51 protein-coding genes are annotated in these 56,083 nt (G+C 61.8%); 16 read left to right on the top strand and 35 right to left on the bottom strand.

The features are described from left to right. Window positions 1–186: 186 nt before the first annotated feature. From tgt to Q0063_RS05250, 5 genes are all read right to left on the bottom strand, one after another. Window positions 187–1,320: a tRNA guanosine(34) transglycosylase Tgt gene (gene tgt / locus Q0063_RS05270; RefSeq protein WP_297870933.1), complete on the bottom strand. Its 1,134-nt coding sequence runs from the start codon at window positions 1,318–1,320 to the stop codon at window positions 187–189. Window positions 1,321–1,493: 173 nt separating this feature from the next. After that, window positions 1,494–1,637, bottom strand: a complete 144-nt coding sequence (locus tag Q0063_RS05265) for a hypothetical protein (protein ID WP_297870932.1) — start codon at window positions 1,635–1,637, stop codon at window positions 1,494–1,496. A 13-nt stretch (window positions 1,638–1,650) separates the two neighbouring features. Beyond that, window positions 1,651–1,887 (bottom strand): TfoX/Sxy family DNA transformation protein, encoded by a 237-nt coding sequence (locus Q0063_RS05260; RefSeq protein WP_297870931.1) that lies wholly within the window; start codon window positions 1,885–1,887, stop codon window positions 1,651–1,653. A gap of 12 nt (window positions 1,888–1,899) precedes the next feature. Continuing rightward, window positions 1,900–2,925 (bottom strand): tRNA preQ1(34) S-adenosylmethionine ribosyltransferase-isomerase QueA, encoded by a 1,026-nt coding sequence (gene queA / locus Q0063_RS05255; protein ID WP_297870930.1) that lies wholly within the window; start codon window positions 2,923–2,925, stop codon window positions 1,900–1,902. A gap of 84 nt (window positions 2,926–3,009) precedes the next feature. Further along, a complete protein-coding gene (locus Q0063_RS05250) occupies window positions 3,010–4,662 on the bottom strand; it encodes a SpoIID/LytB domain-containing protein (RefSeq protein WP_297870929.1) in 1,653 nt (550 codons plus the stop codon). A 192-nt stretch (window positions 4,663–4,854) separates the two neighbouring features. Here Q0063_RS05250 and asd point away from each other — a divergent pair, with 192 nt between their 5' ends. Both asd and dapA read left to right on the top strand, forming a co-directional pair. Continuing rightward, window positions 4,855–5,946 (top strand): aspartate-semialdehyde dehydrogenase, encoded by a 1,092-nt coding sequence (gene asd / locus Q0063_RS05245; RefSeq protein WP_297870928.1) that lies wholly within the window; start codon window positions 4,855–4,857, stop codon window positions 5,944–5,946. A 132-nt stretch (window positions 5,947–6,078) separates the two neighbouring features. Further along, complete coding sequence (gene dapA, locus Q0063_RS05240) at window positions 6,079–6,966, top strand: 4-hydroxy-tetrahydrodipicolinate synthase (RefSeq protein ID WP_297870927.1); 888 nt, start codon at window positions 6,079–6,081, stop codon at window positions 6,964–6,966. 39 nt (window positions 6,967–7,005) lie between these two features. On the opposite strand, the gene Q0063_RS05235 is transcribed toward dapA, so the two are convergent. Both Q0063_RS05235 and Q0063_RS05230 read right to left on the bottom strand, forming a co-directional pair. Continuing rightward, window positions 7,006–7,248 carry a hypothetical protein gene (locus tag Q0063_RS05235; protein ID WP_297870926.1) on the bottom strand — a complete coding sequence of 81 codons (243 nt, stop codon included), beginning with the start codon at window positions 7,246–7,248 and terminating at the stop codon, window positions 7,006–7,008. 85 nt (window positions 7,249–7,333) lie between these two features. Continuing rightward, window positions 7,334–9,484, bottom strand: a complete 2,151-nt coding sequence (locus tag Q0063_RS05230) for an ATP-dependent helicase (protein ID WP_297870925.1) — start codon at window positions 9,482–9,484, stop codon at window positions 7,334–7,336. A 344-nt stretch (window positions 9,485–9,828) separates the two neighbouring features. Here Q0063_RS05230 and Q0063_RS05225 point away from each other — a divergent pair, with 344 nt between their 5' ends. Beyond that, window positions 9,829–9,954 (top strand): hypothetical protein, encoded by a 126-nt coding sequence (locus Q0063_RS05225; protein ID WP_297870924.1) that lies wholly within the window; start codon window positions 9,829–9,831, stop codon window positions 9,952–9,954. A 57-nt stretch (window positions 9,955–10,011) separates the two neighbouring features. Here Q0063_RS05225 and Q0063_RS05220 read toward each other — a convergent pair whose 3' ends face one another. Together Q0063_RS05220 and Q0063_RS05215 are read right to left on the bottom strand one after the other, a co-directional pair. After that, window positions 10,012–10,842, bottom strand: a complete 831-nt coding sequence (locus Q0063_RS05220) for a hypothetical protein (RefSeq protein WP_297870923.1) — start codon at window positions 10,840–10,842, stop codon at window positions 10,012–10,014. Between the two features lie 249 nt (window positions 10,843–11,091). After that, window positions 11,092–12,177 carry a DUF3048 domain-containing protein gene (locus tag Q0063_RS05215; protein ID WP_297870922.1) on the bottom strand — a complete coding sequence of 362 codons (1,086 nt, stop codon included), beginning with the start codon at window positions 12,175–12,177 and terminating at the stop codon, window positions 11,092–11,094. A 161-nt stretch (window positions 12,178–12,338) separates the two neighbouring features. On the opposite strand from Q0063_RS05215, the gene Q0063_RS05210 reads away from it, so the two are divergent. Then, window positions 12,339–12,860 carry a DUF4364 family protein gene (locus Q0063_RS05210; RefSeq protein ID WP_297870921.1) on the top strand — a complete coding sequence of 174 codons (522 nt, stop codon included), beginning with the start codon at window positions 12,339–12,341 and terminating at the stop codon, window positions 12,858–12,860. Between the two features lie 215 nt (window positions 12,861–13,075). On the opposite strand, the gene Q0063_RS05205 is transcribed toward Q0063_RS05210, so the two are convergent. From Q0063_RS05205 to hprK, 9 genes are all read right to left on the bottom strand, one after another. Then, window positions 13,076–16,573: a DNA polymerase III subunit alpha gene (locus Q0063_RS05205; protein ID WP_297870920.1), complete on the bottom strand. Its 3,498-nt coding sequence runs from the start codon at window positions 16,571–16,573 to the stop codon at window positions 13,076–13,078. 41 nt (window positions 16,574–16,614) lie between these two features. After that, complete coding sequence (locus tag Q0063_RS05200) at window positions 16,615–17,061, bottom strand: DUF3788 domain-containing protein (protein ID WP_297870919.1); 447 nt, start codon at window positions 17,059–17,061, stop codon at window positions 16,615–16,617. Window positions 17,062–17,220: 159 nt separating this feature from the next. Next, on the bottom strand, window positions 17,221–18,129 hold the full coding sequence (whiA, locus tag Q0063_RS05195; protein WP_297870918.1) for a DNA-binding protein WhiA: 909 nt from the start codon (window positions 18,127–18,129) through the stop codon (window positions 17,221–17,223). Between the two features lie 23 nt (window positions 18,130–18,152). Then, the gene (locus tag Q0063_RS05190; RefSeq protein WP_297870917.1) at window positions 18,153–18,530 is read right to left on the bottom strand and encodes a hypothetical protein; all 378 of its coding nucleotides are present in this window, start codon (window positions 18,528–18,530) and stop codon (window positions 18,153–18,155) included. A gap of 38 nt (window positions 18,531–18,568) precedes the next feature. Further along, a complete protein-coding gene (gene yvcK, locus Q0063_RS05185) occupies window positions 18,569–19,630 on the bottom strand; it encodes a gluconeogenesis factor YvcK family protein (protein WP_297870916.1) in 1,062 nt (353 codons plus the stop codon). Window positions 19,631–19,646: 16 nt separating this feature from the next. After that, the gene (rapZ, locus tag Q0063_RS05180) at window positions 19,647–20,513 is read right to left on the bottom strand and encodes an RNase adapter RapZ (protein WP_297870915.1); all 867 of its coding nucleotides are present in this window, start codon (window positions 20,511–20,513) and stop codon (window positions 19,647–19,649) included. 12 nt (window positions 20,514–20,525) lie between these two features. Next, a complete protein-coding gene (murB, locus tag Q0063_RS05175) occupies window positions 20,526–21,443 on the bottom strand; it encodes a UDP-N-acetylmuramate dehydrogenase (protein ID WP_297870914.1) in 918 nt (305 codons plus the stop codon). A 75-nt stretch (window positions 21,444–21,518) separates the two neighbouring features. Further along, the gene (locus Q0063_RS05170) at window positions 21,519–22,433 is read right to left on the bottom strand and encodes an ROK family protein (RefSeq protein ID WP_297870913.1); all 915 of its coding nucleotides are present in this window, start codon (window positions 22,431–22,433) and stop codon (window positions 21,519–21,521) included. 12 nt (window positions 22,434–22,445) lie between these two features. Beyond that, window positions 22,446–23,384, bottom strand: coding sequence for an HPr(Ser) kinase/phosphatase (gene hprK / locus Q0063_RS05165; protein WP_297870912.1), 939 nt, complete (start codon window positions 23,382–23,384; stop codon window positions 22,446–22,448). A gap of 394 nt (window positions 23,385–23,778) precedes the next feature. Here hprK and rpmB point away from each other — a divergent pair, with 394 nt between their 5' ends. Further along, window positions 23,779–23,967: a 50S ribosomal protein L28 gene (gene rpmB, locus Q0063_RS05160; RefSeq protein WP_297870911.1), complete on the top strand. Its 189-nt coding sequence runs from the start codon at window positions 23,779–23,781 to the stop codon at window positions 23,965–23,967. Between the two features lie 300 nt (window positions 23,968–24,267). Here rpmB and Q0063_RS05155 read toward each other — a convergent pair whose 3' ends face one another. From Q0063_RS05155 to Q0063_RS05140, 4 genes are all read right to left on the bottom strand, one after another. After that, on the bottom strand, window positions 24,268–25,272 hold the full coding sequence (locus Q0063_RS05155; RefSeq protein ID WP_297870910.1) for an NAD(P)H-dependent glycerol-3-phosphate dehydrogenase: 1,005 nt from the start codon (window positions 25,270–25,272) through the stop codon (window positions 24,268–24,270). After that, entirely contained in the window at window positions 25,269–25,910 is a 642-nt protein-coding gene (gene plsY / locus Q0063_RS05150) for a glycerol-3-phosphate 1-O-acyltransferase PlsY (protein WP_297870909.1), read from the bottom strand. The genes Q0063_RS05155 and plsY overlap by 4 nt, the downstream gene beginning before the upstream one ends. A gap of 91 nt (window positions 25,911–26,001) precedes the next feature. After that, the gene (gene der, locus Q0063_RS05145) at window positions 26,002–27,330 is read right to left on the bottom strand and encodes a ribosome biogenesis GTPase Der (protein WP_297870908.1); all 1,329 of its coding nucleotides are present in this window, start codon (window positions 27,328–27,330) and stop codon (window positions 26,002–26,004) included. A gap of 368 nt (window positions 27,331–27,698) precedes the next feature. After that, window positions 27,699–28,517: a MerR family transcriptional regulator gene (locus Q0063_RS05140; protein ID WP_297870907.1), complete on the bottom strand. Its 819-nt coding sequence runs from the start codon at window positions 28,515–28,517 to the stop codon at window positions 27,699–27,701. A 352-nt stretch (window positions 28,518–28,869) separates the two neighbouring features. Here Q0063_RS05140 and Q0063_RS05135 point away from each other — a divergent pair, with 352 nt between their 5' ends. Then, window positions 28,870–29,697 carry a hypothetical protein gene (locus Q0063_RS05135; protein WP_297870906.1) on the top strand — a complete coding sequence of 276 codons (828 nt, stop codon included), beginning with the start codon at window positions 28,870–28,872 and terminating at the stop codon, window positions 29,695–29,697. Window positions 29,698–29,730: 33 nt separating this feature from the next. Here Q0063_RS05135 and Q0063_RS05130 read toward each other — a convergent pair whose 3' ends face one another. Both Q0063_RS05130 and Q0063_RS05125 read right to left on the bottom strand, forming a co-directional pair. Then, entirely contained in the window at window positions 29,731–30,783 is a 1,053-nt protein-coding gene (locus Q0063_RS05130) for a hypothetical protein (RefSeq protein WP_297870905.1), read from the bottom strand. After that, on the bottom strand, window positions 30,764–31,288 hold the full coding sequence (locus Q0063_RS05125) for an RNA polymerase sigma factor (protein ID WP_297870904.1): 525 nt from the start codon (window positions 31,286–31,288) through the stop codon (window positions 30,764–30,766). Before Q0063_RS05125 ends, Q0063_RS05130 begins: the two co-directional genes overlap by 20 nt. A 179-nt stretch (window positions 31,289–31,467) precedes the next feature. Here Q0063_RS05125 and Q0063_RS05120 point away from each other — a divergent pair, with 179 nt between their 5' ends. Further along, window positions 31,468–32,142 carry a DUF421 domain-containing protein gene (locus Q0063_RS05120; RefSeq protein ID WP_297870903.1) on the top strand — a complete coding sequence of 225 codons (675 nt, stop codon included), beginning with the start codon at window positions 31,468–31,470 and terminating at the stop codon, window positions 32,140–32,142. After that, window positions 32,139–32,522: a DUF4363 family protein gene (locus Q0063_RS05115; protein ID WP_297870902.1), complete on the top strand. Its 384-nt coding sequence runs from the start codon at window positions 32,139–32,141 to the stop codon at window positions 32,520–32,522. Before Q0063_RS05120 ends, Q0063_RS05115 begins: the two co-directional genes overlap by 4 nt. A gap of 126 nt (window positions 32,523–32,648) precedes the next feature. Here the strand turns inward: Q0063_RS05115 and Q0063_RS05110 are convergent, their stop codons facing one another. The 4 genes from Q0063_RS05110 to Q0063_RS05095 form a co-directional block, all read right to left on the bottom strand. Continuing rightward, window positions 32,649–34,118: a DASS family sodium-coupled anion symporter gene (locus tag Q0063_RS05110; protein WP_297870901.1), complete on the bottom strand. Its 1,470-nt coding sequence runs from the start codon at window positions 34,116–34,118 to the stop codon at window positions 32,649–32,651. 287 nt (window positions 34,119–34,405) lie between these two features. Beyond that, window positions 34,406–36,355: a sigma 54-interacting transcriptional regulator gene (locus tag Q0063_RS05105; protein ID WP_297870900.1), complete on the bottom strand. Its 1,950-nt coding sequence runs from the start codon at window positions 36,353–36,355 to the stop codon at window positions 34,406–34,408. 292 nt (window positions 36,356–36,647) lie between these two features. Further along, entirely contained in the window at window positions 36,648–37,571 is a 924-nt protein-coding gene (locus Q0063_RS05100) for a hydroxymethylglutaryl-CoA lyase (protein ID WP_297870899.1), read from the bottom strand. Window positions 37,572–37,676: 105 nt separating this feature from the next. After that, a complete protein-coding gene (locus Q0063_RS05095; protein WP_297870898.1) occupies window positions 37,677–38,621 on the bottom strand; it encodes an AEC family transporter in 945 nt (314 codons plus the stop codon). A gap of 473 nt (window positions 38,622–39,094) precedes the next feature. Between Q0063_RS05095 and Q0063_RS05090 the strand changes: the two genes are divergently transcribed. Together Q0063_RS05090 and Q0063_RS05085 are read left to right on the top strand one after the other, a co-directional pair. Beyond that, window positions 39,095–40,294, top strand: a complete 1,200-nt coding sequence (locus Q0063_RS05090) for a CaiB/BaiF CoA-transferase family protein (protein WP_297870897.1) — start codon at window positions 39,095–39,097, stop codon at window positions 40,292–40,294. A 15-nt stretch (window positions 40,295–40,309) separates the two neighbouring features. Continuing rightward, window positions 40,310–41,218 (top strand): hydroxymethylglutaryl-CoA lyase, encoded by a 909-nt coding sequence (locus Q0063_RS05085; RefSeq protein ID WP_297870896.1) that lies wholly within the window; start codon window positions 40,310–40,312, stop codon window positions 41,216–41,218. Between the two features lie 267 nt (window positions 41,219–41,485). On the opposite strand, the gene Q0063_RS05080 is transcribed toward Q0063_RS05085, so the two are convergent. Continuing rightward, window positions 41,486–42,679: an acetate/propionate family kinase gene (locus tag Q0063_RS05080; RefSeq protein WP_297870895.1), complete on the bottom strand. Its 1,194-nt coding sequence runs from the start codon at window positions 42,677–42,679 to the stop codon at window positions 41,486–41,488. Window positions 42,680–42,861: 182 nt separating this feature from the next. Between Q0063_RS05080 and Q0063_RS05075 the strand changes: the two genes are divergently transcribed. After that, on the top strand, window positions 42,862–44,070 hold the full coding sequence (locus Q0063_RS05075; protein ID WP_297870894.1) for a nucleotidyltransferase family protein: 1,209 nt from the start codon (window positions 42,862–42,864) through the stop codon (window positions 44,068–44,070). Window positions 44,071–44,109: 39 nt separating this feature from the next. Further along, complete coding sequence (locus tag Q0063_RS05070; RefSeq protein ID WP_297870893.1) at window positions 44,110–44,961, top strand: DUF3298 and DUF4163 domain-containing protein; 852 nt, start codon at window positions 44,110–44,112, stop codon at window positions 44,959–44,961. 51 nt (window positions 44,962–45,012) lie between these two features. Here the strand turns inward: Q0063_RS05070 and Q0063_RS05065 are convergent, their stop codons facing one another. The 6 genes from Q0063_RS05065 to Q0063_RS05040 all read right to left on the bottom strand — a co-directional run bounded on the left by Q0063_RS05065 (window position 45,013) and on the right by Q0063_RS05040 (window position 52,493). Further along, window positions 45,013–48,174: an efflux RND transporter permease subunit gene (locus Q0063_RS05065; RefSeq protein ID WP_297870892.1), complete on the bottom strand. Its 3,162-nt coding sequence runs from the start codon at window positions 48,172–48,174 to the stop codon at window positions 45,013–45,015. Next, complete coding sequence (locus Q0063_RS05060; RefSeq protein WP_297870891.1) at window positions 48,171–49,445, bottom strand: efflux RND transporter periplasmic adaptor subunit; 1,275 nt, start codon at window positions 49,443–49,445, stop codon at window positions 48,171–48,173. The genes Q0063_RS05065 and Q0063_RS05060 overlap by 4 nt, the downstream gene beginning before the upstream one ends. Before the next feature lie 58 nt (window positions 49,446–49,503). After that, window positions 49,504–50,913 (bottom strand): TolC family protein, encoded by a 1,410-nt coding sequence (locus Q0063_RS05055; protein WP_297870890.1) that lies wholly within the window; start codon window positions 50,911–50,913, stop codon window positions 49,504–49,506. An 84-nt stretch (window positions 50,914–50,997) separates the two neighbouring features. Beyond that, entirely contained in the window at window positions 50,998–51,636 is a 639-nt protein-coding gene (locus Q0063_RS05050) for a TetR/AcrR family transcriptional regulator (RefSeq protein ID WP_297870889.1), read from the bottom strand. Between the two features lie 213 nt (window positions 51,637–51,849). Then, entirely contained in the window at window positions 51,850–52,290 is a 441-nt protein-coding gene (locus Q0063_RS05045; RefSeq protein ID WP_297870888.1) for a hypothetical protein, read from the bottom strand. Further along, entirely contained in the window at window positions 52,287–52,493 is a 207-nt protein-coding gene (locus tag Q0063_RS05040) for a helix-turn-helix transcriptional regulator (RefSeq protein WP_297870887.1), read from the bottom strand. The genes Q0063_RS05045 and Q0063_RS05040 overlap by 4 nt, the downstream gene beginning before the upstream one ends. Window positions 52,494–52,961: 468 nt before the next feature. On the opposite strand from Q0063_RS05040, the gene Q0063_RS05035 reads away from it, so the two are divergent. The 4 genes from Q0063_RS05035 (at window position 52,962) to Q0063_RS05020 (ending at window position 55,804) form a co-directional block, all read left to right on the top strand. Continuing rightward, window positions 52,962–53,921 (top strand): metal ABC transporter substrate-binding protein, encoded by a 960-nt coding sequence (locus Q0063_RS05035; RefSeq protein ID WP_297870886.1) that lies wholly within the window; start codon window positions 52,962–52,964, stop codon window positions 53,919–53,921. Window positions 53,922–53,974: 53 nt separating this feature from the next. Next, on the top strand, window positions 53,975–54,274 hold the full coding sequence (locus Q0063_RS05030) for a hypothetical protein (RefSeq protein ID WP_297870885.1): 300 nt from the start codon (window positions 53,975–53,977) through the stop codon (window positions 54,272–54,274). An 89-nt stretch (window positions 54,275–54,363) separates the two neighbouring features. Further along, window positions 54,364–55,041 (top strand): DUF2461 domain-containing protein, encoded by a 678-nt coding sequence (locus Q0063_RS05025; protein WP_297870884.1) that lies wholly within the window; start codon window positions 54,364–54,366, stop codon window positions 55,039–55,041. A gap of 175 nt (window positions 55,042–55,216) precedes the next feature. Beyond that, complete coding sequence (locus Q0063_RS05020) at window positions 55,217–55,804, top strand: hydrolase (protein ID WP_297870883.1); 588 nt, start codon at window positions 55,217–55,219, stop codon at window positions 55,802–55,804. The last annotated feature ends 279 nt before the right edge of the window (window positions 55,805–56,083 follow it).

The following is a 56,083-nucleotide window of genomic DNA, read 5'->3' as shown; positions in this document are numbered from 1 at the left end:
CCTGTATCCTCAACCGCCGAAGGCTGTCCGAGGGGTCTTTTCCCCGCCGGACCCCGCCGGTTTCCCTCGCAATCCATCAGGCTTGCCGCGGAAAATCTCCCTGCCTGCCGGGAAAATTCCCATCCCCCGGCTATACATACAGGGGGCTCTCCGCGCCCTGAGCCGGAGGCGTCCGCCGGTTCTCCCTCAGACCCGCTCTGCCAGCCGTTCGCTGTACTCCGCCCGGAAGGCCCCGAAACGGCCCTGGTCCAGGGCTTCCCGGATTTTCGCCGTCAGCTCATTGTAAAAATACAGGTTGTGCAGCACCGCCAGCCGCAGGGCAAGGGTCTCTTCCGCCTTGAAGAGGTGGCGGAGATAGGCCCGGGAGAAGCGCCGGCAGACGGGACATTGGCAGGTCTCGCTGATGGGCCGGCTGTCCGCGGCGTACTTGGCGTTCAGGATGTTCACGGTGCCCTCCCAGGTGAAGAGCTTGCCATGACGGCCGTTCCGGGAGGGCATCACGCAGTCGAAGAAATCCACCCCCCGGGCCACCGCCTCAATGATGTTGCTGGGGGTGCCCACGCCCATCAGATACCGGGGCTTGTCCTGGGGCATGTGGGGTTCCACGGCGTCGATGACGTCATACATCACCTGCGTGGGCTCCCCCACGGCCAGACCGCCGATGGCATAGCCGTCGCAGTCCAGCCCGGCAATCTCCTTCATATGCCACACCCGCAGATCCTCGAAGGTAGCCCCCTGATTGATGCCGAAGAGCAGCTGGCCGGGGTTGATGGTCTCCGGCAGGCCGTTCAGCCGGTCGTGCTCCCGTTTGCACCGCTCCAGCCAGCGGTATGTCCGCTCACAGGAGGCCTTGGCGTACTCATAGGTCGCCGGGTTCTCCACGCACTCGTCGAAGGCCATGGCAATGTCGCTGCCCAGATTGGACTGAATCCGCATGGATTCCTCCGGCCCCATGAAAATCTTCCGCCCGTCCACATGAGAGGAGAAATAAACCCCCTCTTCCCTGATGCGCCGGAGAGGCGCCAGGGAGAAGACCTGAAAACCGCCGGAATCCGTCAGAATGGGGCCGTCCCAGTTCATGAAGGTATGGAGTCCCCCCATCTGGCGAATCAGACCGTCGCCGGGGCGGATGTGAAGATGGTAGGTATTGCTCAGTTCAATCTGGCAGTTGACCTCCCGCAGGTCAAAGGCGTCCACGCCGCCCTTGATGGCGGCCTGGGTGCCCACGTTCATAAAGACAGGGGTCTGGACCTCGCCGCCGTGGGCGCAGGAAAAGCGGCCCCGGCGGGCGCGGCCCTCTGTTTTCAGTACTTCAAACACGCAAAAACTCCTTTGTTCAAATCTCCCGTCAGCTCCGCGTACTCCGGTCCCAGCGCGTCCCGCGCCGCCTCCAGGGCCTCCACCGTCAGAAGCCCTTTCAGCCTCCTGACGATTCCGCCCGGGTCCAAGCCCTTTTCGGCGTAATTCAGGGCTAAAAAGATATGAATGCAAATCTACTCAGTAACGGAAAAGTCCTCCCCGTGCCGGTATTCATCCAGCACGGCGGGAACGATCTCCTCCTCCCGGAAGCCCATTCGGTAAAACCGCTCAAAATCCTCCCGCACATACTCTTTCAGCCCGGCATATCTGAAAACCATTGTCCGGGCAGTCTCACAGGCCGTCAAAAAAGGCCCGCAGCTTCGTCTTTTTCTCCGCCGTCAGGGTCTTCTCGGGAATCCCCAGCTCCGCCCCGGCCAGGGCGGTGAGCTGACGAAAGCAGGCCGCCGGGGCCACCTGGGCCCGGACACGGAGAAAAGCCGCCCCCAGCTCCCGGAGGCCCTCCGGCGTCTCGACGCCGAGGTCCTCCGCCAGCCTGGGACCGATATTGGGCAGCTCTGTCAAAGTCATGTAAATGCCTCCCTATGAAATAAACATGGCGTCCCCGAAGGAGAAGAACCGGTAGCGCTCTTCCACCGCCTGCCGGTAGGCGGCCAGTACTGGCTCCCGCCCGGCGAAGGCGGACACCAGCATCACCAGCGTGCTTTCCGGCAGATGGAAGTTGGTAATCAGCCCGTCCATAACCTTGAAGCAGTATCCGGGATAGATGTAGATATCCGTCCAGCCTGCCCGGGGCTCCATGTGTCCGTCCTCCCCTGCCCAGGACTCCAGTGTCCGGCAGGAGGTGGTCCCCACGCAGATGCAGCGGCCCCCCGCCGCCCTGGTGCGGTTAATCAGCTCCGCCGTCTCCGGCGGAACGGTGCAGAACTCGCTGTGCATGGGATGGGCCTCGATGGTCTCCTCCTTCACAGGCCGGAAGGTGCCCAGGCCCACGTGGAGGGTCACATATCCGATTCCCACGCCCCTGGCCCCAATCTGCTCCAGAAGCTCCGGCGTGAAGTGGAGTCCCGCCGTCGGGGCGGCGGCGCTGCCCAGGACCTTGGAATACACCGTCTGATACCGCTCCCGGTCCTGCAATTCCTCCTTGATGTAGGGCGGCAGGGGCATTTTTCCCAGGCGCTCCAGCACCTCCAGGAAAATGCCCCGGTACTCGAAGCGGACCAGGCGGTTGCCGTCCGCCTCCTCCCCCACCACCTGGGCAGTGAGCTCCCCGTCTCCAAAGGTCAGCCGGGCCCCGGTCCGCAGCTTCCGCCCCGGCCGGACCAGGCACTCCCAGACGTTTTCCCCTCTGTCTATCAGCAGAAGCACCTCGCAGGCCCCGCCGCCGGGCAGGCGCTGGCCCAGCAGACGGGCGGGTAGCACCCGGGAGTCGTTTAAAATCAGACAGTCGCCGGGCCGCAGCAGCTCCGGCAGCTCATAAAAACGGCGGTGCTCCGTCCGGCCCGTCTCCCGGTCCAGCGTCAGGAGGCGGGAGCCGTCCCGCTGCTCAATGGGCGTCTGGGCGATGAGCTCCGGCGGCAGATCATAGAAAAAATCACTTGTCTTCATGGTTCCCTTACCCAATCCATAAATTCCATCGTCCCTCTGCCCCGGGCCTGCCGTTCCGGTCATACGGCCCCGCCGGGAAAGGGTTCAGCCGATGGTAATATCCGTATAATAAAATTCCAAAATTTCCCGCCAGCTATACCCCAGTTCCGCCATGGCCTTGGCTCCATACTGGCTCATGCCCACATTGTGGCCGTTTCCGGTGCCGGTGATGACGAAGTTCCCGGTGCCGCCGCCGGTGGGCCGGCCTCCGCCGGAGACCGTGGAGGCGCCGGAGGAGGAAATCACAGAGGCGGTATTGTCTCTCAGGGAGGATATCTCGCCGGCACCGGAGATCACGGAGACCCCCTCCAGGGAGGAGAGCTGCCCCGTTCCGTTGACATAGATGCCGGAGCCCCGGCCCCCGTTGATGTCAAAGCGCATGCTGCTGACGGATTTCTGATAGGTGCTGCTGTAGAAGATGGTCCGGCAGGTCTCCCCGCTGACGGTTTTGGTGCCGCCGGAGCCCACAAAGGTCACCTTAGCGACATTGCCCATGGGGGTGTACTCCGAGACATACACATCCCGCACGGTCCCCACGGAATAGCCCTTCTGCTCCAGAATCCAGCTGAGCTCCGCGGCGGTGTAGGTGACGGAATAGGTGTTGTTGGGCACGGTGGTCTGGGCCTCATAGGGGTCCGGCTTGCCCTTCAGATATCCCGTTTCCGTGCCCCAGACGTTGCCGCCGTCCTCGGTGGCGCCGCCGTCGGAGGAATGATAAACCGCGTCCCGCACCAGCTGGCCGTCATAATAGAGGCACTGCCCGGCGGTATTCTCCACGGCCTGGTCGCTGACCGCGGAGGCTCCGGTGACGCCGCTGCCGTGTCCGTTGTAGACCTGGCAGTGGGTGCCCCCGCAGACGTCGAAGCCGTCGGCGCTGAGATGGAGGCTGTGGCCGCAGACATAGGTCCGGGCGCAGACCGCCTGGGCCTCCAGGGCCGCCAGGGGCCAGGCGGGGCCCATCTCATAGGGGATGACGCCCTTGACGTACTCCTCCACGCCGACGACGTTGACCACGTTGAGGTTTCCGCCTGTGACCCTGGGATACTCGAAGCCGCCGCCGTACTTGTACCCCTTGAACCATGTGGACGTCTCCCGCCCCCGTCCGGAGGGCTGAACGCCCAGGGAGAGTGCGCCGCCGCAGTCGAACTCAAAGAGCACATCGGTGGTCCGGGTCCGGGTAACCAGCACGCCGGTGGACCCGGATTGGACGGCGCTGCCGCCGTAGTCCCGGGCGGCGTCCTCCGCCTCCCCCCGGGACTCAAAGGACCCGACGCGGACCACATAGCTCCAGTCAATCCAGGCGGGCCAGCCGCCGCAGGCCGCCGCCTCGTCCGCCGCGTCCTCAAAGGAGCGGAATCCGTCCAGCTGTACATGCCAGCTCCCAATGGTCCGATAGCCTCCGGCGGGAATGTTGGAGGCATAGGCGCCGCTGCCGTCCATATAAATAGTACCGGCGGCAGTCATGGAAATGGCGGTTTCCCCGGTCCAGCCCAGGGAGATAAAGGCCCGGCTGTCGTCGAAATAGCCGAATTCATAGCCGTCTCCCACCGCGTTTTCCAGATTGGCGGAAAACAGGGCGCTGGAGCCGGAGCGGAGGCCCACCTTGACCGTTCCGTTCTCCACGGCTTCGGCCTTCAGAACCGGACCCAGCGCAAAAAATGTCACAACGAGAAAGAGCGTCAGCAGCTTTTTTTTCATGAGACCTCCCAATATCCCCTCTCTTGACGGCGGTTGAAAATCATGCTACTATATTCAGCAGACAATTGTCCGCACATCAGGAACAGTCGTTACAAAGCTGGAACCATTATAATACAAACCTCTCCCACATTCAACCCAAATCGACGGAAAGAGAAAAACCGGTCTATCTTTTAACAGCAGGAGGAACACACTATGAAACAGTACAAGGTCGGCGTGATCGGCGGAACCGGCATGGTGGGCCAGCGCTTCATCACGCTGCTGGAGCAGCACCCCTGGTTTCAGCTGACGGCTGTCGCCGCCAGCGCCCGCAGCGCCGAAAAAACATATGAGGAGGCGGTGGGCAGCCGCTGGGCCATGGAGACCCCCCTGCCCCAGGAGGCCAGGAACCTGGTGGTCCTGGACGCCCAGGCCGACGCGGAAAAAATGGCGGAGCAGGTGGACTTCTGTTTCTGTGCCGTGGATATGAACAAAGAGGAAATCCGGGCCCTTGAGGAGCGCTATGCCAAACTGGAGTGCCCCATCGTCTCCAACAACTCCGCCAACCGCTGGACCGCCGACGTGCCCATGGTGGTGCCGGAGATCAACGCGGACCATATCCAGATTATCGAGGCCCAGCGCAGACGCCTGGGCACCAAACGGGGCTTTATCGCCGTGAAATCCAACTGCTCTCTCCAGAGCTATGTCCCCGCCCTGCATCCCCTTCTGAAATACGGCCTGGACAGGGCCCTGGTCTGCACCTATCAGGCCATTTCCGGCGCAGGCAAGACCTTTGAGCGCTGGCCGGAGATGGTGGACAACTGCATCCCCTACATCGGCGGCGAGGAGGAGAAAAGCGAGCAGGAGCCCCTGAAGCTCTGGGGCAGCATCCGGGACGGGGAAATCGTCAAGGCTACCGGTCCCGCCATCACGGCCCAGTGCTTCCGGGTGGCCTGCCTGGACGGCCACATGGCGGCGGTGTTCGTGAAGTTCCAGGAGGGAAAAAAGCCGTCTATCGAGGAAATCAAGGCCGACTGGGCCGCCTTCCGGGGCCCCGCCCAGGAGCTGGACCTTCCTTCCGCCCCCAGGCAGTTCCTGCACTATTTTGAGGAGCCCGACCGGCCCCAGACCCGTCTGGACCGGGGCCTTGAAAAGGGTATGGCCATCTCCCTGGGCCGTCTCCGGGAGGACAGCCAATATGACTATAAATTCGTGGGTCTCAGCCACAATACCCTCCGGGGCGCCGCCGGCGGCGCGGTGCTGCTGGCCGAACTGCTGTGCGCCAAGGGATACATCGAGGCAGACTGAGGCATTCATATCTCTACTATCTACAAAAGAGGCGTCCGCGAACTGCGCGGACGCCCTTTTCAGTCAGGCGGTGAGCGGGGCTCTTCCCCCGCCGCCCCTGCGGCTTCATTCTTTAAGAAAGGCGGTCGTTTCATGAAGCATCCGATTTTTACAGGGTCTGCCGCGGCCATCGTCACCCCGTTTTCCGAGGAGGGCGTGAATCTCACGGCTCTGGGGGAGCTGCTGGACTTCCAGCTGGAAAACGGGACCGACGCCATTGTGGTCTGCGGCACCACCGGAGAGGCAAGCGCCATGACGGAGTCCGAGCGTCAGGAGACCATCGGCTTCTGTGTCCGCCACGTAGGCGGCCGGGTGCCGGTGATTGCCGGCACCGGCTCCAACAGCACCGCCAGGGCCGTGGAGCAGTCCCAGGCGGCGGAGCGCCTGGGTGCGGACGCTCTGCTGGTGGTGACCCCCTACTACAACAAAGCCACCCAGGCGGGCCTGCTCCGCCACTATCAGACCATCGCCGCCGCCGTCTCCACCCCCATCATCCTCTATAATGTCCCCTCCCGCACCGGGGTCTCCATCGCCCCGGAGACCTACGCCGCCCTGTCGGAGCTGTCCAACATCGCAGGCGTAAAAGAGGCCTCCGGAAACCTGGGGGCCATCCAGCGGACCCGGAACCTCTGCCCGCCGGACTTCTGCATCTGGTCCGGCAATGACGACGAGACGGTTCCCATCTGCGCCCTGGGCGGTCTGGGAGTCATCTCCGTGGCGGCCAACGTCCTTCCGGCGGAGATGCACCGGCTGGTCCGGCTCTGCCAGCAGAACGACTTCGCCGCCGCCGGGGTCCTGCAGCTCCAGCTGAAGGACTTCTGCGACGCCATGTTCTGCGAGGTGAACCCCATCCCGGTGAAAACCGCCCTGGCCCTGCTGGGCTGGAAGGTGGGCGAGCTCCGCTCCCCCATGTGTCCCCCCTCCCCGGAGCATCTGGAGCACATCAAATCCGTTCTAACTCAGTACGGGCTGACTGTGTAAAGGAGAAACGCCGTCCATCTTTCCGGGCGGCGTTTTTCTTCATTCCGCCGTCCGTATCCCCTCCCAGTAAGGATTGAGTCCCGATGCCGTGATACCCTCGTTGACTCCCTCCGTCCGCGCCAAAAAACGCCCGTCCGGGGACAGGGCCTTCCCCTCCAGAACCGCCGTTTCGGCGGCGGCTTCTTCCGGCAGATTCTCCGGCAGGCGCTCCGTCCCTGCCTCGCCGCAGGCCGCCAGCAGCAGACACAGCGCCAGTGTCAGCCCCCTCCCTCTGAACCTCATGAAAACGCCCTCCCTCTCTGTTTTCCAACAGTATAGGAAGGGCGTTTTTCCATTGCAACCACAATCCGGTAACAGTTTTCAGACTTTACAGACGTTCCAGCCTGGCCCGGAAGGAGATTTTCCGGGGGGTGTTGATGCCGTCAAACTGGACGATGTAGGCGGAGCGGTCCAGGTCCGCCCCCGTCACCGTGCCGGGGCCGAACACGGCGTGCCGCACCCGCTGTCCCGCCGGGAGGACAGCGGACTCGCTCTCCGGCATCCACCGGAGACTGTTCTCAATGGCGCGCCGCGCCTCCTCCACCAGTCCGGCCCGGGGCGGGTGCGTCAGGGTCAGGCAGTCCGGGTCGATATCCAGCAGGAACCGGGAGGGATACCGGGGGGACCCGTCCAGATTCCGGCCCTCGGCCTCGGAGAGATACAGCCCCTGTTCCGCCCGGGTCATAGCCACAAAGGCCAGCCGCCGTTCCTCCTCCATGGCGTCCTGGGTGCGGGTCCGGCGGGAGGGAAACACCCCTTCGTTCATGCCGCAGAGAAACACGTGGGGAAACTCCAGCCCCTTGGCGGCGTGGACGGTCATGAGCTTCACCCGGTCCCCCTGCTCCGCGGCGTCGCCGTTGGTGAACAGGGCCGCGTGAGCCAGGTAATGCTCCAGGGTGCATTCCTCGCCGCAGGTGGTCTCAAAGACGTAAACCGACTGCTTCAGCTCCGCCAGATTGTCCAGCCGCTCCTGACTCCCCTCGGTGCGCAGCATCCGTTCATAGCCGCTTCGGTCCAGGATATTGGAGAGGACCTCGGAGACCGGCCTCCCGCCGCTGGAGGCGGAAAAAGCGTCCACCAGCTTCACAAACTTCTCCGCTCCTGTTCCCTTGAATAGGGGGTCCTCCAGATGCTGCTTCAGCGTCTGATAAAGCGTGTTTCCCGTCTCCGCCGCCCGGTCCCGCAAGAAGGCCATCCGCCGTTTTCCCAGATTCCGCTTGGGCACGTTGGCAATCCGCAGAAAGGACAAATCATCCTGGAGGGCGATCATCCGCAGATAGGCCAGGGCGTCCCTGATTTCCATGCGGCCAAAAAACTGGGTGCCGCTGTAAATGGTATAGGGAATCTCTTCCCCCATCAAAACCTCCTCCACCTGGCGGGTCACATAGTGGGCCCGGTAAAGAACGGCGATGTCCCGGTATGGAGTCCCGGCCTCCCAAAGGGCCTTGATCTGCCCGGCAATCCAGCGGGCCTCCTCCTCCGCGTCGGAGGCGTAATGACAGAGCACCGGCGGCCCCGGCGGCAGCGTGGGCCGCAGCTCTTTCCTGACCCGCAGGCTGTTCCTGGCAATCAGGGAATTTGCCGCCGCCAGAATCTGAGGCGTGGAACGGTAATTTTCCGTCATCAGAACGGTATGTGCCGGGGAAAACACCTGGTCAAAGTTCAGCAGATACCTGATGTCGGCTCCCCGCCAGGTATAAATGGTCTGGTCCGGGTCCCCCACCACAAAGAGATTTTTATGATAGCCGCAGAGAACCTCCATCAGCTGGTATTGCAGACTGTCGATATCCTGAAACTCGTCAATCATGATGTATTCCAGCCGCTCCTGCCACTTGTGCCGGGCGGCTTCGTTCTCCGCGAATATGTACAGGGAGAACTTGATTAAATCGTTGTAGTCCAGCCCGAAGCATTTTTTCTCCTGATAGAGGTATCCATAGAAAATGATGTCCTCGGCCCGCTCGGCCGCCAGGTACTTGTTCCGCAGCACATCCAGGGACAGCGTAATCAAATCCAGGTAATAGTCCGGTTCCTTGAAAAGCTTCCGAACCTCAATCATGTTGCGGGCCATGCCATAGGTCATGTCCCGAAGGGTCAGGCTCCGTTCCTCATAGATGATCTGAAGCATGGCGTCAATATCGGCGTTGTCCAGCACCAGAAAGCTCCGCGGATAGCCCACCGCATGGCTGTCCTCCTGAAGAATGGAGACACAGAACCCGTGGAAGGTGTTGATATAGCCGGTGTCGTTATCCCCTGTCAGGGCGTGTATCCGCTGGCGCATCTCGTTGGCGGATTTATTGGTGAAGGTGACGCAGAGGATATTCCCCGGCAGAATGCCCACCTCGTTGACCAGATAGGCAAACCGGTGCGACAGCGCCCGTGTCTTGCCGGAGCCTGCGCCCGCAATCACCCGGACATAGCCCTCCGTGGCCGTGACCGCCTCCCGCTGCGCTCCGTTCAGACCCTCCAATATCTCCGGCATAGGTCCCCCCTTCCGGCTCCCGGTCAGTCCGCATTTCCGCCCGAAAAGGCGGCTGTCTTCCCTGAGCCCTGTTGGCAGTAAACGTTACGATTATCATAGCAGAAGTTCGGATAGAACACAAGTGCTATTATTTCTGAATTTTATGGGACCCTCCCGCTTTTATGGTCCGTCCCCAATCGCCTCCGCAGGCAGAGTCATTGCCATGGTGCTGTTTCCACGTGCCGGGGTTTTGACCGGTCTCCGAAGGACAGAGGGCGCCCTCTGTCAGCTCCGATGACAGCCCTTTTTCTAAAAAAGACGCCGCCCCCCATAAGACAGCCGCCCAGGCAGAAGGAGCCCGGCATATGTATCTTCAGTTTCCGGCGAAAAAAGGGCCCCTGCCCGGTTTTGCAATCGGGAAGGGGCCTTTTTGTGAGGAGCCGTTCATTTCTTCGGGCGGTCTGCCTCCGCTGGCGGCCGGCCTTATTTAAGACGCCCCAGGGCGGAGACTACAGCGCTCTCCTGCGCGGCCTTTCCCGGGAAAACCCTTACCGGCAGGCGCAGCAGCATTCCTCGTAATTCTCCGGCATCCGAACGGTGTTGGGGGGAAAGAACTCACCCACCGGGAAGGAGATGTTGCGGAAAATGCCGCAGGGGTCCTCGTTCCCCGTGCCGCAGGCGCACTCCTTATCGGGCATGCAGTAGTCATACACCGGAACCAGCAGCTGAGAATCCCGCTCCAGCCGGACGATGGAGAACTGGCCCAGGGTGACATAGATGCGGCGGCTGTCGTCCCCGCTGGAGAGCTCGCCGTTGAAGCAGCTGTTGACGAAGGAGGGCACCTCGCACAGGTCGCAGTCACACTCCCGCTTGCCGCAGCAGTCCATGAGCCGGGCGTCCAGAACGATGGGGTCCACCGCCTCCACCACGGCCACAGGGAGATTGGAGCGGCTCATGAGCTGAAGATCCGGCTCACCGGTGCGGAGCTCAGAGGAAAAGATCTTGGCGTTGCCCTCGCTGCCGAAGAGAATGGCCCGCTTGTCAAACACGCACAGGCCTTCCACGGTGACGGGGGCGGGGCAGCTGAGGTAGGCCTGGAGGGTCACGGAGTAGAAGAAGCGCATATCTACGGTGTAGAAGCCCCGGTTGAAGCTGACGGGCTCCACATCCACGTAGACATACAGCAGTCTGGCGCTGCCGCCCTTTACGGACAGGGCGCGGTTGATGACGTCCACATACTGGAGCTTGGGATAGAAACGAAGGTCCTCGATGCAGTCTTTATCTCTGCAGGAATCATAAATCTTCCTGGTATGGATGCAAACCGCCTCGCGGATGCCGCTGAGATCCGACACGGGACCGGGCATAACTTTTTCGGGCATTGCAATAACCTCCTGATAAGTAACTGAGTGAAGGGGCGGTCCCTTCATTCCAGTGTATGCGCAGGGGCTCAAGAGGTGAAAGAGCCGCCCGGCGGGCGGCCCAATCCAGTTTCTGCCTGGAACCGTTCACAGCGAAGAACCACTGTCCGGGCGGTTCCCGCCCCTTTCCATTGCGCCGCAGTCCCTCCGGATTGCGGGGGAACTCCGGGAAGCAATCCCGCCCGGCCATGATTCCAGCGGTTTTGGCGCTCACTCATATTTCAGCGTGCTGACCTTGGGGGAAATCAGACAGATATAGCTCTTCCCCTGCCCCAGTGTCAGAGGCGTCCCATCCTCCAGGGTATAGACAAAGGGGCTGTTCCGGTCCTCCCGGCTCCATTGAATCGCCGCGGCCTTTCCTCCGCAGAAGAAGGTCCCCTTCCCCTCCCCCACGGTTTTCACCCGCTGGCGCGCCTCGCTGTCAATGACGGAAATGGAGGTCTCCAGCACCAGCACATTGGTGGCCGCCACCTGCATGCCCGTGGCGGCGTCCACGTGGTTTTCGCCGTACTGGCCCGCCAGATACTGGCCCACAGCGGGCTCATAGTCAAAGGTTCCGGTCTTGTATGTGGAAAAGCGCAGTGTAATGTGCTCCGCCCTCTCGCCGCCGGCGGGGGTTCCGTCCTGGGCAAAGTGCAGGGCCTCTTCCCATCCGTCCCGGTGCTCCGTGTCAAAGCGGCCCTGGTCCAGATAGGCCTGTATCTTCTCGCCGGAGGTAATCAGACTGTGTTCATAGCCATTGTTCCTCTGCCGGTCCCGATCCCGCCAGAAAATTTCCGCGTCGCTGCCGCCCCGGACTCCGTCCATATTGTCCACCTTCCAGCTGTAAATATCGGAATAGGCCTCTTGGCTGCCACCGGCGTGGATCAGCAGGGCGTCGTGCCCCAGGGCCAGCTCAATGTAATAGGGCCGGGTGGACCGGATGCTGCCCAGGGTCCCTATGCCGTCCATGGTCTGATAGAGGCCCAGCATCCGGGTGATGCCCCCCTCGGCGGTGACCTCATAGATGATGTCCGCCTGGGAGATGCCCAGCTGGGGCTGAGCCGCCTTCAGATTGTTCAGCATCACCGCCACCGGGCGCTTCTCCTCGTCCTCCGGCTCCATGGGCAGACCGGTCAGGGGGTTGGTTCCCGCCGGGACGTAAGGAGGCTCCGGCTCCGGCTCGGGTTCCGGTTCGGGCTCCGGATTCTCCACAGGGGTCTGGACCGGCGGCTCCTCCGTCTCCTCTTTGCCGCAGCCCGTGAGAGAGAGCAGCATGGCCGCCGCCAGCCAAAACGCAAGCATCCTTGTCTTCATGTTCCCCCGCCTTTCAAAGGTTTTTCCTATCATAGCAATCCGCGGGAGGAACGTCAAGGTGCTTTTTCCCAAATTTCGACAAAGTTCACAAAAACGCCGCCGGACTTGTGTTTTCGTCCGGAGGGATGTATAATGGGAAAAAAACAAGCGAGGTGCCCGCTATGCCCGGTTTCATTCAGGACAAGCTGGAAATTAAGTTTCTGATTCTCTACATCACCGCCCGGGTCATCGAGCCCATTCCCTTTGACACCGTACTGGACCTGACCCTCTGCGACGACGCCATCGACTATTTCGACTTCTCCGACTGCCTGGCCGATCTGGTCCGCACGGAGCATCTCACACTCGAAAACGACCTCTACGCCATCACCGCCAAGGGACGGCGGAACAGCCAGATCTGCGAGTCCAGCCTGCCCTACTCCGTGCGGCTGCGCTGCGACCGGAACCTCTCGGAGTGGAACCGGCGGCTCCGGCGGAAAAACCAGGTCCGGGCCGTCACGGAAAAGCGGCCCAACGGAACCTATACGGTCAAGCTGGCCCTGGACGACGATATGGGCAGCGTCATGGACCTGCGGCTCATGGTCGTTCGGGAGGACATGGCCAAGGTGCTGGCGGAAAAGTTCCGGAAAGCGCCGGAAAAGCTCTACGGGGATCTCATTCAGGTCCTGCTGAAGGAGGACGAATAAGAAAGGAGACTGTCGAAAAAACGGATTGCTTTTAGTTTTCGGAAAGGAAGATAGTATGAAAGAAACCCATCAGGGGTGTCTTTCATGTTCAATCAATAAGTTTACAAAACTTTTTTGAAGTTTTGTAAACTTGCTCAGCCTGTCGAAAAGACTTTTTCGACAGGCTGAAAGGACTCAGCCCCCGGCTGAGTCCTTTCTTATTGCCGTTTTTTTCTCTACCGGACCACCACGTTTTCCTCTCCCAGGGTGTCCCGCGCCTCCTGAACCAGGGCCTTGTGGAGCAGCACCCGTGTGACATAGATTTTCCGGGTGTCCGCCATGCGCATTTTCACCGGCGTCGTACCGGGAAACATGGAAAACACCAGCTTCATATGACGGAGAGAGGGGTGCTCCAGGGACGGGAATTTCAGGAACAGAACCTCTCCCGCCTCCTGCCGGTCCGGTCTCGCCCCCCGCGCCGGTTCCGGCAGACCGGCTTCGGCATTGGCCAGAGGATAGGCCGTGTCGCACATCAGCTGCGGGGCCTTCTCGTCCCGGACGGAGAGACGGCCCTTTGCCGTAATGGCCTCCCCCTCCCGCAGATAGGAGCCGCAGGTGTCCAGGGTCCGGCTGAAGCACAGCATTTCTATGGAGCCGGTTTCATCCTCCAGGGTGACATAGGCCATCAGCGAGTTGTTCCTGGTGGTCTTGGTCTTGCTGGAGGCCACAACCCCCGCCAGGGTGACCTGCTGGCCGTCGGCAAAGCGGCTGGGCCCGTTCTCCTGGGCCAGGTCCTGAGTAATGGACCCCACAGCGGGGATTTGCAGACGGCGGACAATGTCCCGGTAGGCGTCCATGGGATGTCCGGAGAGATAGAGCCCCGTGGCCCCCTTCTCCATGCTCAGCAGCTCCTGGGGGGTAAATTCCGGGATATCCGGAAGAGGCGCTTCCTCCGCCTGGGTCCCGCCGTCCTCCGCGGCCATGGAGAAGAAATCCATCTGGCCCTCCAGATTCTGGCGCTGCCGGTTGGCGGCGGCGTCCAGCACGGTTTCATAGACCCGCAGCAGCTGGGAGCGGCGTGCGCCGGAGGCGTCAAAGGCGCCGGAGCGAATCAGGTTTTCCAGGGCCCGCTTGTTGACGTCGCTGCCGGTCATGCGGCGGCAGAAGTCATGGAGAGAGGTAAAGGGCCCCTTCTCCTCCCGCTCTCTCATGACTGTCTGTATGAAGCCCCGGCCAATGTTCTTGATGGCGGCCAGGCCGAAGCGGATCCCGTCCGCCTCGACGGTGAAACGGTCGGTGGAGCGGTTGATGTCCGGCGGCAGCAGAGGGATGCCGCTGTCCCGGCACTCTTTAATATACACCTTGATTTTGTCGGTGTTGTTCAGCACCGACGTCAGCAGAGCCGCGATATACTCCCGGGGGAAATGGCACTTGAACCAGGCCGTCTGATAGGCCAGCACCGCATAGGAAACGGCGTGGGCCTTGTTGAAGGCGTACTCGGCAAAATCGTAGATTTTATTGTAGATAATCTGGGCTGTCTTCTCCGGAACCCCTCTCGCCACACAGCCTGTAATGTTTCTCTCCTTGTCACCGTGGAGGAAGGCCTCCCGCTCGCTCTCAATCTCCTCCACGTGCTTTTTGCTCATGGCCCGGCGCACCATGTCCGCCTGGCCCAGGGAGTAGCCCGCCAGCTCCTGAAAGATTTTGATGACCTGCTCCTGATAGACGATGCAGCCGTAGGTATTGGAGAGGATGGGTTCCAGCAGCGGGTGATCGTAGCGGACCTTCTCCGGATTTTTGGCGCTCTCCAGAAACTGGGGAATGGAATCCATGGGGCCGGGGCGGAACAGGGCGATGATGGCGGTGATGTCCTCGATGCTCCGGGGCCCCAGGCGGGTGCAGAGGTCCGTCATGCCCCCGGATTCCATCTGAAACACGCCGGAGGTTTTTCCGGCGGAGAGCATGGCGTAGGTGTCCGGGTCGTTCTCCGGGATGTCCTCCAGGCGGAAGTCCGGACGCTCCTCCTGGAGCATCTTCACCGCGTCGTCCAGCACCGTCAAATTCCGCAGGCCCAGGAAGTCCATCTTCAAAAGGCCCAGCTTCTCCAAGGTGTCCTTTTCATACTGGCAGACCACGGTGTCGTCGTTTTTGGACAGGGGCACGTACTCCACCACAGGCAGCTTGGTAATCACCACGCCGGCGGCGTGGGTGGAGGCGTTCCGGGGCATTCCCTCCAGCTTTTTGGCGGTGTCAATCAGCCGGGCCACGTCGGGGTCGGACTCGCACATGTCCCGAAGGGGCTTGGAGAGGGTCAGGGCCCGCTCCAGCGTGATGGATTTGTTGCCGTCCCGCTGGGGAATCTGCTTGGCGATGGCGTCCACGTCGGCATAGGACAGACCCATCACCCGCCCCACGTCCCGCACCGCCGCCCGGGCGGCCATGGTGCCGAAGGTGACGATCTGGGCCACCCGGTCGGCGCCGTATTTCCGGCGGACGTAGTCAATCACCTCGTCCCGGCGGGTATCGGCAAAGTCCATGTCGATATCCGGCATGCTCACACGCTCCGGGTTCAGGAAGCGCTCGAAATAGAGATCGTACTTCTCCGGGTCCACGTCGGTGATGCGGAGGCAGTAGCTCACCACGCTGCCTGCCGCGCTGCCCCGGCCCGGGCCCACGGGGATGTCCACCCCTTTGGCGTAGCGCACGAAGTCGGAGACAATCAGGAAATAGTCCGTGAAGCCCATCCGGCGGATCATGTCCAGCTCGTAGTCCAGCTGGCCCCGGTGGCTCTCGTCGTCTCCGTAGCGCTCCCGGTAGCCCTCGTCGCAGAGCTTTTTCAGGTAGCTGTAGCTGTCATAGCCCTCCGGCAGCTGGAATTCCGGCAGGTGATACTTGCCGAACACGAAGTCCTTATGGCACATCTCCGCGATTTTGACCGTGTTTTCCAGGGCCCCCTCATAGCCGCCGAACAGCGCTTCCATCTCCGCCTCGCTGCGGAGGTAGAAATTCCGGGGCTCGTAGCGCATCCGGTTCTCGTCGTCCAGGGTCTTGCCGGTCTGGATACAGAGGAGAACGTCGTGGGTCTCCGCGTCCTCCTTCCGGAGATAGTGGGCGTCGTTGGTGCAGACCATGGGCAGGCCCGTCTCCTGATGGAGCCGCAGGATGCCCTGATTCACCGTCCGCTGTTCCCGGATGCCGTGGTCCTGGAGCTCCAGGTAAAAGCGGTCCGGGCCGAAGAGCTCCCCCATCTCCACCGCGTAGGCCCTGGCGGCCTCATACTCCCCGTTCCGGAGCCGCCGGGGAATCTCCCCCGCCAGACAGGCCGACAGGGCAATCAGACCCTCGTGGTGCTCCCGCAGAAGCGCCTTGTCAATTCGGGGACGGATATAGTGCCCCTCGGTCCAGGCTGCGGAGACCAGGAAGGAGAGATTCCGGTAGCCTGTCTCGTTCTCGCAGAGCAGCACCAGATGCCGGCTCTCGGAGTCGAATTCATGCTCCTTCTGGAGGCGGGAGCGGCCCTGGGGCGTCACATAGACCTCGCAGCCGATGATAGGCTTGACGCCTGCGTCCTTACAGGCCTTGTAGAATTCCACAGCGCCGTACATGACGCCGTGGTCCGTAATGGCACAGGCCGTCTGTCCCATCTCCCTGACAACCCTGGGCAGCTCCTTGATGCGGCATGCGCCGTCCAGCAGACTGTATTCCGTGTGGACGTGCAGATGGACGAAGGCCATGGTCTCTCACCCTTTCTTACTCTTTCTTGCTCTTTCTTGTTCTATTTCTTCGGCGCTCCCCCCGCCCGGAGGCGCAGCAGGGCCTTGACGTCCTCCAGCACCTCCGGAGAGGTCAGGTCCATCATCAGCCAGCGGCCCATCTTCGACGAGGCTGTACGCCGGTACAGGGTCCGGGTCGCCTCCGTACAGGTCAGAAGCACACCTTCCGCCGCCGCCTCGTCCTTGGGGGCCACGGAGACCATGGCCGTCACGTAGCCCGGGCGGAGGTACACGGTGGTCAGGGCCTTGCTCCCCTTTTTGAATTTCACGTTCCACCCCGGTTCCAGACCGCAGCGGCTGTACTCCATCCGGGGTTCTGCGCCGTAGGCTTCTTTCAGATAAGCCCGCAGCGACTGCCAGAGGGGGCTGTCCGCATAGCGGTCCAGCTCTTCCAGTGAGGGCTGCCGGTCCATGGGAAACAGCTGGGCCCAGTTTGTCGTGTTCGTCATAAATGGCGGTTCTCCTTATCATTTTTGCCGTCTGCGTTCCCGGCAATGGCGGCTTCCCAGCGGAGGCAGACAATGCCTGTCCATCCGGGCAAGCGCAGGCCCCTTTTTACCCATAAAGTAACTTCGGCTTACAGCAATTGCGGCGTCATGGGTTTGGGGTCAAAGCTCTTCCGCCAGCTCCACCAGCTTCCGCAGCCGGTGGTTCAGGCAGGACTTCGTCACCGGCGGGTCGAACTCCTCCGCCAGCTCGGAAAGGGTCAGCTCCGGATACTCCAGCCGCAGAGCCGCCGTCTGCTGGAGCTTGTCTGGCAGCTCTATCAGGCGGCCCGCCGCCTGGAGCTTCCGGATGGCCTCCCCCTGGCTCCGGGCGGCCTCCACCGCTTTGTCCAGGTTGGCGCTGTCGCAGTTCAGGCGGCGGTTCACGTCGTTCCGCAGGTCCTTTTCCAGCTTGGCGGACATCAGCTTCATGGCCGCCACCGGCGCGCCGATGAGGGTCAGAAAGTCCTCAATCTGGTGGCTCTGCTTGAAATAGGTCACGAAGCTGCCATTCCGGCTCATGCCCTTGGATTGATAGCCGCTTTCCCGCAGCAACGCTCCCAGCTCCCGGCTGGCCTGCAAATGGGAGCTGGTGAGCTCCAGATGATAGTGCTTCAGGGGGTCCGTTACGCTGCCCCCGGCAAAAAAACAGCCCCGCAGAAACGCGGCCCGGCAGCAGTCCTCTTCTACCATGGCGAAATTGATATGCAGAGCCAGGTTCTGCCGGGGCTCATAGCCCAGGAGGTTAATCATGTGGTCCAGCTTTTTTTGTGCGTGAATCTGAAAGACCATCTTGCCGCCGGGCTCCCCGCCGGAGGGCTCCGGCTGGCGGTCAAAGCGGACGTCAAAGGCCCGCTGAAAGAGCCTGGGCAGCCGGGCGGCCAGGTTCTCGTTGGCTGTGATGATGCGGACCTCCGAGGCGCTGAAGGTATGGCAGTAGAGCAGGATGCCGTAGGCCTCCGCCCTGGCACAGCAGAGCTTCTGCACCGGCAGGCGGCAAAGCTCGTTTTTCGTGTCGAAAGAAAAAGACATCTCGCGGCTCCTTTTCGGCGGCGCTATGTAGCGCGCCAGCCGACCTCCTTGGCAATTCTTTTGATCTGCTTGATAAACCGGTTGTTCCGGTACTCCTCCGGAATATCACGGCCGGCTGTGGCGGCCCAGCGGTAAATCAGCTCAATGCTCCCGTAATTTCTTTCAAACAGACGGGCGTACATCAGGCAGTTTTCTTTCGTCGGCGCATCCTTCAAAATCACACGAAGCTCCTTGTCCTCCCACTTCTTTCTGTGGTTTCGGTGCGGCAGCGACTGGTAATACTCAATCTGATGGTCCATCAGAGTCTTTTTGACCAGCGCAGCCTTTTTCTCCTCGGTCAGACCCTCCACGTCCTGATTCAGCAGCTCCCGCAAAGCCAGCTTATATTCCGATCTTGTCATCCGGCGTCTCCTTTCTGTTTCCCGGGGCGTCCGTCCGCTTAACGGGCGCCTCTTTTCCGCTCCACCCGGAAGGCGTCGCCGCCTCCGGGGCCGCCGGCAATGCGGACGCTCCGCTCCGCGTGAAGCAGAATCAGCTCCCGGGCCAGGTGCTCCGGCTGGTGGCGGACGAAGCCGTCCTCTACCATGGCGATGGGGCGGCTCACCAGCTCCACCCCCAGGGCGGCGCAGCGGTCCGTGTCATAGCGCAGCATCTCCGCCCCCTCCTCGGCATAACGGGCGGCCACGGCCCTGGGAACGGGAGAGGAGTTCACCAGGCACACGTCAAAGAGGTGGTCCGCCGAGTGCTTGAAAATAGCGGCGATGTGGTCCGAAGCCGTATAGCCCTCCGTCTCCCCCTCCTGGGTCATGACGTTGCAGACGTAGACCTTCAGCGCCGGGGAATTTTGGATTGCCTCCACGATGCCGTCCACCAGCAGATTGGGAATGATGCTGGTATACAGGCTGCCGGGCCCCAGGAGAATCATGTCCGCTCCGGCAATGGCGGCCAGGGCCTCCGGCAGGGGCCTGGGCCGCTCCGGCAGCAGCCGGACCCGGGTGATGCGGCAGTCCTCTTTTTTCTTGCAGTAAAAAATCTTCGACTCCCCTACCACCGACGCGCCGTTTTCAAACTCCGCTTCCAGCCGCACATCGGCGGTGGTCACAGGCAGAACCCGGCCGGTGATGGCCAGGACCTCGCTCATGCGGCGCACCGCCGTGTCAAAGCTGGGGGAAATGCCGTTCAGCGCCGCCAGGAAGAGGTTCCCGAAGCTCTGGCCCGCCAGGCTCCCCTCGGAAAAGCGGTAGTCGATGAGCTCGCTCAGCAGGGGTTCCGTGTTGGCCAGAGCCAGGAGACAGTTCCGGATATCGCCGGGGGGCGGCATCCCCAGGTCCTGACGCAAAGCGCCGGAGCCACCGCCGTCGTCCGCCACCGTGACGATGGCGGAGAGGTTTTCCGTGTACTCCTTCAGTCCCCGCAGCATGTTGGACAGGCCGTGTCCGCCGCCGATGGCGGCAATCTTCGGTCCCCGGCTCCGGGGGACCCGATAGGGCTTCATCTCCATGTCTTCCCTCCCCGGCTCAAACGGACCGTTCCATGTCCCGGTGATGCTCCGCCGTCTGGTAGCCCAGACTGCGGATGTACTCCGCCAGGGCGTGGGCCACCGCCACGGAGCGGTGATGCCCGCCGGTGCAGCCCACGCCGATGAAGAGGCTGGTCTTCCCTTCCTCAGCATAAAGGGGCAGCGTGAAGGCGAGCAGGTCCCGGAGGCGGCCCAGAAAGTCCTGGGTCTGGGGGAATCCAAACACATAGTCGGCCACCGGCTTGTCCAGCCCTGTCTGATGCCGCAGCTCCTCTATATAAAAGGGGTTTGGCATAAACCGCACGTCAAAAACCAGGTCCGCCTCCAGAGGCAGGCCGTACTTGAAGCCGAAGGAGGCCACATTCACCGCCATGCCCCCCTTCTCCTCCTCGCCTCCGAAAATGCCCAGCAGCTCCTGCCGGAGCTTGCCGGTGGAGAGGCGGGTGGTGTCTATGACGAGGTCCGCCCGTTCCTTCACCGGCTCCATCAGCGTCCGTTCCTGGGCCACCGCCTCCTCCAGGGAATCCGTGGACTCCCGGAGGGGATGGCGGCGGCGGGTCTCCTTGTAGCGCTTGATGATGGTGTCCGGCGCCGCCTCCAGAAACAGCATCCGGCAGACGCAGTTCTGCATGGCCTTCAGCTTTTCCAGCACGGAAAAGAGCTCGGAAAAGGAGTCCGCCGTCCGCACGTCATACACCAGGGCCACCCGGGCATAGCGTCCCCCGCCGCCGGCGCAGAATTCCGCGAATTTCAAAATCATGGCGGCGGGCATATTGTCCACAATATAAAAGCCGATGTCCTCCAAAAAAGAGGCGGCTTTGCTCTTGCCGCCGCCGGAGAGGCCCGAGATAATGAGAATTTCCATAGAAAGCAGCTCCTAATCCACAAACTTGACCTCCGGCTCCAGCCGGACGCCGGTTTTCTCAAAGACCCGCGCCTGCACCTGCCGGATCAGCTCCCTCACATCGGCCGAGGCGGCCCCGCCCCGGTTGATGACAAACCCCGCGTGCTTCTCCGACACCTGGGCCCCGCCAACCCTCAGCCCCTTCAGGCCGCACTGGTCAATGAGGGTCCCGGCAAAGTGGCCCTCCGGCCGCTTGAAGGTGCTGCCGGCGCTGGGCCACTCCAGAGGCTGGCTGGCCTTCCGGCGGGCCATCAGGGAGCGCTGTGTCTCCCGGATGGACTCCGGGTTCCCGGGGGACAGGCGGAACACGGCGGAGAGCACCACGGCCTCCGGGTGCTCCGTGAGAAAGCTCCGGCGGTAGCCGAAAGCCAGCTCCTCCCCCGTCAGAACTCTCACGCCCTCCTCCGGGAACAGCGCGGACACGCCGGAGACCACCTGTTTCATCTCCCCGCCGTAGGCCCCGGCGTTCATGCAAACGCCGCCGCCCACCGTGCCCGGGATGCCGTGGGCAAATTCCAGCCCTGTCAGGCCCTGCTTACAGGCGAAGTCTGCCAGACGGGCCAGGGACACGCCGGACTCCGCCAGAAGCGTGCCGGACTCCGCCCCCATTTCCAGACGGCTGAGGCCGGAGGTTATAATCACCAGCCGGTCCAGCCCCTGGTCGGGGGCCAGGAGGTTGGTCCCGCAGCCCATTACAAAGGGCCGGGCTCCGCAGTCCTCCGCCAGGGACAGCAGCAGCACCAGCTGTTCCCCGCTTCGGGGAAAGGCCATCCGCCGGGCCGGGCCGCCGGTGCGGAAGGAGGTGTGTTTTGCCATGGGCTCCTCCCGGAGAAGCTCCACGTCCGGCAGATATGCCGCGGCCTTGTTGTCAAACGCCGTTACCCAGTCCATGCAAGGGGCCTCCTGTTATCAAAAATCAAGAAAATCAAAAATCAAGAAAATCAAAAAATCATAAAATCTCAGAGATTACAGCACGCGGGGCAAAAAGGCCGCGCCGATGATGCCGGCGTCGTTGCCCAGCTCCGCCGGGAGGATGCGGGTCGCCCGTCCGCCGTGGCGGGAAAAGCTCTCCCGGCCCACCGCCTCCCGCAGGGGCTCCATCAGCAGGTGGGCGGGCGCCGCCGCCACGCCGCCGCCAATGGCCACCACCTCGGGCCGCAGGATGTTGATGAGGCTGGCCGTTCCGCAGGCCAGATTCTCCACGTACTCCCGGCACACCGCCAGAGCCGTTTCGTCGCCGGCCTCCGCCGCCTGGAAGGCCGTCCGGCCCTCCACACCGCCCTGGGCGGCACAGGTATGGAGGGCGCTCTCGGGGTGGGCCTCCATGGCCCGCTTCGTCAGCTGAATCAGACCGGTGGCGGAGGCATAGCGCTCCCAGCAGCCCAGACGGCCGCAGTTGCAGGGCTCGCCGCCCTGCCGCATGACCATGTGGCCCGCCTCGCTGGAGGCCACGCCGCCCCGCAGCTTCCCGTTTAAAATCAGTCCCGCGCCTACGCCGGTGCCCAGGGTGACGATGGCAAAATCCTCCGTCCCCTTGCCCGCGCCGCAGAAGAACTCACCCACGGCGGCGCAGTCCGCGTCGTTGCCCAGCAGCAGCGGCAAATCCAGATGGCGGCGGAACAGGGTCTCCAGCGGCACGTCCTTCATGGGAATATTGGTGGTGAACAGCACGTCGCCGCCGTCCACCGCGCCGGGCAGCCCCACGCCTACGGACTGCACGCCCTCCCCCATCACCGTCTTCGCCAGCGACGCCAGGGTTTCGGCAAACTGCTCAGGGCTCCGGAAGTCCAGGGGAATCCGCTCCACCTTTAAAATACGGCCCTCCCCGTCCACAAGGCCGGCCTTCAGGTTGGTGCCGCCTACGTCAATCCCGATATACATGTCCCGTCCTCCTCACAGTTTTCCGTCCGCCCGGGCGTCCACCTTCTGGGCCAGCTCCTGGGCCGCATTATAGCCGAACTTCCTGTGGCGGTTGTTCATGGCCGCCACCTCCACGATGCTGGCCAGATTCCGGCCCGGCCGGACCGGAATGGTGACAATCGGCACCTGCACGTCCAGAATGTCGATGAAATGGTCCTCAATGCCCAGCCGATCATAGAACTTGGTACTGTCCCAGGGCTCGAAGTGAACCACCATGTCCAGCTTGGTTTCATTCTTGATGGCCCGGACGCCGAAGAGCTGCCGCACATTGATGACGCCGATGCCCCGGAGCTCGATGTAATCCCGAATCATCTCCGGGGCGCTGCCCGTCAGCTGGTCGGATACCCGGCGGAGCTCCACCGCGTCGTCGGCCACCAGACGGTGGCCCCGCATAATCAGCTCAATGGCCGCCTCGCTCTTGCCCACGCCGGAGTCGCCGGTAATCATAACACCCTCGCCATAGATATCCAGCAGCACGCCGTGACGGGTAATGCAGGGAGCCAGCACCCTGTTGAGATATTCAATGGTCCGGCTGGTAAAGACCACCGTCTCTTCGTCCGTCCGCAGCAGGGTCCGCTCGTGCTCAATGGCGCTCTCCATGCACTCCGGGAAGCAGTCCAGCCCCCGGGCAATGACCAGCGCGGGAATATCATAGAGAAAGAGGTCGTCAAAGCATTTGCGGCGCTGGGCCGAGGTCAGGCCCTTTAAAAATGTAACCTCCATTTTGCCCACCACCTGAAGCCGGCAGGGGTCAAAATAGTCAAAAAAGCTGTGAAACTGGAGACCCGGCCGGTTCAGGTCCGGCACCACCAGCCTGGCTGTCTCAAAGTCGCCTCCCCGGTGCAGCACCTCCAAATGAAACAGGGGAATAAACTCCGTAATCTTCAAGCCGTTGTCACTTACCTCACGCATGTTTTCTCACCTTTCCGGCGCAGAGCCGCGCCTGTTCTGTCTGTATTTCCGCGCAGGAAGGGAAACCGGCGCCGTGGACCGGCCGTGCACGCCGCCGGCGTCCGCCTGCCTCCAACATGCCCCGCTTTCCCGGGGAATGCCCACGCGCCGGCGGACCTGCCGGCTGAAAACGGCTGTCTGCCGGTTTTCAGCCTCGTTGACCCTATTATATATGAACTCGCCGGATTCCGCAACACCTTCCCGCATCCAGAGGCCGGGAAAAAAACCACGATTTTTAGAAATCTTTTTAAAATTTTTGAAAATTCTTCTTGCTTTTTCTGAATAATTCTGCTATCATAACAGACGTGCTTGTGAAAGTGGGCACAAAAGTATATGCAGCAGGGAGGTGCTATGGATGGCTAAGTGCGAGTATTGCGGCAAAGGCGTGACCTTTGGGATTCAAGTCTCTCACTCTCACCGGCGTTCCAACCGTCCCTGGAAGCCCAACGTGAAACGTGTGAAGGCAATCGTTGACGGTTCCCCGCGCCACGTTTACGTTTGTACCCGGTGCATGCGCTCCGGCAAGGTTACCAGAGCGATTTGAGCCAACAGATCAAATCCCGGACAATGATGTCCGGGATTTTTTCCTTTTCTCCCCCTGCCTCCAACGGACACAGAGAAGCGTTCAGGCTCACAGGAGGCGGCGGGACGGACCGCATCTGCGTCCGGACTGCCATAACCGAAGCGACTCCCCCGCGCCGGAACAGAAAAATTGATCTGCGGTCCGCCCCGGGCTTTGGGACGGACCGCTGTTCTATTCATTGATTCAATCCGGCGGACCTGTCAGGACAGACACGAACACTGCCGGGGCTTCCCCAGGATTTATCCGGCAAGGAAACTCCCCTTACAGCCATGATCTCTCCAGCAGTTCGTCCTTTTTGGCCCGGCCCATCAGCTCCGGAACCACCTCCTTGGGGTCCCTGCCCTGGTAGAGGACCTCATAGGCGCAGCGGCAGACGGGCATTTCGACGTCCTCATGCTCCGCCAGCTGGTGGATACTCTCGGCGGCATAGTAGCCCTCTACCACGGCCCCCACCTCGTCCATGGCCTCCCGGGGCGTTTTCCCCTGGCCAATCAGCATCCCGGCCCGGTTGTTGCGGGAGTGCATGGAAGTGCAGGTGACAATCAGGTCCCCCATGCCCGCCAGCCCGCCGAAGGTCCGCCGGGTGCCTCCCAGCCGCTCCCCCAGACGTGTGATCTCCGCCATGGCCCGGGTCATCAGAAGGGCCTTGGTGTTATCCTGGAAGCCCAGGCCGGCACAGATGCCGCAGCTGAGGGCAATCACATTTTTCAGTGCCGCCGACAGCTCCACGCCAATGATGTCGTAGCTGGTGTAGACCCGGAAATAGTCGTTCATAAAGGCGTCCTGTACAAAGCGGGCCGCGCCCCGGTCCGGGCAGGCGGACACACAGCCGGTGGGCAGACGGAGTCCCACCTCCTCTGCGTGGGAAGGACCGGACAGGGCAGCCACTTTACAGGTATAGCCGGTAGCCTCCTGAAGAATCTGGCTCATCCGCAGATGGGTGTCCCGCTCGATGCCCTTGGACACCGACACCAGCACCGTATCCCGTCCGAGATAGGGCGCGGCCATTTCCCCCGTCTTCCGGACGGCGAAGGAGGGCGCGGCACAGACCACCAGCTCTGCCCCCTCCAGACAGCTCTGTTCGCTGGTGATGTTCAGGGCATCCGGCAGGGGCACGCCCTTCAAAAGGGGATTTTCCCGTTCCGCGCGCAGAGCCTCCGCCTTGGCGGGGGTCCGTGACCAGAGGGTCACGTCGTGCCCGTTGTCACAGAGGACCAGGGCCAGAGCCGTGCCCCAGCCGCCGCTGCCCAAAACCACTGTTTTCATGACTGTCCTCCCTCCTTCTTTCGACGCAGGCTGAATTTGTTCTCATTTCCCGCCAGCAGCCGCTTGATATTGGCCCGGTGCTGCCAGACCACCAGCCCCCCGCAGAGGAAGGCCAGCACTACGGCCCAGGGCTCCGGATAGCAGTACCAGCTGACAAAGGGGAAGCTGGCCCCGGCCCACAAAGACCCCAGGGAAACAAAGCGGGTCAGAAGTACCAGAATCAAAAAGCCCCCCCAGACCACCAGGGCAATCCGCCAGTCAATCATCAGGGCGATAGCGCCCCCGGAGAGGATGCCCTTGCCCCCCTTGAAGCGGAACATGCAGGGGAACATATGCCCCAGCAGGCAGAACAGGGCCGCGAAGTACTTGCCCAGCACCGGGTCCCCCCTGAACAGCCAGCTCCCCAGCAGCACGGCGATCACCGCCTTCAGCACGTCGCAGAGAATCACCACGAAGGTCAGCCCTCCGCCGAAGGTCCGGTGGAAATTCGTCAGGCCTGCGTTGCCACTGCCGTGGTTCCGGACGTCATCCCGGAGTATATACTTGGACACGATAACCGCTCCGTTGAAACAGCCCAGGAGGTAACACGCCAGGGCGATTCCGCCGTAATACAGGAAATACCACCCAATCCCGATCATACTCAAACCTCCTTATGACACGTGTGCAGTTTTGTGGAAGGAAAGGAACCGTCCGGGAATATACACCGGAGCCGCCGGACGGCCGCCCGGCTCACGGCTCATTGTCCCCCTTCTGCCGGATGGAGATGCGGATGGGGGTCCCCTCCAGGCCGAAGGTATTGCGGATACAGTTCTCCAGATAGCGCTGATAGGAGAAGTGGAACAGCCGGGAATCGTTGCAGAAGATCACATAGTGAGGCGGCTTGACGCCCACCTGGGTCATATAGTAAATCTTCAGCCGCCGGCCCTTGTCCGTGGGAGGCTGGACTCTGGCCTGGGCGTCGGCCAGCACGTCGTTGAGCATACCCGTGGTGATGCGGGTGGCGGACTGGTTGGAAACATAGTCAATCAGCTCAAAGAGCCGGTCCACCCGCTGCCCCGTCAGGGCGGAGATGAAGAGAACGGGGGCGTAGGTCATGAAGCTCAGACCCTCCTGAACCTCCTTGCGCATACGGTCCATGGTCTTGCCGTCCTTCTCCACCAGGTCCCATTTGTTCACCACAATGATGCTGGCCTTTCCCGCCTCGTGGGCCAGGCCCGCCACCTTGGTGTCCTGCTCCGTGACGCCCTCGGTGGCGTCAATCAGAATGAGGCACACGTCCGCCCGGTCAATGGCCATGGTGGCCCGGAGAACGCTGTACCGCTCGATGTTCTCCTCCACCCTGCTCTTCCGGCGGAGACCCGCCGTGTCAATGAAGACAAATTTACCCTTGTCGTTTTCAAACCGGGAGTCGATGGCGTCCCGGGTGGTGCCCGCCACGTCGGAGACAATGACCCGGTTCTCCCCCAGGATGCGGTTGACCAGAGAGGATTTGCCGGCGTTGGGCTTGCCGATGACGGCCACCTTGATGGCGTCGTCCTCCTCCTCTTCCTCCTCTTCCGGGGGAAAATACTGCACGCAGGCGTCCAGAAGGTCGCCGGTGCCGTGGCCGTGGACGGCGGAAACCGCGATGGGGTCCCCAAGGCCCAGATTATAGAACTCATAGAAATCCGGGTCCGGCGCGCCGACGGAGTCCATTTTGTTCACCGCCAGAACGATGGGCTTTCCGCTGCGGAGGAGCAGATTCGCCACCTCCTGGTCCGAGGCGGTGAGGCCGGTGCGGACGTCCGTCAGGAAGACAATCACCGTGGCGGTGTCAATGGCGATCTGGGCCTGATCCCGCATGAACTCCAAAATCAGGTTGTCCGTCCGGGGCTCGATGCCGCCGGTGTCCACCAGGGTGAAGCTCCGTCCGTTCCAGTCGGTCTCTCCATAAATGCGGTCCCGGGTGACGCCGGGGGTGTCCTCCACAATGGAGAGGCGTTTTCCGATGAGCTTATTAAACAGCATGGACTTGCCCACATTGGGGCGGCCCACAATCGCGACAATAGGCTTTGCCATTTGCATCCCTCCCAAAGAAGCCTTTCGGCTCCTCCCTTTCACAATTCATTGCGCCCTGTCCGCCGGCGGCGGACCAAAGGCGGCCGGCGCGTCCGCGCCTCTCCCGCTCAGGCAGTCTAAAAGGTCCAAAAGGTCGAAAAGAACCGCTTTCGTCCTCAGCCGAGTGACATCCCGCCGGCAGTCCTCTTTTCTGTCTCTATTATAACCGCCTTCCGCCAAAGGCGCAAGGAAAATCTTCCTTTTTGGGAAAACACAGGAAAAGCCGTGGACAATGGGCAGAGCGCCGCGCCTGAAAAGTCACCGAAAAGCTGCCGAAGAAACCGCCGAAGCGGCGGGGAATTCTCCCCGCCGCCGGTGTGGCTCTCTCTTCACTTCCGCTTCACAGGATAGCAGACCTCGGTGACAAACTCATCGGGGTTCCGGGTGTCGTGAGGGCTGACATGGTAGATGAAAAAGGCGCTGTCAGCCAATGCCCAGCCGTTGTCCGCCGCCCAGGCGGCCACGGCCTCATTCGCCGCGGTAATCTGGTCATAGCTCCCCCGGAAGGTGGCGGAGGCCACCTCCACCGCCGGCACGGTCCTGAACTTCACGTGCTCCGTATCCGGATAACAGCCCGTTACGCTTTTCTGAATCTCCACGTCCACGTCGGACTCCCTGTATTCGCCGTCGTGATACACGGCGGTACACAGCGCCGGGTCCCCGTCCTGAATGTTCATCCGGGCGGTCTCCTGACAGTAAATGCTCCACAGGTCCCCCTCCCGGTCGTAGCTGGGGATGATCTGCCGCACGCTGGCCACCGTGCGCGCGGGAATGGTTTTAACGCTCACATCGTATTTCATCTTTGCTTCATCCTTTCTCAGCCGTTCAATGGCTGTGTCCAGAAGCCGCAGCCGCCGGGCCGCCTCCTCCGCCTCCTCGCGGGCCTCGGCCCGCCGGAGCATCAGACAGCGCTCCAGCGCCGCCGGCTCATCATAACACCGCAAAACCTCTGAAATAGCGGCATGTGTAAAGCCCATTTCCTTTAGGGAGCGGATGCGGCCGGCAATGGGCAGCTGCGCTTCGCTGTAGTACCGATAGCCTGTAAAGGAGTCGGTGCGGACGGGCGCCAGCAGGCCCGCCTCATCGTACTGGCGCAGCAGACGGATGCTGATTCTGGACAGTTTTGAAAATTCACCGATTTTCAGCATGGTATATCCTCCGCAACGTTGCGGGCCCCGTCCGGGGTCCGGATTTTGAGCTCAGGAACAGCATACGCCCTCCCCCGGGGTGAGAGTCAAGAGGAATTTTAAGTTTGGGGTAACATCCCAATCGGAGATTTTACGCAGGGGCCGGGCTCTGCCCCATTCCCCGGAAGCATAGAAAGTCCGGAAGAACGGGAGGGAACAGAGCCCCTCCCCTGCATGGCATACCTGCTATGAAATGCGCAGATGGACACGCCCCGATTTTGAAAAAAGATTGAACCGTCATTGGTTTTGTGCTATCATCTTCCCTGTCAGTCAAGAAAAAAACCGGAAAACCGGATATCTGGAGGAAGGACATATGGGAATTTTCGACCGCTTCAAACGCAGCCGGGAACCGGCCAAGGACCCGGAGCCCGCCGCCGCTCCGAAGGCGGATGCCAAAGCCGTCATTCTGCTGGGCAGGGACGTGGGCTGGTCTGCGGTGCTCCGGCTGGTGGAAGACCGGTTCGGCCCCCGCGCCCTAAGCGTCAGGGACGACAGCCATCCCCACGCCCCCGCTGCGCATATCAGTCTGGAAGGTGTCTCGTTCTTTTGCAGCTATATGGCCATGCCCCACCCGCCCCATGTCTGCGACCTGTCCGCCATTCAGGAAGGGCTGTTTTCCCCGGAGGAAAAAGAGGCCATTCTGGGCAATCGGGCCTTCCTGGTCCTGGCCCGGCAGGACGGGGGAACCACGCTGGAGGAAACGGTCCGTGCCTGCCGCCTGTTCACACGGCTGGCCGCCGCCCTGCTGGACGCGGAGAGCGCCCTGGGCGTCTATGCCGAATCCCCCGGGCTGCTGGTCAGCCGGCGGGTCTACCTGCACCACGCCGAAATTCTGGAACAGCATTTCCAGGACCCGGAATACTTCCCCGCACCTCTCTGGGTCTCCATCCGCCACGGGCAGAAGGGGGACCTCCCCTTGACCGGCACATGGGGACTGAAGCAGTTCGGTTTCCCGGAGCTGTGGTTCATCAATCCGGAAGCGGACTGGCCGGAAATCCATCAGAGACTGTACCTGATGTCCATGTTCCAAATCACCGGACGGGAGCTCTACAGGGACGGGGACACCATTCAGTTCACGCCGGGAAAGACCTCGGTCTTTCGGGCGATGAACGGCGCGCTGTGGATTATGGGCCAGCACTGAGAAAAATCCCCCGCCGGAGGGCGGGGGATTTCCTTATTCCTCCAGGTAAAGCGGCTGTCCGCCCATAAGCACACAGTCCACCCGCTCCACATCCAGAGGCATCTGAAATTCCAGTATCAGCCGCAGGTCCGATTCACTTTGGGTGACCCCCAGCACGCAGTCCTCCCGTCCGATGAGGGTTCCGTCCTCCATGCGGACCGCCAGGCTGCTGATATCCTCCAACTCCAGACCCGGCTCGGCGGCATGGAGCTCCATGTTCAGCGCCAGCGGCGAAATGGACAGCCGATCCAGAATCAGAGTCCGGCCGGCAATCCGGCAGACCTGTTCCGGCGTCCCGGTCCGCAGAGCGGCGGGGCTGAAGGTCACGGACATGGTCCAATCCCCCGCCAGCTCCGCACTGCCGCCGCGGCAGAAGGCGTCCCGCAGACAGACCTCATACTCTCCGCCCTCTGACAGCGCACCGTCGCTGACGGAGAAGACCAGATAATACTGCCCTTCCTCCAGCTCAGGCCGGTTGACCCAGGAATTGATGCTGAGTCCGCAGCTCACGGGCAGCTCTGTTTCCCCCTGCCGCAGCATCCCCCACTCTTTGAAGGAGAGATCGCCGGGGTTCTCCATCTGCTCCAGAAAATGCCGGTCCTGTATGGTCAGACGGCCGCAGACCATGGCAAACTGCCCGTCGGAAACGGCATCCAGCAGCTCAAAGCGCAGGCCGTTTCCCTCCGCCGCCGCGGCGTTCAAATCGCCGCCCATGCCCAACAGCTGACTTGTGTCCGCCGCACCGCCGTAGCGGTCGGCCCAGTTACTTTCCTCAAACATCCGCTGAAACAGACCCCCGCCCCCCAGGGCATAGCCTGCGGCGGTGCCGGTCAGCAGCGCGGCGATGACCACCACCGCCAGCCATCGGGCGGGACGGCGCCGCCAGCCGCAGCCTGTCTCCCGGTTGGCATATCCGTCCAGCAGCCGCCTCATCCGCCGCCTGTGCCGGCGGGAGGGCCGGGGCGCAGGCGGCGCTTCCTCCAGGTCCTGACGAAGGGCCTCCTCCAGAGCGGTTTTCAGCATAGCGTCAAATACAGGCCCGTCCATCCAGATACCCCTCCTTTCTCAGTTCCCGAATCAGCAGCTTTCGTCCCCGGAAAATGCGGCTCTTAACCGCTCCCTCCGAGATGCCCAGCTCTCCGGCGATGTCCGCCAGGCTCCATTCCGCCACGAAACGAAGCTCCAGAATCCGGCGGTAGCCCTCCGGCATCCTGCGAATCAGGGCCACCAGGGCATAAAACTCCCCGTCCTCAGCCGGAGCGGCCGTCCGCTTCTCCAGCTCCCCCAACTCCGTTTCCCGGCTCTCCCTCCGCAGGAGGTCCAGCGCGTTGTTCTTCGTCACCACCAGCAGCCAGGCGGAAAGACGGTCCTCGGGCCGGTCCCGCAGCTCGTCAAAGCAGCGAATCAGCTTCACAAAGGCGTCGTGGACCACATCCTCCGCCCGAGGGCCCTCGCCCAAAATACAAGCCGCCTGCCGGAGCATCTGGCGCTGATTGTCCCGGTAGATCCGGGTAAAGCGCTCCCGGTCCGTATTGCTCTCCAGCAGGGTCATACAATATGAAAGCAGCGTCCCCGCCCCCTTTCTCTCTCTTGTTATAGAAACGTTTGAAGGCGGCAAAAGGTTGCGGCCTCCGAAAAAATTTTTTTCAGATTTCCGAAATCCCGCCGGGAATAGGGGCGGCCAAAACGGCGGATACTGAGACAAACGATTTTCTCCCGGAGGAAATGCCTGTGATTACCGCGTTTACCCGTACCATCATCCTCTATTTCCTCATCATGACCGGTCTGCGCCTCATGGGCAAGCGGCAGATCGGGGAGCTGGAGCCCGGCGAACTGGTGCTGACCATGATGATCTCCGATCTGGCCACCGTGCCTATGCAGGACTTCGGCATTCCCCTGCTGGCCGGCGTCATCCCCATTCTGACGCTGCTGGCCCTGTCCATGCTGCTGAGCCAGCTGTCCCTGATAAACCTGCGGTTTCGGGCGCTGGTCTGCGGCACCCCCTCCATCCTGATTCGTCAGGGGGTTTTGCAGCAATCCGTCATGCGGAAAAACCGCTATACCCTGGACGAGCTTCTGGAGGAGCTCCGGGGCCAGGGCTATTCCGGCATCAGCGAGGTGAAATACGCAATCCTGGAAAACTCCGGGCACCTGTCCGTTCTCCCCTGGTCGCCTCCGCCCAGCGCCGCCCAGATGGGCCTGCGGTCGGAGGAGCCTGTCCTGCCGGTGGTCCTGGTCAACGACGGCCGGGTCCTGCGGGGAAATCTGGAGGCCTGCGGCCGGGACGCCGCGTGGCTGGAGGAAACCCTGCGGCGGGAAGGGGCGAACGCACCCGGGGACGTCTTCCTGCTTACCCTGGATGAAACGGGACAGGTATTCTGCGTGAAAAAGGAGGCGGAAGCATGAAGCGGGCCCTGTTTCTTCCCGCCGCCGTTCTGGGGCTGCTTCTGGCCTTCTCCCTGTGGAACAGCTTCGCCATGTCCGCCCATGTCCGGCGCTGGCAGTCCCAGGTTGACGAGGCAGTCCGCCTGGCGGAGGACGGGGACTGGTCCGGAGCCGCCGCCGCCCTGGACGCGGGCTATGCCGACTGGAGCCGGAAGCAGACCTATCTCCACACGGTCACACAGCACGACGCCGTAGACGACGCCGGGGCCATGTACCACCGGGCAATGGCCTTCGCCGCCTGTCAGGAAGACAGCGAATTCCAGGCAGAGGCGGCCGGCCTCCGGGACCAGCTGCGCCTGCTGGCGGAAATGGAGCGGTTCAGCGTGAAAAACATTCTCTAGCGGCAGTATAGCACAGCATCCCGGGAATATCAAATCCCACGAATGCAAAAAAGCGCGGCCCCCGTTGGGGACCGCGCTTTTCAGGCTGATTTGCCGGATTGATTCAACTGGATGCGGCGGCTTTTATCAGGCGCCGATGCCGAACAGGCCCATGGTGATGCCGTACAGCACAATGGGGAACACCACCAGAGCGATCAGCTTCAGTCCAAGGCCGCAGGTAACCAGGTCCTTCATGGTGATCTCGCCGGTACCGTAGGCAATGGCGTTGGGAGGCGTGGCGGGAGGCAGCATAAAGGCAAAGTTGCAGGCCAGCATGGTGGCAATCATCATGGCGAAGGGGCTGACGCCGATGGCCGTGCCCACGCCTGCCAGAACAGGGATGAAGGCCGCAACCACAACGGCGTTGGTGGTCAGCTCCGTCAGCAGGGCGGTGACCAGGCCGACGATGATGCAGATGACCACAGCATTCATGCCGGCGAGACCGCCCAGCATGTTGGCGACCCAGGTGGCGCAGCCGGCGTCCTTGAAGGCGTTGCCCATGACCATGGAGCCGCCCAGCAGGATGACCGCGTTCCAGGGGATGTCGTTGAAGCCGGTCTTCCAGTCGCAGACATTCTCGCCCTCTTTGTAGTTCAGAGGAATGGCCATCACCAGGAACGCGCCCAGCATGGCGACGGTCTCATCGGAGGCGAACTTCATGTACTTGCCCCAGACGATGGAGCGGGTGCACCACAGGACCACGCAGATCAGGAAGATGATGGCGGTCCACTTCTCGCCCTTGTTCATGGGGCCGAGAGCCTCATACTGCTTGTGGGCTTCGGAGATGTCCACGGCCTCCATCTTGTCCACCTTGAAGAACTTCACCATGTAAATCCACATCAGGGGAATCAGAATCACAGTGAAGGGCAGGCCGATTTTCAGCCAGTCCACAAAGTTGATATCAACGCCGATGGTCTCGGCAATCAATCCGATACCTGTGGGGTTCGTGGTGGTGCCGATGGTGGTCGACATGCCGCCGATTGTTGCTGCATAGGGGATGGACAGCAGCATTGCCTTCTTCAAAGAGCTCTTGTCCTCGTCCAGGGTAGAGGCGATGGACATGGCAATGGGGAGCATCATGACGGTGGCGGCGGTGTTGCTCATCCACATGGAGACAAACGCCACGGCGATGATGAAGCCCAGAATCAGGGTGGTGGGCTTCTTGCCCACCTTGCTGACGATGCCCAGGGCCAGACGCTTATGCAGGCCGTGCTTGACCATGGAGCCGGACAGGAAACCCACGCCCACCAGCAGGTAGCAGGTCTGATAGGCGTAGTGCCGGAACAGCTGGATGCCGTTCTCGCCCTTGGCGCCGGTAATGGCCATCAGAGGGAACAGCAGAATCGGGAGCAGTGCGGTAAAGGGAATCGGCATGGCCTCTGTAATCCAGAAAACCACCATCAGAACCGTTACTGCCAGCACTCTCTGAGCCAGCTCCGGGGGCGCTCCCTCAGGAACAACCGCCGCCAGGCCCGCAGGGGTAGGCATGAAGCCGATAATCAGCATCAGCAGAATGCCCACGATGAAGCCGACTTTGCGAATTGGATACTTACCCATCAATTTCTCCTCCTATTATTTTGTGTGCGCCGACGGATGGGGCGCTGTGCCGGCTGCCTCGCCGCTCACCGGTACGGAAAAAATAGAAGCAAAAACAATGCCAAATATCCGCTTCCACCTGACGAAAATCTTTAGACGCATTGACGGAAAATATGGACAGTTTTTGAACGGCTGCGAAAAAAGACGAATCCGCTTTCTCGTGTTTTTCAGGATGTTGCAGGTGTGTAACATATTCTGTTTTACAATGTTTCAGATTGCAACGTCAATCCTGGAGCCTCGCAACGCTCTCAGCGTGTGATTCCATACTTCTTCATTTTTCTCCAGAGTGTCTGACGGCTGCACCCCAGACTCCGTGCAGCCTCCTCCAGAGATGCCGGGAAGGCCTCCAGAGCCTCCCGAATGGCGGCCCGCTCCCGGTCCTCCCGGGTCCTGGGCCCTCCCGCTGCTTCCGTTTCGGAGGCGGAAGCCCGGCGGCACAGCAGTCCCTGCCGGCTGTCCCGGAGGTCCACATGGCTCCGGAGCAGAATGTGTGTACGCTCCACGAAGTTCTGCAATTCCCGGATGTTGCCGTACCAGGGGTAATCCCCCACCTGGTCCAGCAGCTCCAGAAACCGGGCCTGTATGGCCGGGTCCTCTCCGTCCTGCATCTGCCGGAACAGGTGGAGTCCCAGGATGCGGGCGTCGCTCTCCCGGGCCCGCAGAGGCGGCAGCTCCAGGTCCAGCACGTCCAGGCGGTAATAGAGGTCCTGGCGGAAGCTTCCGCCGGCGACCTCCTGGGGCAGGTCCCGGTTGGTGGCGGTGATGATGCGCACGTCCACAGGAATCACCCGGTCGCCGCCTACCCGGCGGATTTCCTTCTCCTGGAGCACCCGCAGCAGCTCCACCTGTGTCTCCCTGGGGATATCGCCGATTTCGTCCAGGAAGATGGTGCCGCCGTGGGCCAGCTCAAAAAGGCCCTCCCGGCCCCCCTTGGAGGCCCCGGTGAAGGCCCCGGCCTCATAGCCGAAGAGCTCGCTTTCCAGCAGACTGCTGTTGACGGCGGCGCAGTTCAGCGCCACAAAGGGACCGTCCCGCCGGGCGCTGGCGTTGTGGATGCTCTGGGCAAAGAGCTCCTTGCCGGTGCCGGTCTCGCCGTGAATCAGCACCGCAGCCTGAGAAGCCGCATAGCTCTGGGCCACGGCCACGGCCTTTTTGATGGCGGAGGACTCCCCCAGGATATCCGAAAAGAAATACTTGGCCACCAGGCCCTTTTCATGGAGCTTGAGGCGGATTTTCTGCTCCGCGCTCTGGAGCTGCCGGACGTCCTGGAAGGTGGCCACCGCACCGTGTATCTGACCGTTGACCTCAATGGGAATCCGGTTGGTGTTGGACATGGTCTGGTGAATCTTCATAATTTGATTCACCTGTTTTTTCCCGCTGCGCAGCACCTCCGGCAGCCGGGTATTGGGCAGCACCTGGTCCACCGGCCTCCCGATGACATCCTCGGCCCGGCAGCCCATAATCCGCTCCGCCACGGGGTTCATCACCTGGACCCGGCCTTCCTCGTCAATGGACAAAATGGCGTCATGGGTGAAGTCCAGAACCGCCTGATAGGTCTCCATCCGGATTTTCAGCGCCCGCTGCTTCTCTTCCTCCTCCCGCTGGAGGCGGCGGATCTGGTCCGCCACTTCCAGCGCGTTGACGATGGACTCCTCGGAATTTTCCAGGATTACATGAGGCAGCCCCCGTTCCAGGGCGGACTGGGCGGTCCACGCGCCGCCGATGCTGTACACCGCCCCGTCACGCAGGGCCTGCTCCACGCAGCCGTCACAGTCCTCGGCGGTTTTGAAAATATAGTTTTTCACCTGGATATCCACCAGCTCAAACAGCCGCTGAAGCTCCTCCCCCATAGGGTCATAGGAAAACACCGCCACCAGGCCGGGGGTATGCAGCCCCCGCATACGCAGAGTCTGGAGATAGTCAATCAGCGTATTGTTCAGGCTGACCACCTTCAAATCCGTGGTTTCCTTCACAATCTGGGCGGAGCCCTTCCGGGAGACGATGATGCGGGCCCCCTTCTCCCCCAGTCCTTTGGCGCAATTCATGATATTCTTTCGTCCATAGGGGCTGAGGACCACGTCCATCGCCTCCCAGCCCCGAGCGGCGATGATGCCCCGGGCCTTTTCCGCCAGCTGCCGGGTAGGGGCCAGCATGCAGATCTCCTGCACACAGTCCAGCTTCTCCCAATCCAGTTCCATCCCTTTCACCTGCCTGTCCTGACTCGTCCCGGCCCGCTCCTCAGGCCGGAATTGTTTTGATTGCTTCCGAACCGAAAGGCCGGAAGGAATATCATGTTTTGCGGCCGCCGCCTGCGGCGGCGGGCAAAACGGCTTCAAGCATCGGAAACTATATTATAGCACATTCCGGCCGGAACGGAAACCCCTTGTTTCCTTTCCTCCGCCTTGCCAGAAAAAACGGCGAAGTTCCGCTCCCGCGAAAACGCCCGCCTGCAATCAACAGGCGGGCGTCTTTCTGGAGAGCGAACCTCCCTTACGCCGGTTCCGGGGCCCTGGGGCACAGCAGTGCCATGTGGCTGACGATGGAAGCGTGGACCTCCTGCCGGATCAGGTCCACCGCCTCCATCAGCCTGCCGGCGTCAATACCGGTCTCAATGCCCATCTGGGTCATCATGTTCAGCACATCTTCGGTGGCAACGTTGCCCGCCGCGCCGGGGGCGAAGGGACAGCCGCCCAGACCGCCGGCGGCGGACTCAAACTTATGGATGCCCACCTGCATCGCCGCCACGGTGTTGGCCAGAGCCAGCCCCCGGGTATCGTGGAGGTGCATGACAAAGCGCTGGGCGCCGAACTGCATCAGCAGCTCCCGCATCAGCTTATAAGTACGGACAGGGTTGGATATGCCCACCGTGTCGGCAATCATAACCTCCTCACAGCCCAGGTCCAGACCGAACTTCGTCATTGCCGCCACCCGCTCGGCTGTGATTTCCTCACCGAAGGGGCAGCCCAGGGCGGTAGCCAGCCCCAGGCGGAACTTGATCTGATGTCCGTATTTTTCAACCAGGCCTTTAAACTGTTCCATGGATTCCTCCGGCGTACGGTGGACGTTAGCCATATTGTGGGCCCGGCTGACGCTGATGACAAAGGTCAATTCGTCGATGCCGCAGGCAATGGCGTCCTCCGCTCCCCGGGCGTTGGGCACCAGGGCCACCGCCTCCACGCCCTCGGCCCGCAGGGTGTCCATCACAGCGGCGGTCACCGCCCTGGCGTCGGCCATCTGGGGAATCGCTTTGGGGCTGACGAAGGAGGTAATTTCCATCCGCTTAAAGCCGGCCTTCGCCAGCTTTTTGATGATGGCGACTTTCTTCTCCGTGGGAATCATATCGTGAATGTTCTGGAATCCGTCCCGGGGGCAGACCTCAATCAGCTCCACTTTTTCCGGCATATACATGGCCATGCAATCCTCCCTTTCCCTCTCCGTTTTCGTTTTGTGCGTTGTTTGAACTGGTTTGTATATTAAAATGTCCGGCCGCTCTGCGGGGCGGACACGGGAACGCGCCGCTCAGACCATCCCCAGGCTTTTGAGGAGAAAGACCACCCCGGTCATGGTAAACAGGGACAGCAGATGCGTCAGCACCACCGCGCCGCTGGCCACTTCCCCGTCGCCTCCCATCTTGCCGGTGACGACATAGACGTTCACCGCCGCGGGCATGGCGCCCACAATGGTCAGCGTGGCAATCTGCTCCGCCGTCAGCCCCGCCCAGGCGGAAAACGCCGCCCACAGGGCCGGAATCAGCACCAGCTTCACGCCGCTGATTTTCAGCAGCAGCCGCAGGTTAGACCGGATCACGTCCAGCCGGATGGTGGACCCCACCAGCAGCAGCGCCACCGTGCTCAGGGCGGAACGGAAATACTCCAGGCTCTTGGACGCCACATAGGGCAGGGGAATCTGGAACCAGGCGAAGGGCAGACCCGCCAGAATAGCCAGAACCGCCGGGTTTTTCAGCACCGCCAGCAGCAGCGAACCCAGACGCAGCTCTCCTTTTCCCTCCTTGACGCTCATCAGAATGACGCCCTGAATGTTGTACAGGGGCATCACCACCAGCAGAATCAGCGCCGCCGAGGCCACGGAGTTGGTATTGTAGATGTTTTGCAGCAGCGCCACGCCCAGGTACACAAAATTGCCCCGGAAGCAGGCATGGGCAAAGGCGCTCTGCTTCCGCCGGTCCCGGCACAGCAGATTCCCGCAGACCCAGGCCAGGCCGAACTGGAGCATGGCCCCCGTCAGCGTCACCGCCATGTAGCGGACATCAAAGGCCGTGGAGAGATCCATGGTGGCGATGTCCAGAAAGAGCTTCCCCGGCAGCAGCACATAATACACCAGGTCCGTGGTCCGGGCAATGTAGTCCTCCGTAAACAGCCCCTTATGAGCCAGCAGACAGCCCAGCCCCATCATCACAAACAGGGGCAGGCTGATATTCAGGCTGAACAGCAGATTATCAAGCATGGGTGTCATCACTCCGATCTTCTTGTAAAGTTTGCATAGCAAAACAGGTGCCAGTCCCGCCGGTTTTCCCGGGCTGCGGCTGGATTTATCAGAAAAATTTTTTCCGAACCTGTCATGATGGTTCCCGTTTCTCCCGGACGGCATTCCATAAACCCGGCGGCATTCGTTTCACCCGTTTCACAATAGAACAGTTTCGTATCATTTTGTTACATGTTACGCCAAAATGCCGCCGGTTCCGACGCAGACCCCCTCCCTCCTTCCCTGTCTGTCCCACGGAAAGGCATCCGGCGCGAAAGCGGCGGAATATAGCTGGCATGGGATTTGCTTCATAGGTTTCACAGCGAATTTCTACAGGACGGGTCCCGCCGCTCCTCGCCGCGGCGAACGGCGCGTTCCGCTGCTTGAAGCAGCCAACTAAAACAGGAACATGTGAACCGGAAAAAACAGGAAAAACAGGAAAGAGGTCTTTGATTATGACAAACGAAAAAGGTTTGCTGGAGGGCATTGTCGTTCTGGACCTGACCCGGGTGCTGGCCGGCCCGTACAGCGGCATGATGATGGCGGACATGGGAGCCACCGTCATCAAGCTGGAAAATCCCAACGGCGGCGACGACACCCGGAAAATGGGCCCCTTTGTCAATGACAACAGCGTCTATTACGCCAACTTCAACCGCAGTAAGCTGGGCTGCACCCTGAATCTGAAAGCCCCGGAGGGCAAGGCCCTCTTCCTGGAGCTGGTTAAGAAGGCCGACATCGTGATTGAGAACTACCGTCCCGGCACCATGGAAAAGCTGGGCCTGGGCTATGACGTGCTGAAGGAGGTCAACCCCGCCATTATCTACGGCGCGGTCTCCGGCTTCGGCCATACAGGCCCCTTCAGCAAGCGGGCGGGCTATGACATCGTGGGTCAGGCCATGGGCGGCATGATGAGCACCACCGGCTGGCCCGGCGGCCCCGCCACCCGCACCGGCACCCCCCTGGGCGACGTGCTGGGCGGACTGAACCTCACCGTGGGCGTTCTGGCGGCTCTGGTAAACCGGCAGAAAACCGGCCTGGGCGAGAAGGTGGACGTGGCCCTGGTGGACTCCGTGGCCTCCGCCATGGAGAATATCACCATGATCTACCAGTCCACCGGACGCATCCCCCAGCGCATCGGCAACCGCTATGAATCCACCTACCCCTATGACGTCTTCCCCGCCAGGGACGGCGACGTGGTCATTGCCGCCGGAAACAACAAGCTGTTTTCCATCCTCTGCGACGTAATGAAGATGCCGGAGCTGACCAGCGACCCCCGCTTCCTGGAGAGCAAGGACCGGGTGGCCAACCACGAGGCCCTGCGGGAGATCATCTGCCCCTGGACGGAGCAGTATACCATCGACGAAATCGACTCCATGCTCAACGGTGCCGGATGCCCCGCCTGCGCCGTGAACACCATCGACCGGCTGGTGAAGGACCCCCAGATCGCCGGGGCCCGGGATATGTTCCCTGAAATCGAGCAGCCCGGCATCGGCAAGCTGCACATCACCGCCTGCCCTCAGAAGCTGACCCGCACCAAATCCTATCCCCGGAAGGCCGCGCCGCTGCTGGGCGAGGACAACGCCGGCGTTTACGGCGAGCTGCTGGGGCTGGACGAGGCCAGACTGGCGGAGTTGAAGGAAAAAGGCGTTATTTAATAAGGAGGCAGCGTCATGAGCACGGTACACAAGGGTAAAATCGACATCGTTGAAGTCGGCCCCCGGGACGGCTTCCAGAGCGTAAAGTGCGCCCCCATCACCACCGAACAGAAGCTGGCCGTCATCGACCGGCTGGCGGACGCCGGGGTGACCCACATGGAATACACCTCTTTCGTCAGCCCCAAGGCCATTCCCCAGCTGGCGGACGCCGCCGACGTCACCAGGGCGGTTCTGGAGAAGTATCCGGAGCTGGACCTGTTTGCCCTGGTTCCCAACCTCCGGGGCGCTGAAAATGCCTACAACCTGGGCCTGCGGAAGGTCTGCTATGTGGTTTCCTTCAGCAAAAGCCACAACAAGGCCAATATCAACCGTACCCACGAACAGTCCCTGGAGGCCTACAGGGAAATCCGGGCGGCCTTCCCCGACCTGGATGTTACCGTGGACCTGGCCACAGCCTTCGGCTGCCCCTTCGAGGGCAAATACCGGGACTATGACGCCGTGGTGGCCTTCCTGAAGGATTACGCCGACGCCGGCATGACCACCTGCTGCCTGTGCGACACCATCGGCATCGCCGACCCCGCCCAGGTCAAGGAGCTGATTGCCAGGGTGAAGGCCGCATTCCCCAAGGTGGAGCTGGGCGTCCACTTCCACGACACCCGGGGCTGCGGCATGGTCAACTCCATGGCGGCGGTGGAGTCCGGCGTCACCCACATCCAGGCGGCCCTGGGCGGCCTGGGGGGCTGTCCCTTCGCCCCCGGCGCCTCCGGCAACCTGTCCACCGAGGACACGGTGTGGATGTTCAACGAAATGGGCTATGATACCGGCGTCGATTTCGCCAAGCTGGTGGAGGCCGCCAAGTTCCAGGCCCGGGAGATTTCCGGCAACTACAGCGGACACCAGATGAACATCGAAAACCCCTGCTGACGGTCTGTTCCGGCAGGGCGCGTTCCGGCAGGCGCAGGGAAGAAACCTCTTCCCCGCGCCTTTTCGGATATCGCCGCCGGGGCTGAAAAGGACGGTTCCTTTTCAGGCAGAGGCGGGGAGCTTCCGGGGCTGGCGCAGCCATCCGGCCCAACGGCAAAAAGTCCTGCCCAATGAATGGGCAGGGCTTTTTTCAGCATTCGTCAGAACCGGCGGCGGGCCCTGCGGGGGATTTGCCGCCTGCCGGAAATTCTGACTCTTGCCGAACTCTTATTTTACGAGGGCCGCCGTATCCATGGCAATCATCAGTTCCTCGTTGGTGGGAATCAGCAGAACCTTCACCTTGGAATCCGCGGTGGAAATCACCGTCTCCTTGCCCCGGACATCGTTGGCTCCGGCGTCCAGCTTCAGGCCCATGTACTCCAGGCCCTGGCAGACCATGGAACGGATGGCCTTGTCATTTTCGCCCACGCCGGCAGTGAAGATGACCGCGTCCACCCCGCCCATGGCGGCGGCGTAAGCGCCCACGTACTTGCGGACCTCATAGGCGAACTTCTCCTGGGCCAGCGCGGCCTTGGCGTCTCCCTTACCGGCCGCGGACTCCAGATCCCGGAAGTCGGAGGACACGCAGGAGAGGCCCTCCACGCCGGACTTTTTATTCAGCACGTTCAGCATCTCGTCAATGCCCATCTGGTATTTGTTCATGAGATACTGGAGAATGCCCGCGTCCAGGTCGCCGGAACGGGTGCCCATGGGCACGCCGGCCAGAGGCGTGAAGCCCATGGAGGTGTCCACGCTCTTTCCTCCGCTGACGGCAGTGATGGAGGAGCCGTTGCCCAGGTGGCAGGAAATCAGCTTCAGTTCCTCAATGGGCCGGCCCAGCATGGCGGCGGCCCGTCCGGCCACATATTTGTGGCTGGTGCCGTGGAAGCCGTACCGCCGGACCTTGTCGTTTTCATAATACGCATAGGGCAGGGCGTACATATAGGCGGCGGGGGGCATGGTCTGGTGGAAGGCGGTGTCGAACACAGCCACCATGGGCGTGGTGGGCATGAGGGACTGGCAGGCCCTGATGCCGATGATGTTGGCGGGATTGTGGAGGGGGGCCAGGGGGTTGCACTCCTCAATGGCCGCCATCACCTCGCCGGTAATCACGACGGACGAGGCGAATTTTTCGCCGCCATGGACCACCCGGTGGCCCACCGCGCCAATCTCCGCCATGGAGGACACAACACCGTTCTCTTTGTCCGTCAGGGCGTTCAGCACCGCCTGAATGGCCTCGGAATGGGTGGGCATGGCCACGTCCACCGCGTCCAGGGTGTTCTTCCCCTCCGCTTTGTAGGTGAATTTGCCGTCGATGCCGATCCGCTCGCACAGGCCCTTGGCCAGCAGGACGCCATTCTCAGGGTCCAGCAGCTGGTACTTCAGGGAAGAGCTGCCTGCGTTGATGACAAGAATGTTCATGATTGACCGTCTCCTCTTCTTTTCAGAAAAACCTTGCGGGTTTTTCCAAATTCATATAAGATGTAGTTCCAGGGACAGCGCTTCTCCCGTTGTCCCATTTTCATTATACCAGACTTTTTCTCACTTACAACCGCTTTTTACCAAAATGTCACTTTTTTGTCATTACTTTGAGGGGGAATTTTGTGGAGACCGCTGGTATCATAGCAGAATACAATCCTCTCCATATGGGCCACGTGCGTCTTCTGGAGGAAACCCGCCGCCTGCTGGGCCCTGAAACCGCCGTTATCTGCGTCATGAGCGGGAATTTCGTCCAGCGGGGGGACTTCGCCCTCCTCCGCAAGCACGCCCGGGCTGCCGCCGCCGTCCAAAGCGGGGCGGACCTGGTGCTGGAGCTTCCCCTGCCCTGGGCCGTCGCCTCGGCGGAGCGGTTCGCCCGGGGGGCCGTCCGGACCCTGGCGGCCTCCGGCCTCGTGACCCGTCTGGCTTTCGGCAGCGAATGCGGCGAAAGCGCGGCGCTGGAGCGCCTGGCCGCCGCCCTGCTGTCGGAAGATTTCCCGCCCCTGCTGAAGCAGGAGCTTGCACAGGGCGACAGCTTCGCCGCCGCCCGCCAGCGGGCCGCCGCGGCGCTTCTCTCCCCGACGGACGCCGCTCTTCTGGAACAGCCCAACAATATCCTGGGCGTGGAATACTGCAAGGAGCTGCTGCGGTTGAACCGCTCCATCCGCCCCCTGACGGTAAAGCGCACCGGCGGGGCCCATGACCAGCCGGGGACCGCCTCCCCCCTCCCCTCCGCCTCCGCCATCCGGGCCCTGCTCCAGGCGGGAGAGACGGAACAGGCCCTCTCGTACATGGCTCCCGCCATGGCCGAAGCCTGCCGGGAGGAGCTGCGCGCCGGACGGGCCCCGGTATTCCGGGAGACCTGTGAACGGGCCATGCTGGCCCGCCTGCGCACCATGGACCGGGCGGATTTCGCCGCCCTGGACCAGGGCCGGGAGGGCCTGGGGAACCGGCTCTATCGGGCCAGCCGCACCGCCGCCTCTCTGGAAGAGCTGCTTGCCTCCGCCAAAACCAAGCGCTATGCCCACGCCCGGCTCCGCCGGATGGTCCTGTGGGCCTTTCTGGGCCTCCCCCCCGCCGGTCTCCCCGAAGACGTCCCCTACCTGCGGCCCCTGGCCGCCAACGCCGCGGGCCGCGCCCTGCTGGGGCGGATGCGGAAGACCGCCGCCGTTCCCGTTTTGACCAGGCCCGCCGGCGCAGGGCGGCTGAGCCCCCAGGCACAGGCGCTGTTTTCGCTGGAGGTCCGGGCTTCCGATCTATATACCCTGGCCTATCCCGACCTTGCCGCCGCTCAGGGCGGCGGAGAGTGGCGGGAGGGCCCCGCGATGCTGTAACCCCGGGGCTCAGATGCCGGGAACAAAGGAGGAACTTCCATGGGAACCATGCTCGCGCTGCTTCTGGTCCTGTCCACCCTGTCGGGCTGCGCCAGAGAGACGCTGACTGACCTGAAAAACGCCCTGCCGGAGCCGGCCCCTCGGGAAATTTTCTATCAGCTGGACTACAGCAGCTATGAGGAGAGTTTTCTGGACTACAAGGGGAACACCCTGGCCTATTGCGATTATACCGTACCCCAGATGTCCGCCCTGCGGGAGGACGGCTCCCAGATACTGGAGGCCCAAAACCCGGAGGAGGAGCGGGCCCTGGAGCTGACGGAGACCTTTAACCTCCGGTTTGCGGACTGGAGGGCAGACGCGCCCCGCATTCAGGAGCTCCTGGCCCAGGCCCCGGCGCAGAACGGCCAGCCCCTGGTGGAGCAGCTGACCTGCACGGCCTATCAGACAGGGCGGCTGGTCAGCGTATCGGCGGAATACCACAACTATACCGGCGGAGCCCACGGCAACACCATACTTTTAAGCTGGAACTTTGACCTGGACAGCGGCACTTTTTTCGACGCCGCCACTCTGGACGACGACGCCGGGTTCCATGCCGCCGTGGTCCGGGCCCTGAAGCGGCAGGCTCAGAACCGGGCCCAGGAAAACAGCCTTTCCCCGACGGATTTTTTCTGGGAGGATTACGAGGAGATTTTGGAAAACTGGACCAGCTATGCCGTCAGCTTTGACGAGGAGGGCATGACCGTGGCCTTCTCCCCCTATGAGCTGGCCTGCTATGCCGCCGGGGAGCAGGTATTCCACCTGACCTATGAGGAGCTTCTCCCCCACATGGGTCCCCACGGCAGGGCGCTGCTGGGGCTGGAGGAGGAGACTGAAGAAGCCTCTGAAAAATAACAACAAAAAACAGCGGACCGTCCCTTTGGACGGTCCGCTGTTTTTGTCCGCTCAGATGCTTTCCGGCAGAACGGTTTCTGGGACTCCGGCAGCCTCCGGAAGCTCCTTGCCCTTGCGGCAGAACAGACTTTTTCGAGCCTTTCGGGGCTGCCTGGGGGGCTTCTCACCCTTATCCTTCCTGCGGAAGACATGGCTGAGGTTGTCGATGACAGAATAGTACACCGGTGTGAAGACCAGGGTGACAATGGTGGAGATGACCATGCCCGCGATCATGGTGATGCCCATGTCCGCCATCATCTCGTTGGTCTCCCCGATGCCCATGGCCATGGGGACCATGGCCAGAATGGTGGTCAGGGTGGTCATCAGGATGGGCCGCACCCGGAGGGGGCAGGCGTTGAGAATGGCAGTCACCCGGTCCTCGCCCCGGGCCCGGCGGATCTTGATATACTCCACCAGAATAATGGAGGAGTTGACCACCGTGCCCGCCAGCATGATGATAGACACCAGGGACAGCATGCTGAGGTCCCGCCCCGTCAGCGGAAGGCCGAACAGAGATCCGGTGAAGGCAACCGGCAGAATCAGCATAACCATAACGGGCATCAGGAAGCTCTCGAACTGCACCGCCAGCACGAAATAGACCAGCAGCAGCGCCACCGCCAGAGCCAGCAGCAGGTCGGTAAAGCTCTCCATCATGGTCTCATAGCTGCCGTCGGTCTCCACGCTGTAGCCCTGGGGGAAGGTATAGCTGCCCAGAATCTCCCAGATGGCCTGGGTCATGGCGGAGGTATCGCCGCTGACGGAGTCGCCGGTGATGGTGACCTGCCGGGTCTGGTTGGACCGGACGATGACCTGGGGAGCCTGCTCAACGCTCACGCTGGCAACAGAGCTCAGAGGAACCGTCCCGCCAAAGGAGGAGGGCACGCCCATGGACCGCAGAGCGTCCAGACTCTCAGCCGCCGCGCCGCTGCCCCGGACCACCACCTCCAGCTCCTGGCCGCTGACGGTAACTCTGGTGGCGGTGGAGCCGGTGAGCTCCGACCGGACCGCCCCGCCGATGGCCGCGGCGGTAAGGCCGTACTGGGCGGCGGCCTCCCGGTTCACACGGACCTTTACCTGGGGCACCTCATCGCTGAGGGAGCTGGTTACGTTCACTGCATCGGGCAGGGCGGAAATCTGGGCAATCAGGTCGTTTGCCAGGAATTCCAGGGTATCGTAGTCGTCTCCCTCGATGACCACGGCGATGTCTCCCCCGCCGCCCATCATGGCCTCGGAATCCGAGGCGGAGACGCTGATCTCACAGCCGGCGATATCCCGGAGGGCTTCCCGGATTCCCGCGGCAATGTCGTTGCTGCTCCGTTCCCGCTGGGACTTGGACCCCACGTCCAGCATGAAGGTAACGGATTCGTTGGACGCGATGTAAAACATCTCTTCTATCTCCGGCGTCTCCGCCTCCACAATGGCGCTGACCCGGTCGGCAATGGCGGCGGTCTCGTTCAGCTGGGAGCCGATGGGCATGCTGACGCTGAGGTTCACGGTCCCCTGGTCCATATCGGGAATCAGGACCATTTTTGTATTCATAAGCGTGACGCCGAAGAGGACCACCAGGGCCAGAGAGGCCATCATTCCCAAAAACAGATGCCGCACAAAGAAGCCCAGCGTCTTCATATAGAACCCGCCGATGGCTTCCGCCAGCTTCTTCAGGGGACCGGGCCGCTTCGCGGCTTTTTTCGCTTCCCGGCGGCGGACTTTTTCTTCATCCAGGGTGAAATAGCAGAGCAGAGGCACCAGAGTCAGGGAAATCACCAGAGAGGCGAAGATCAGAGAGGCGATGGTCAGACAGAAATCCTTGAACATCATGCCCGCCATGCCGCCGGTGAGGGCCAGAGGGACAAAAACCGCCTCGGTGGTGAGGGTGGAAGCCAGCACGGAGCTGGTAACCTCCTTTGTGCCCTCGATGCAGGCGCTCTCCCGGTCGTATCCGTCGGCGGAAAAGCGGTAAATATTTTCCAGCACCACAATGGAGTTATCCACGATCATGCCCACGCCCATGGCGATGCCGCCCAGGCTCATCATGTTCAGCGTCAGGCCAAAGGTGTTCATCAGCAGGAACACCGTCAGAATGCAGATGGGCATGGACACCGCAATGGTCAGGGTGGCCCCGCCCCGGCGGAGAAACAGGAGCACCACAATAGCCGCCAGCAGCACGCCCTGCAGAATGTTCTGATAGGCGGCGTCCACCGTCTGATTGATGTACTCGCTGGCCAGGTAGGGCGTGCTGTAGCGCAGAGTGGGATTGTCTTCCTTCAGGCTCTCCAGCCGCTTTACCACCTGCTCGGAGACATAGACCTCGTTGGCAGAGGACTGCTTGGAAACCTGGAGCACCACGCAGGCGGATTCGCCGGATTTGGCGACAGCCTCCATGTCCTTTTCCTCCAGTGCCACATCGGCCACCTCGTTCAGGCGCACCGTGCCGCCGGTAGGCAGCGTGAGAACCATGTTGGCCACGTCCTCCACCGTCTGAAACTTGGCGTCGGTGGAGACGGTCAGCTTCTGGGTGCCGTTCTCCAGACTGCCGCCGGGATAAATCAGGTTCTGTCCCGCCAGAAACTGGGAGACATAGGAGGTGGACAGGCCGTAGCCCGCCGCCCGGGTGGGGTCCAGCTCCACGGCGATCTGCTGCTCCGTGCCGCCGTTCACCGTCACCTGTGCCACGCCGTTGATCCGCTCCAGAGCGGGGACCACCACGTCGTCCGCCAGGGTCTGGAGGCGGCTGAGGTCCTCGCCCATCAGGGCAATCATGGCCGTGGGCATCAGGGCGCTGAGGTTCATATTGATGATGACCGGGTCCATGGCGTCCTCCGGGAGGCTCACCATGTCGAACTGCTCCCGGAGCTTGGTGGCGGCAATGTCCAGGTCCGTGCCGTCCACATAGGTAATCTGAATCTGACTGACGCCGTCGGAGGAGGTGGAGGCAATCTCATCCACTCCGGGGACGGACATAATCGCGCCCTCCAGGGGCCGGGTCACCAGCTCCTCGATGTCGCTGGGGCTGGCTCCCACATAGTAGCAGGCCACCACCGCCATGGGCATCTCCATGTCCGGCATCAGGGCCATTTGCAGCTGGGTGGCGTACATCAGGCCGAAGACGCAGATCAGGATGCTGGCCAGCAGCGTCGCCACCTTATGCTGAATACTTGCTTTCGCGATATTCATGCGTCCTCCCCGGACGGGCTTGTTTCGTTTCCGTCCTCCGGCGCTGTTTCCGTGCCGTCCACGTTCTCCGCGCCGCCTGCGTTCTCCGCGCCGCCTTCCGCGTCCGTACCGCCCACAATGCGGACCGGGTCGCCGTCGCTCAGGTAGGCCTGGCCCACCGTCACCAGCTGCTGCCCGGCGGAGAGGCCGGAGAGGACCTCCGTCACGCCGCTGCCGGTGAGGCCCACGGTAACCTCCACATACCTGGCGGCGCCGTTCTCCACCACGTAGACATACTGGACGTCGCCTCTGGTGAGGATGGCCTCGGTGGGCACCACCACGGTGTTTTCGGAAACATCGGTGTGGAATGTCACGTCCGCGAACATGCCCGCCAGCAGGCCGTCCACCCCGGAGGGAGCCGCCAGCGTCACGGTATACAGCTTGGTCTGCACGTTGGCCGCCCGCTCCACAGAACGGATGGAGGCGGTGAAGGTCTCGCCGGCGGCGGAAACCGTCACGTCGGCCTCGTCTCCGGCCTTCAGCTTGGGCACCAGGGCCTCGGAGACCTGAACCACCACCTTCATCTGCTCCACCCCGTCAATCACCGCCACCGGGGCTGCGTTGGACACAAAGCTGCCCTCCACGGCGTTCATGGTCACCAGGGTGCCGGTGCTGGGGGCAATCACATTGCCCCGGGCGTCCACATTCTCCAGAACGGTGTCCAGCTGCTCCACATTGGACTTGGAGCTCTGCATCCCCGCCTCCAGCTGGGCCAGAGTGGAGTTCCGGGTGGCAATGGAGCTCTGCAATTGCAGCTCCGCCTGATCAATCTCCATCTGAGAGGCCGCGCCAATCTCAAAGAGAGCCTTCAGGTCGCTGACGTTCTTCTCCTGAAGGGCAATCTGCTTTTCAAAGACCGCCGCCTGATCGTTATAGCTCTGGACGGCGGAACGATAGCCAATGCTGGCGGCGTCATAGGAGGACAGGGTGCTGGCCAGATCCAGGGTGCACAGCACGTCTCCCGCCTTCACCTCGTCGCCGGCCTCGGCATAGACCGCCGTGCACTTGGCGGAGACCGCCACCATAATCACATCCTCGTCCTCCGCCGTCAGGCGGCCGGAGACGGTATTCTCGGCATAGATGGTGTCTGCCGCAATCTCCTGGACCTGGACGGCCACGCCCTGGGGCCCGGCCTCCTCCTCCGGCGGCTCCTCGCCGCCTCCGCCGCAGGCAGTGAGGCTCAGGGCCAGCACGGCGGCCAGGGCCAGAGCTGTTAAACGTTGTTTCTTCATGCTGTTCCTCCAAATTGTCGGTTGTCATACGGACGCCCCTTCCGCCGGGGCTCCCCGGTCAGGCCTGGGCGCTGTTCATCACGCCGTAGTTCACCGCCCAGTAATAGGAGCGGTAAGCGGTAAAAAGGTTGCGCTGTGCGGTGGCGACGGCCTCCTTGGCCTCCGCCAGGTCATCTGCCGCGTCCAGAAGCGCGTTATGAGAGATGTTCCCCTGCTGGTATTTCAGTTCCATGGAGGCATAGGTGCTCTCCTGGAAGGCCAGCGTGGTCCGGGAGGCGCTGAGGACCTGCCGGTAATCCTTCACGGTGTTGTAGGCATTGCGGAAATTCATCTCAAAGGTCTGCTGGGTATACTGGAATTCATATTTTGAAGATTCATAGGTGTGCCGGGCGGAGCGGAGATTGTATGTATCCTTGGAATAGGAGGCCTGGGCGTCGTCATAGGTGTCGGAGGCCTCCTTCAGCTTTTTCCGGGCAGCAAAGAGGTCATAGCTTTTTTCCTCCGCCTCCTCCAGGTCCGTCCGCAGGTCCATGGAATCAATGAGGCCGTCGCTGAGCTCCGGCAGGGGGCCCAGCCGCAGGGTGCCCTCCATGCCCGCCCCGGTCATGGACTCCAGCTGCATCTTGCAGCGCCTGAGGTTCATATCCACGGTGCTCAGGCTGCTCTGGAGGGCGGCCCGGCCATTCCTTACCTGCTCCAGGGTCAGGGCTGAGATTTGCCCCAGCTGGTAGCGGAGCTCCATCTCCGCCACCGTCCGGTCCAGGGCCGTCAAATTCCGCTGGAGAGTTCCCTTGGTCTGCTCCAGCTCCAGGGTGGCGATGTAGAGGGATTCCGCGCCAATCACCAGCTGATCCCTGGCGTTCTCCAGCTGCCGCTTGGCGGCGTCATAGTCCTTCTGGAGCTTGCCGGTGGCAAGATCCGACACGGTGTTGGACAAAGACCCGTAGGAGCTGGCCAGGTTGGAAATCACATAGCCCTGCATGGCCCCCTCCATGGGCGTGGCCACCGGAATCTGCGCATACATGTCCTGAGCCCGTTCCAGACTGCCCAGCTGGCTCGCCAGCTCATTATACATCTTTGTAAAGTCGATGGCGTCAATGGAGGCAATGGACTCCTCCATCATCAGCGCCGTCAGGCTGTTGTCCAATACCCGCTCCCGCAGGTCGTTAAAGCTCAGATAGCGGAAATCCGTCTCCCCTGTGAATGCCAGCTCATCATCCGCGCTGGAAATCCAGGGCTTTGTGCCGTCATAGCCCTCCTGCCAGACGCCGCCGCTCTGTTTGCCCTCCGCGCTGTCGTTTTCCAGCTGCTCCGCGGCTCCCGTCTGCTCTTCCAGGCCGTCTGTCTTCGCGCCGGCGGCTTCCGCCTGCGCCAGGGGTTCTGTCCCCCCGTCCGTGCCGGCCAGGGCCGGGACCGCGCACAGCGTCAGCGCCACCGCCAGCAGCAGCGCGATTTTTTTCCGGTCCATGTGTTCCTCCTTTATTTTCCCGGGTTTTAACTGTGTTCCTCCGCAATGCTCTTCTATGTTCTACACCTTCCAGCCGCTGGAATGTCAAGAGGATTTTTCATTTTGGCCGGATGCGGCCTCTTTGAGGCAGCCGTACCTGACAATCTCCATCTTCATGACCAGCTCGTTCCGGCACTCCTGCCAGTTCTCCGATCGGAGCATGGCGTCCATAAAGGCGCTGCCCAGAGCCGCCATCAGCAGACTGAACACCACCCGGGCATAGTCCGCGTTCCGCTCCCGGAGCCCGCTGAGGTCCATCAGGTCCCACAGGCCGTCCATCAGCCTCTGGCCGGGCCGGGTGGGCAGAAGCTTCTGGATGTCCACGCCCTGGTTGTTCCGCAGAAACAGAACGCAGCGGTTCATCATGGGGTCCAGCGCCAGTTCCTGAGAGGTCAGCCGGTCGAAGCAGTTCAGCTGGGCCTGGAACATGTCGCCTCCGGCATCCTCCAGCGCCCGGCGGTACTCCCGTTTGACGTGCTCCCGCACCTCCTCCAGCAGATAGGCGAACAGGTCTTCCTTGTCCAGAAAATACTGATAGAAGCTCCCCCGGGGAATCCCGGCCTTCCGGACAATCTGGTTAATGGAAACATCCGCGAACCGGGTGGAGGTAAACTCCTCCCACGCCGCGTTTAGAAAACGGGTTCGCTTCTCCTCTGGCAGGCGGAGAAAGGTCTCCGTGCACATCGCATGATTTCCCTCCTTTACAGGAAAAGTGACAGTCTGTCGCTTTATGACAGGCTGTCACTTATTATAACCAGACGGCTATTCGGTGTCAAGAGAGTTTGCCGGTTCTAATTGTAAAGAAGCTGTAAAGAATGGTTCTTTTTTTGTGCGTCCTGTCAATACCCCGGCAGGGTCGTGAAAAACCGGGGCCGCCGCTTCCCCTGATGGGACGGCTCAGTATTTCCGGGCCAGCAGGCGGTAGACGATCCGCCCGGCCGCAAGCTGGAACAGCATATAACCCGCCAGGAACAGAATCATCAGACGGCTGGCAGCCTCGCTCACAATCCCCAGGGTTCCCAGGACGGAAAAGGCCGTCATGGATACCGCTGCGGCCAGAAGGCCAATCACATAGGCGATTCGCCCGGATTTGTTCCGCAGCATCTCCTTCCGCTCGTCCCGGAGGTCGATCTGCTCCTCCTCCAGCTTCGCCCGGTACTCCGGACTGCGGCCCCACATGAAATACTTGTAAATCTGCACAATACCGGGTGCGGTGAGGGCCCCGAAGAGGCCGCAGAGCACGCTGTCCAGCGGCGTGTCCAGCAGCAGCGCCGCCAGCAGGCAGCAAAGGCCCAGCCCAATCATCCCGATGCCGGCCCATAGATCACTCTTTTTCATAGGACATCCTTCCTTTCATGAATGAAAATTTCCTCAATCGGCAGTTCAAAAAAATCCGAGATTGTAAATGCCAGCTCCAGGGACGGGTTGTATTTCCCTGTCTCAATGGCGCTGACCGTCTGCCGGGAGACCCGAATGGCCCTGGCGAATTCCTCCTGCCGCAGTCCCCGTTCCTTCCGGAGCTGTTCCACACGGTTTTCCATGCCTCATGAAAGCCTCCTTTCAGAATTATGTAAAGGTTCCGTGACGTACTACGGCGGCCGTCCGCAATATGTAAAGGTTCCTTTACCTATAAGCTATCACAGGCTTCGGCTTTTGTCAAGGGTCCTTTACAAATAATTTTGAAAGCGGAGAGAGCGTCCCGTCTGGGGCTTTTATGCAGGGACCGGGCGCTGTCCCGGCCCCTCTGCCGGAAACCTGGCATCATCGGGCGGACGGACTCTGCCGCAGGCCTGATGCCAGTCCCCTGCCCCCCTCACCTGATAAAATGCGCGAAGGAACGCGCCCCGGCAGGGATTCACTCTTGCTTTTTTTCCGGGTGCGTAGTATATTTGAAAGTAATTCTCAGTTTATATCCCTTCCAAACCGAAGGACCGGCGCTCCCTGCAAACGGTATGCAGGGGCCTGTCTGCCGGGAAATCTGATCTCTGCCTCAGAAGAAAGGAACCCTTATGAAACAGCTCCTTCCCCTGCTCTGCGCCCTGGCGCTGCTGTGCGGATGCGCCGCCCCGCCGCCGGAGCCGGAGGACGGGCGGCTGCAAATCGTGGCCGCCGTTTTTCCCGCCTATGACTTTGCCAGAGCCGCTGCCGGAGCCCACGGGGACGTGACCCTGCTGCTGCCCCCCGGCGCGGAGAGCCACTCCTACGAGCCCACCCCGGCGGATATCCTCCGGGTCCGGAACTGCGACCTCTTCATCTATCTGGGGGGCGAGTCCGACGCCTGGGTGGACACCATCCTCTCCGCCATTGAGCCCCAGGGGGAATGCCTGCGGATGGTGGACTGCGTGGACCTGCTGGAGGAGGAGACGGTGGAGGGCATGACCGGCGGGCACGAGGACCACGATCATTCCGAGGAAGCCCACGGCCATCCCGGCGAGGTGTTGGGGATGGACGAGCACGTATGGACCTCACCGAAAAACGCCGCCGTCATCACCCGTCTCCTGGGGGAAACCCTGGCAAATCTGGACCCGGACCACGCCGGGGACTACCGGACCGCAGCCGAAGACTATGCCCGGGAGCTGGACGCCCTGGACGGAGAATTTACCGCCTTTTTCAACGGGCTTCCCCATAAAACCATGGTCTTCGGAGACCGCTTCCCCCTCCGCTATTTTGCGGAGACCTATGACCTGGACTATTACGCCGCCTTCCCCGGCTGCGGGGCTCAGACGGAGCCCTCGGCGGCCACGGTGGCCTTTCTGACGGAAAAGGTCCGGGACGAAGACCTGCCCGCCGTCTGGTATATTGAGTTCTCCAATCATCTGGTGGCGGACAGCATCGCTGAGGCGGCGGGAACGAGCACCGCTCTCTTCCACACCTGCCACAACGTGTCCCAGGCGGATCTGGACGCCGGGGCCACGTACCTCTCCCTGATGGAGGGGAATCTGGAGACCCTGCGGGCGGTCATGGGCTGAACCGCCGGAGCCTCATATCTGATACAAACCGGACACAGTAAGGAGGATTTCCCATGCCGGAACCTGATTTTTCCTTTCTCACCCCCCAGTTTTTCAGCAAGGCTTCCATCTATCCCGGAAGCCTGGGGGCCTTCCGCTACCGCTTTCAGCAGACGGGCAAGCCCGGCGACGGCAGTCTTCAGGCCTGGGTCTATGAAAACACCAGCTTTGAGCTGGCCCAGGATGTGGAGACGGAGACCTTCCCTTGGACAGAGGAGGGCATAGCGGCTCTGCGGGACTGGCTCACGCAAAAATACGACCAGCGGGGCGGAGCGCCCTACCGCATTCCCTACCCGCCGGCGGCGGAAAAATGAGCTTGCCGAAAGGGGCTTTTTGTGGTATACTTCCCTCGATTTTATGAGAGTCGAAAGCCGCCGGAAACCGGCGGCGAAGGGAGCGCGGCATGTTTACTGGCTTTTCCAATGAAACAGTGGACTTCATGTGGGGCATCCGCTTCAACAACGAGCGGACCTGGTTCGAGGCGCACAAGCAGGCATATCTGCAATATTTCTACCGTCCCATGCAGGAGCTGGGCGGCGAGATGTACGAGTTCCTCCGGGAGCAGAGGCCGGATTACGGGCTGACCGGCAAGGTCACCCGCATTTACCGGGACGCCCGCCGTCTCCATGGCCGGGGACCTTATAAGGAAAGCCTCTGGTTCTCCGTGGAGCAGCCCGGCGAGCAGTGGACCGCCAGACCTACCTTCTGGTTCGAGCTGATGCCGGAGGGCTGGACCTACGGCATGGGCTATTACCTGCCCAAGGCCCTCACCATGGCCAAGCTCCGGGCCCGCATGGACCGGGACCCCCAGCCCATGGAGAAGCTGACCCGCGCTCTGAACAGGCAAGACGAATTCCGTCTGGACGCCGAGGAATACAAGCGGCCCAAGGGCCCCGCGCCCTCGGAGCTCCTGGCCCCCTGGTACCGGGCCAAGTCCTTTTCCATCTGCCACGAAGACAAGCTGACAGAAGAGCTGTTCTGCCGGGACGTCGTGGACCGGCTGAAGCAGGGGTTCACCTTCCTCCTGCCCTACTATGACTATTTCGTAACCCTGGACGGGGACCCGGACCCCGTGCCATAGAAAATTTTACTCCACGCCAGCGGCAGAAAACAGAAAGCCCCCTTTTGCATCACGCCGGAGGATGGAGGGAACAGTCTCTTCCTTGCGCGCCGGCGCAGCGGCTGAGATACCCCGCATTTGCCGGCAATTTTGCTGTCTGCTATCTGCACTATAATGATATAAAGGAGATCGTTTCATGAAAGCATATCCTGAGAGAGCGGCGGCCCTGAAGCTGCTGCAAACCTACAACAGCGAGCCCTTCCACATCCAGCACGCCCTGACGGTGGAGGGGGTCATGGGCTGGTTTGCCCGGGAACTGGGCTATGGAGAGGACGCCGCTTTCTGGTCCACCGTGGGCCTGCTCCACGACGTGGATTTCGAGAAGTGGCCCGAGGAGCACTGCAAAAAGGCTCCTGAGCTGCTGGCGGAAATCGGCTGCTCCGAGGAGCTGATTCATGCTGTGTGCAGCCATGGCTTCGGCCTGTGCAGCGACGTGGAGCCCATCCATCAGATGGAAAAGGTCCTCTTCGCCGCCGACGAGCTCACCGGTCTGGTGGGCGCTGCCGCCCGGATGCGGCCCAGCAAATCCTGCTCCGACATGGAGGTCTCCTCCCTGAAAAAGAAGTTCAAGGACAAGAAGTTTGCCGCCGGCTGCTCCCGGGACGTCATCAAGGAGGGCGCGGAGCGGCTGGGCTGGTCCCTGGAGGAGCTGATGGAAAAAACCATCCTGGCCATGCGGGACTGCGAGGCCGGCGTCGCCGCCGAGCTGGAAGCCCTGACCTGACCGCTTCCGGGGAGAGAAACCCCCGGCAAAATCAAGACCTTTCATGGGCGGCGGAGCACGAGGATGGGCCTCTTTCCGCCGTCCGGCCAATGCCGCGGATTTCACCGAAATCCGCGGCATGTTCCATATCCGGTGCCGGAAGCGGCGGAGGGCCTCCTCCCTTCCCTTTTCCGCCTGGACATTCAGCGCCCTTTTTTCGATTCTTTCTGGTGCTCTGCTCCTGATGATATAGTCAGCACAGTTGAAAATCGGTATCTACCGATTTTCAAACAGCGGCGG

Origin of the sequence: uncultured Oscillibacter sp. (assembly GCF_947654275.1) — a bacterium.
Classification (GTDB): domain Bacteria; phylum Bacillota; class Clostridia; order Oscillospirales; family Oscillospiraceae; genus Oscillibacter.
This window is presented reverse-complemented; position numbering and strand designations above follow the sequence as displayed.

Excerpts from the sequence above, each read along its gene's own strand:
- Q0063_RS05265 (WP_297870932.1), bottom strand. The coding sequence starts at position 1,637 with ATGGTTTTCAGATATGCCGGGCTGAAAGAGTATGTGCGGGAGGATTTT.
- Q0063_RS05260 (WP_297870931.1), bottom strand. The coding sequence starts at position 1,887 with ATGACTTTGACAGAGCTGCCCAATATCGGTCCCAGGCTGGCGGAGGAC.
- queA (WP_297870930.1), bottom strand. The coding sequence starts at position 2,925 with ATGAAGACAAGTGATTTTTTCTATGATCTGCCGCCGGAGCTCATCGCC.
- Q0063_RS05250 (WP_297870929.1), bottom strand. The coding sequence starts at position 4,662 with ATGAAAAAAAAGCTGCTGACGCTCTTTCTCGTTGTGACATTTTTTGCG.
- asd (WP_297870928.1), top strand. The coding sequence starts at position 4,855 with ATGAAACAGTACAAGGTCGGCGTGATCGGCGGAACCGGCATGGTGGGC.
- dapA (WP_297870927.1), top strand. The coding sequence starts at position 6,079 with ATGAAGCATCCGATTTTTACAGGGTCTGCCGCGGCCATCGTCACCCCG.
- Q0063_RS05235 (WP_297870926.1), bottom strand. The coding sequence starts at position 7,248 with ATGAGGTTCAGAGGGAGGGGGCTGACACTGGCGCTGTGTCTGCTGCTG.
- Q0063_RS05230 (WP_297870925.1), bottom strand. The coding sequence starts at position 9,484 with ATGCCGGAGATATTGGAGGGTCTGAACGGAGCGCAGCGGGAGGCGGTC.
- Q0063_RS05225 (WP_297870924.1), top strand. The coding sequence starts at position 9,829 with ATGTATCTTCAGTTTCCGGCGAAAAAAGGGCCCCTGCCCGGTTTTGCA.
- Q0063_RS05220 (WP_297870923.1), bottom strand. The coding sequence starts at position 10,842 with ATGCCCGAAAAAGTTATGCCCGGTCCCGTGTCGGATCTCAGCGGCATC.
- Q0063_RS05215 (WP_297870922.1), bottom strand. The coding sequence starts at position 12,177 with ATGAAGACAAGGATGCTTGCGTTTTGGCTGGCGGCGGCCATGCTGCTC.
- Q0063_RS05210 (WP_297870921.1), top strand. The coding sequence starts at position 12,339 with ATGCCCGGTTTCATTCAGGACAAGCTGGAAATTAAGTTTCTGATTCTC.
- Q0063_RS05205 (WP_297870920.1), bottom strand. The coding sequence starts at position 16,573 with ATGGCCTTCGTCCATCTGCACGTCCACACGGAATACAGTCTGCTGGAC.
- Q0063_RS05200 (WP_297870919.1), bottom strand. The coding sequence starts at position 17,061 with ATGACGAACACGACAAACTGGGCCCAGCTGTTTCCCATGGACCGGCAG.
- whiA (WP_297870918.1), bottom strand. The coding sequence starts at position 18,129 with ATGTCTTTTTCTTTCGACACGAAAAACGAGCTTTGCCGCCTGCCGGTG.
- Q0063_RS05190 (WP_297870917.1), bottom strand. The coding sequence starts at position 18,530 with ATGACAAGATCGGAATATAAGCTGGCTTTGCGGGAGCTGCTGAATCAG.
- yvcK (WP_297870916.1), bottom strand. The coding sequence starts at position 19,630 with ATGGAGATGAAGCCCTATCGGGTCCCCCGGAGCCGGGGACCGAAGATT.
- rapZ (WP_297870915.1), bottom strand. The coding sequence starts at position 20,513 with ATGGAAATTCTCATTATCTCGGGCCTCTCCGGCGGCGGCAAGAGCAAA.
- murB (WP_297870914.1), bottom strand. The coding sequence starts at position 21,443 with ATGGACTGGGTAACGGCGTTTGACAACAAGGCCGCGGCATATCTGCCG.
- Q0063_RS05170 (WP_297870913.1), bottom strand. The coding sequence starts at position 22,433 with ATGTATATCGGGATTGACGTAGGCGGCACCAACCTGAAGGCCGGCCTT.
- hprK (WP_297870912.1), bottom strand. The coding sequence starts at position 23,384 with ATGCGTGAGGTAAGTGACAACGGCTTGAAGATTACGGAGTTTATTCCC.
- rpmB (WP_297870911.1), top strand. The coding sequence starts at position 23,779 with ATGGCTAAGTGCGAGTATTGCGGCAAAGGCGTGACCTTTGGGATTCAA.
- Q0063_RS05155 (WP_297870910.1), bottom strand. The coding sequence starts at position 25,272 with ATGAAAACAGTGGTTTTGGGCAGCGGCGGCTGGGGCACGGCTCTGGCC.
- plsY (WP_297870909.1), bottom strand. The coding sequence starts at position 25,910 with ATGATCGGGATTGGGTGGTATTTCCTGTATTACGGCGGAATCGCCCTG.
- der (WP_297870908.1), bottom strand. The coding sequence starts at position 27,330 with ATGGCAAAGCCTATTGTCGCGATTGTGGGCCGCCCCAATGTGGGCAAG.
- Q0063_RS05140 (WP_297870907.1), bottom strand. The coding sequence starts at position 28,517 with ATGCTGAAAATCGGTGAATTTTCAAAACTGTCCAGAATCAGCATCCGT.
- Q0063_RS05135 (WP_297870906.1), top strand. The coding sequence starts at position 28,870 with ATGGGAATTTTCGACCGCTTCAAACGCAGCCGGGAACCGGCCAAGGAC.
- Q0063_RS05130 (WP_297870905.1), bottom strand. The coding sequence starts at position 30,783 with ATGGACGGGCCTGTATTTGACGCTATGCTGAAAACCGCTCTGGAGGAG.
- Q0063_RS05125 (WP_297870904.1), bottom strand. The coding sequence starts at position 31,288 with ATGACCCTGCTGGAGAGCAATACGGACCGGGAGCGCTTTACCCGGATC.
- Q0063_RS05115 (WP_297870902.1), top strand. The coding sequence starts at position 32,139 with ATGAAGCGGGCCCTGTTTCTTCCCGCCGCCGTTCTGGGGCTGCTTCTG.
- Q0063_RS05110 (WP_297870901.1), bottom strand. The coding sequence starts at position 34,118 with ATGGGTAAGTATCCAATTCGCAAAGTCGGCTTCATCGTGGGCATTCTG.
- Q0063_RS05105 (WP_297870900.1), bottom strand. The coding sequence starts at position 36,355 with ATGGAACTGGATTGGGAGAAGCTGGACTGTGTGCAGGAGATCTGCATG.
- Q0063_RS05100 (WP_297870899.1), bottom strand. The coding sequence starts at position 37,571 with ATGGCCATGTATATGCCGGAAAAAGTGGAGCTGATTGAGGTCTGCCCC.
- Q0063_RS05095 (WP_297870898.1), bottom strand. The coding sequence starts at position 38,621 with ATGCTTGATAATCTGCTGTTCAGCCTGAATATCAGCCTGCCCCTGTTT.
- Q0063_RS05090 (WP_297870897.1), top strand. The coding sequence starts at position 39,095 with ATGACAAACGAAAAAGGTTTGCTGGAGGGCATTGTCGTTCTGGACCTG.
- Q0063_RS05085 (WP_297870896.1), top strand. The coding sequence starts at position 40,310 with ATGAGCACGGTACACAAGGGTAAAATCGACATCGTTGAAGTCGGCCCC.
- Q0063_RS05080 (WP_297870895.1), bottom strand. The coding sequence starts at position 42,679 with ATGAACATTCTTGTCATCAACGCAGGCAGCTCTTCCCTGAAGTACCAG.
- Q0063_RS05070 (WP_297870893.1), top strand. The coding sequence starts at position 44,110 with ATGGGAACCATGCTCGCGCTGCTTCTGGTCCTGTCCACCCTGTCGGGC.
- Q0063_RS05065 (WP_297870892.1), bottom strand. The coding sequence starts at position 48,174 with ATGAATATCGCGAAAGCAAGTATTCAGCATAAGGTGGCGACGCTGCTG.
- Q0063_RS05060 (WP_297870891.1), bottom strand. The coding sequence starts at position 49,445 with ATGAAGAAACAACGTTTAACAGCTCTGGCCCTGGCCGCCGTGCTGGCC.
- Q0063_RS05055 (WP_297870890.1), bottom strand. The coding sequence starts at position 50,913 with ATGGACCGGAAAAAAATCGCGCTGCTGCTGGCGGTGGCGCTGACGCTG.
- Q0063_RS05050 (WP_297870889.1), bottom strand. The coding sequence starts at position 51,636 with ATGTGCACGGAGACCTTTCTCCGCCTGCCAGAGGAGAAGCGAACCCGT.
- Q0063_RS05045 (WP_297870888.1), bottom strand. The coding sequence starts at position 52,290 with ATGAAAAAGAGTGATCTATGGGCCGGCATCGGGATGATTGGGCTGGGC.
- Q0063_RS05040 (WP_297870887.1), bottom strand. The coding sequence starts at position 52,493 with ATGGAAAACCGTGTGGAACAGCTCCGGAAGGAACGGGGACTGCGGCAG.
- Q0063_RS05035 (WP_297870886.1), top strand. The coding sequence starts at position 52,962 with ATGAAACAGCTCCTTCCCCTGCTCTGCGCCCTGGCGCTGCTGTGCGGA.
- Q0063_RS05030 (WP_297870885.1), top strand. The coding sequence starts at position 53,975 with ATGCCGGAACCTGATTTTTCCTTTCTCACCCCCCAGTTTTTCAGCAAG.
- Q0063_RS05025 (WP_297870884.1), top strand. The coding sequence starts at position 54,364 with ATGTTTACTGGCTTTTCCAATGAAACAGTGGACTTCATGTGGGGCATC.
- Q0063_RS05020 (WP_297870883.1), top strand. The coding sequence starts at position 55,217 with ATGAAAGCATATCCTGAGAGAGCGGCGGCCCTGAAGCTGCTGCAAACC.